General features: G+C 32.3%; 48 protein-coding genes and 1 pseudogene (1 of these 49 running past the window's edge). 35 read left to right on the top strand and 14 right to left on the bottom strand.

What is annotated here, in order from left to right; genetic code table 11:
• The 5 genes from KPL44_RS09605 to KPL44_RS09585 form a co-directional block, all read right to left on the bottom strand.
• On the bottom strand, positions 1-277 hold the start of the coding sequence (locus KPL44_RS09605; protein WP_216249501.1) for a glycosyltransferase family 2 protein. Its footprint begins 752 nt before the window's first position; the window shows 277 of its 1,029 coding nt (coding positions 1-277); it begins with the start codon at positions 275-277; its stop codon lies off the left edge, out of view.
• Between the two features lie 224 nt (positions 278-501).
• Positions 502-1,518, bottom strand: a complete 1,017-nt coding sequence (locus KPL44_RS25780) for a collagen-like protein (protein ID WP_216249138.1) — start codon at positions 1,516-1,518, stop codon at positions 502-504.
• A 228-nt stretch (positions 1,519-1,746) separates the two neighbouring features.
• Entirely contained in the window at positions 1,747-2,832 is a 1,086-nt protein-coding gene (locus KPL44_RS09595) for a tetratricopeptide repeat-containing glycosyltransferase (RefSeq protein ID WP_216249136.1), read from the bottom strand.
• 175 nt (positions 2,833-3,007) lie between these two features.
• Positions 3,008-3,370, bottom strand: coding sequence for a FlxA-like family protein (locus tag KPL44_RS09590; RefSeq protein WP_216249135.1), 363 nt, complete (start codon positions 3,368-3,370; stop codon positions 3,008-3,010).
• A 46-nt stretch (positions 3,371-3,416) separates the two neighbouring features.
• A complete protein-coding gene (locus KPL44_RS09585; RefSeq protein ID WP_216249132.1) occupies positions 3,417-4,076 on the bottom strand; it encodes a hypothetical protein in 660 nt (219 codons plus the stop codon).
• 180 nt (positions 4,077-4,256) lie between these two features.
• Here KPL44_RS09585 and KPL44_RS09580 point away from each other — a divergent pair, with 180 nt between their 5' ends.
• Together KPL44_RS09580 and KPL44_RS09575 are read left to right on the top strand one after the other, a co-directional pair.
• Complete coding sequence (locus tag KPL44_RS09580) at positions 4,257-4,964, top strand: response regulator transcription factor (RefSeq protein ID WP_216249129.1); 708 nt, start codon at positions 4,257-4,259, stop codon at positions 4,962-4,964.
• Positions 4,957-6,393 (top strand): sensor histidine kinase, encoded by a 1,437-nt coding sequence (locus KPL44_RS09575; RefSeq protein ID WP_216249127.1) that lies wholly within the window; start codon positions 4,957-4,959, stop codon positions 6,391-6,393. The genes KPL44_RS09580 and KPL44_RS09575 overlap by 8 nt, the downstream gene beginning before the upstream one ends.
• Before the next feature lie 107 nt (positions 6,394-6,500).
• Here KPL44_RS09575 and KPL44_RS09570 read toward each other — a convergent pair whose 3' ends face one another.
• The 5 genes from KPL44_RS09570 to KPL44_RS09550 form a co-directional block, all read right to left on the bottom strand.
• The gene (locus tag KPL44_RS09570) at positions 6,501-7,646 is read right to left on the bottom strand and encodes a hypothetical protein (RefSeq protein ID WP_216249125.1); all 1,146 of its coding nucleotides are present in this window, start codon (positions 7,644-7,646) and stop codon (positions 6,501-6,503) included.
• Between the two features lie 16 nt (positions 7,647-7,662).
• Positions 7,663-7,929, bottom strand: a complete 267-nt coding sequence (locus KPL44_RS09565) for a hypothetical protein (protein WP_216249122.1) — start codon at positions 7,927-7,929, stop codon at positions 7,663-7,665.
• Between the two features lie 107 nt (positions 7,930-8,036).
• The gene (locus KPL44_RS09560; RefSeq protein WP_216249119.1) at positions 8,037-10,220 is read right to left on the bottom strand and encodes a glycosyltransferase family 39 protein; all 2,184 of its coding nucleotides are present in this window, start codon (positions 10,218-10,220) and stop codon (positions 8,037-8,039) included.
• A gap of 253 nt (positions 10,221-10,473) precedes the next feature.
• The gene (locus KPL44_RS09555) at positions 10,474-11,880 is read right to left on the bottom strand and encodes a HAMP domain-containing sensor histidine kinase (RefSeq protein WP_407935001.1); all 1,407 of its coding nucleotides are present in this window, start codon (positions 11,878-11,880) and stop codon (positions 10,474-10,476) included.
• Entirely contained in the window at positions 11,874-12,560 is a 687-nt protein-coding gene (locus tag KPL44_RS09550) for a response regulator transcription factor (RefSeq protein ID WP_216249112.1), read from the bottom strand. The genes KPL44_RS09555 and KPL44_RS09550 overlap by 7 nt, the downstream gene beginning before the upstream one ends.
• Positions 12,561-12,833: 273 nt before the next feature.
• Here KPL44_RS09550 and KPL44_RS09545 point away from each other — a divergent pair, with 273 nt between their 5' ends.
• From KPL44_RS09545 to KPL44_RS09530, 4 genes are read left to right on the top strand one after another with little or no spacing between them, the layout of a single operon-like run.
• Positions 12,834-13,295 carry an SseB family protein gene (locus tag KPL44_RS09545; RefSeq protein WP_216249109.1) on the top strand — a complete coding sequence of 154 codons (462 nt, stop codon included), beginning with the start codon at positions 12,834-12,836 and terminating at the stop codon, positions 13,293-13,295.
• Between the two features lie 30 nt (positions 13,296-13,325).
• A complete protein-coding gene (locus tag KPL44_RS09540; RefSeq protein WP_216249107.1) occupies positions 13,326-14,654 on the top strand; it encodes an MATE family efflux transporter in 1,329 nt (442 codons plus the stop codon).
• A 59-nt stretch (positions 14,655-14,713) separates the two neighbouring features.
• The gene (locus KPL44_RS09535) at positions 14,714-15,319 is read left to right on the top strand and encodes a DedA family protein (RefSeq protein WP_216249105.1); all 606 of its coding nucleotides are present in this window, start codon (positions 14,714-14,716) and stop codon (positions 15,317-15,319) included.
• A gap of 47 nt (positions 15,320-15,366) precedes the next feature.
• Positions 15,367-16,638, top strand: coding sequence for a dicarboxylate/amino acid:cation symporter (locus tag KPL44_RS09530; RefSeq protein ID WP_216249103.1), 1,272 nt, complete (start codon positions 15,367-15,369; stop codon positions 16,636-16,638).
• A 237-nt stretch (positions 16,639-16,875) separates the two neighbouring features.
• On the opposite strand, the gene KPL44_RS09525 is transcribed toward KPL44_RS09530, so the two are convergent.
• Positions 16,876-17,280, bottom strand: a complete 405-nt coding sequence (locus KPL44_RS09525) for a helix-turn-helix domain-containing protein (protein WP_216249101.1) — start codon at positions 17,278-17,280, stop codon at positions 16,876-16,878.
• 255 nt (positions 17,281-17,535) lie between these two features.
• On the opposite strand from KPL44_RS09525, the gene KPL44_RS09520 reads away from it, so the two are divergent.
• The 19 genes from KPL44_RS09520 (at position 17,536) to KPL44_RS09435 (ending at position 37,070) form a co-directional block, all read left to right on the top strand.
• Entirely contained in the window at positions 17,536-17,940 is a 405-nt protein-coding gene (locus KPL44_RS09520) for a ferritin family protein (protein ID WP_216249098.1), read from the top strand.
• A 214-nt stretch (positions 17,941-18,154) separates the two neighbouring features.
• Positions 18,155-18,775, top strand: coding sequence for a DNA-3-methyladenine glycosylase (locus tag KPL44_RS09515; protein ID WP_216249498.1), 621 nt, complete (start codon positions 18,155-18,157; stop codon positions 18,773-18,775).
• Between the two features lie 32 nt (positions 18,776-18,807).
• The gene (locus tag KPL44_RS09510; RefSeq protein WP_216249096.1) at positions 18,808-19,116 is read left to right on the top strand and encodes a hypothetical protein; all 309 of its coding nucleotides are present in this window, start codon (positions 18,808-18,810) and stop codon (positions 19,114-19,116) included.
• Positions 19,117-19,169: 53 nt separating this feature from the next.
• Entirely contained in the window at positions 19,170-20,078 is a 909-nt protein-coding gene (locus tag KPL44_RS09505) for a LysR family transcriptional regulator (protein WP_331702036.1), read from the top strand.
• 166 nt (positions 20,079-20,244) lie between these two features.
• Positions 20,245-20,367 (top strand): hypothetical protein, encoded by a 123-nt coding sequence (locus KPL44_RS25770; RefSeq protein ID WP_301182953.1) that lies wholly within the window; start codon positions 20,245-20,247, stop codon positions 20,365-20,367.
• Positions 20,368-20,725: 358 nt separating this feature from the next.
• Complete coding sequence (locus KPL44_RS09500) at positions 20,726-21,379, top strand: CoA transferase subunit A (protein WP_216249092.1); 654 nt, start codon at positions 20,726-20,728, stop codon at positions 21,377-21,379.
• Entirely contained in the window at positions 21,379-22,029 is a 651-nt protein-coding gene (locus tag KPL44_RS09495; protein WP_216249090.1) for a 3-oxoacid CoA-transferase subunit B, read from the top strand. The genes KPL44_RS09500 and KPL44_RS09495 overlap by 1 nt, the downstream gene beginning before the upstream one ends.
• 30 nt (positions 22,030-22,059) lie before the next feature.
• A complete protein-coding gene (locus tag KPL44_RS09490) occupies positions 22,060-22,887 on the top strand; it encodes a 3-keto-5-aminohexanoate cleavage protein (protein ID WP_216249088.1) in 828 nt (275 codons plus the stop codon).
• Between the two features lie 98 nt (positions 22,888-22,985).
• Positions 22,986-23,921, top strand: coding sequence for a 3-hydroxyacyl-CoA dehydrogenase family protein (locus KPL44_RS09485; protein WP_216249086.1), 936 nt, complete (start codon positions 22,986-22,988; stop codon positions 23,919-23,921).
• Positions 23,922-24,145: 224 nt separating this feature from the next.
• Positions 24,146-25,690 carry a sigma-54 interaction domain-containing protein gene (locus KPL44_RS09480; RefSeq protein WP_216249084.1) on the top strand — a complete coding sequence of 515 codons (1,545 nt, stop codon included), beginning with the start codon at positions 24,146-24,148 and terminating at the stop codon, positions 25,688-25,690.
• Positions 25,691-26,294: 604 nt separating this feature from the next.
• The gene (locus KPL44_RS09475; protein WP_216249082.1) at positions 26,295-27,113 is read left to right on the top strand and encodes a DAPG hydrolase family protein; all 819 of its coding nucleotides are present in this window, start codon (positions 26,295-26,297) and stop codon (positions 27,111-27,113) included.
• Positions 27,114-27,302: 189 nt separating this feature from the next.
• A complete protein-coding gene (locus KPL44_RS09470; RefSeq protein ID WP_216249080.1) occupies positions 27,303-28,784 on the top strand; it encodes an FAD-dependent oxidoreductase in 1,482 nt (493 codons plus the stop codon).
• A 71-nt stretch (positions 28,785-28,855) separates the two neighbouring features.
• Entirely contained in the window at positions 28,856-30,946 is a 2,091-nt protein-coding gene (locus KPL44_RS09465; protein WP_216249078.1) for an FAD-dependent oxidoreductase, read from the top strand.
• 14 nt (positions 30,947-30,960) lie between these two features.
• Positions 30,961-32,064 (top strand): NADH-ubiquinone oxidoreductase-F iron-sulfur binding region domain-containing protein, encoded by a 1,104-nt coding sequence (locus KPL44_RS26035; protein WP_216249077.1) that lies wholly within the window; start codon positions 30,961-30,963, stop codon positions 32,062-32,064.
• A 521-nt stretch (positions 32,065-32,585) separates the two neighbouring features.
• Positions 32,586-32,924, top strand: a complete 339-nt coding sequence (locus KPL44_RS09455; protein ID WP_216249075.1) for a cupin domain-containing protein — start codon at positions 32,586-32,588, stop codon at positions 32,922-32,924.
• A 75-nt stretch (positions 32,925-32,999) separates the two neighbouring features.
• Complete coding sequence (locus tag KPL44_RS09450; RefSeq protein WP_216249073.1) at positions 33,000-33,788, top strand: SDR family NAD(P)-dependent oxidoreductase; 789 nt, start codon at positions 33,000-33,002, stop codon at positions 33,786-33,788.
• Positions 33,789-33,861: 73 nt separating this feature from the next.
• Complete coding sequence (locus KPL44_RS09445) at positions 33,862-34,800, top strand: cyclase family protein (RefSeq protein WP_216249071.1); 939 nt, start codon at positions 33,862-33,864, stop codon at positions 34,798-34,800.
• Positions 34,801-34,980: 180 nt separating this feature from the next.
• Positions 34,981-36,195, top strand: coding sequence for an MFS transporter (locus KPL44_RS09440; protein WP_216249068.1), 1,215 nt, complete (start codon positions 34,981-34,983; stop codon positions 36,193-36,195).
• Positions 36,196-36,314: 119 nt separating this feature from the next.
• Positions 36,315-37,070 (top strand): sulfite exporter TauE/SafE family protein, encoded by a 756-nt coding sequence (locus tag KPL44_RS09435; protein WP_216249066.1) that lies wholly within the window; start codon positions 36,315-36,317, stop codon positions 37,068-37,070.
• A 156-nt stretch (positions 37,071-37,226) separates the two neighbouring features.
• Here the strand turns inward: KPL44_RS09435 and rbr are convergent.
• Both rbr and KPL44_RS09425 read right to left on the bottom strand, forming a co-directional pair.
• Positions 37,227-37,813 (bottom strand): annotated as a pseudogene (gene rbr / locus KPL44_RS09430) (rubrerythrin).
• A gap of 167 nt (positions 37,814-37,980) precedes the next feature.
• Complete coding sequence (locus tag KPL44_RS09425; protein ID WP_216249063.1) at positions 37,981-40,473, bottom strand: GH39 family glycosyl hydrolase; 2,493 nt, start codon at positions 40,471-40,473, stop codon at positions 37,981-37,983.
• 268 nt (positions 40,474-40,741) lie between these two features.
• Between KPL44_RS09425 and KPL44_RS09420 the strand changes: the two genes are divergently transcribed.
• Positions 40,742-42,049: an MFS transporter gene (locus tag KPL44_RS09420; RefSeq protein ID WP_216249061.1), complete on the top strand. Its 1,308-nt coding sequence runs from the start codon at positions 40,742-40,744 to the stop codon at positions 42,047-42,049.
• Between the two features lie 196 nt (positions 42,050-42,245).
• A complete protein-coding gene (locus KPL44_RS09415) occupies positions 42,246-43,589 on the top strand; it encodes a carboxylesterase/lipase family protein (protein WP_253201701.1) in 1,344 nt (447 codons plus the stop codon).
• Positions 43,590-43,771: 182 nt separating this feature from the next.
• Here KPL44_RS09415 and KPL44_RS09405 read toward each other — a convergent pair whose 3' ends face one another.
• The gene (locus KPL44_RS09405) at positions 43,772-44,869 is read right to left on the bottom strand and encodes an AraC family transcriptional regulator (RefSeq protein ID WP_216249059.1); all 1,098 of its coding nucleotides are present in this window, start codon (positions 44,867-44,869) and stop codon (positions 43,772-43,774) included.
• A gap of 216 nt (positions 44,870-45,085) precedes the next feature.
• On the opposite strand from KPL44_RS09405, the gene KPL44_RS09400 reads away from it, so the two are divergent.
• From KPL44_RS09400 to pgmB, 8 genes are all read left to right on the top strand, one after another.
• A complete protein-coding gene (locus tag KPL44_RS09400; RefSeq protein ID WP_216249049.1) occupies positions 45,086-46,372 on the top strand; it encodes a family 1 glycosylhydrolase in 1,287 nt (428 codons plus the stop codon).
• 91 nt (positions 46,373-46,463) lie between these two features.
• Positions 46,464-47,765 carry an MFS transporter gene (locus KPL44_RS09395; RefSeq protein ID WP_216249047.1) on the top strand — a complete coding sequence of 434 codons (1,302 nt, stop codon included), beginning with the start codon at positions 46,464-46,466 and terminating at the stop codon, positions 47,763-47,765.
• Between the two features lie 98 nt (positions 47,766-47,863).
• Complete coding sequence (locus KPL44_RS09390) at positions 47,864-49,531, top strand: glycoside hydrolase family 43 protein (protein WP_216249046.1); 1,668 nt, start codon at positions 47,864-47,866, stop codon at positions 49,529-49,531.
• Between the two features lie 247 nt (positions 49,532-49,778).
• On the top strand, positions 49,779-51,047 hold the full coding sequence (locus KPL44_RS09385; protein ID WP_216249044.1) for a glycoside hydrolase family 1 protein: 1,269 nt from the start codon (positions 49,779-49,781) through the stop codon (positions 51,045-51,047).
• A 21-nt stretch (positions 51,048-51,068) separates the two neighbouring features.
• On the top strand, positions 51,069-52,169 hold the full coding sequence (locus tag KPL44_RS09380; protein ID WP_216249042.1) for an alpha/beta hydrolase: 1,101 nt from the start codon (positions 51,069-51,071) through the stop codon (positions 52,167-52,169).
• 24 nt (positions 52,170-52,193) lie between these two features.
• Positions 52,194-53,900: a glycoside hydrolase family 3 protein gene (locus tag KPL44_RS09375; RefSeq protein WP_216249040.1), complete on the top strand. Its 1,707-nt coding sequence runs from the start codon at positions 52,194-52,196 to the stop codon at positions 53,898-53,900.
• Between the two features lie 14 nt (positions 53,901-53,914).
• Positions 53,915-56,758: an alpha-L-rhamnosidase gene (locus KPL44_RS09370; protein ID WP_253201700.1), complete on the top strand. Its 2,844-nt coding sequence runs from the start codon at positions 53,915-53,917 to the stop codon at positions 56,756-56,758.
• Positions 56,759-56,789: 31 nt separating this feature from the next.
• Complete coding sequence (gene pgmB / locus KPL44_RS09365; protein WP_216249038.1) at positions 56,790-57,434, top strand: beta-phosphoglucomutase; 645 nt, start codon at positions 56,790-56,792, stop codon at positions 57,432-57,434.
• The last annotated feature ends 237 nt before the right edge of the window (positions 57,435-57,671 follow it).

Here is a 57,671-nt window from a genome sequence, read left to right as displayed (position 1 = left end):
TAACAGCATCACCTATTGCCTGATTCATTCCAGCAGTTATGGCAGCTTGATGTCCAAAATTTCTTGAAAAATTTATAAGCTTTATATTCTTATCTAACCTACATATATTTTCTGTTTTATTTCTTGTTGCATCGCGGCTTCCATCATTAACAAATAAAATTTCATATTTTCCATTTGTACTATCCATAACGGATTTTAATCGTTTATAACTCTCTTCTATAACTAGTTCTTCATTATACAAAGGCACTACTACTGAATAAATAATTCCATTACTCATTACTATCATTCCCTTCGAATCAATTTTTTTAATCAATTTTCACTGTTTCTCTATAATTAAAAGTATAAGGGGAAATTGTAGCATCAGTATCAAATCAATATGTGAACTTTATGTGATAAATTCATATAAGTATTGTTTGTTTTTAAATAAAAAGGCTGCCTATGATAGGCAGCCAATTAAGCTAATGAGATAATTTTATATTTGTTAAGATCAACTTAACATTGTTAAACAATTCTAAAAATAGATACGGTTCCAATAGGTCCAACTAGACCTACCAATACTATACTAATAGGTCCACCTGAATTGTTAACAAATCTGAAAGTTTCTCCTGCTGTTGCTGCATAAATCCTATTAGAGCCAGTTATTAATGGATTTGTTGCTGTAACAGATATACCGGCAACAATTCCACGTATAGAGGATACTAAATCAACTTCTATAGAAACTGTTCCAGGATTTGGAGTAACAGCGATTTTCCAGTCAATTACATAAACACCAGTTGTATTAACTGTAAATATACCTGTTGCCGAATTATAACTTAAATCAGGTCCGACAATAGCTACATTATCATAAATAATAGTGCCTCCAACTGGAATCGATGTTCTATTTGTTGTGATGACACCATTTGCATAGGAATTAAAACTTGGACCAGTAGCTCCTGTTGGGCCAGTAGGACCAGTAGCTCCAGTAGGACCAGTAGCTCCAGTAGGACCGGTTGGGCCAGTAGCACCATTAGCTCCAGCGGCACCGTTAGCGCCAGCGGGACCAGTAGGGCCGGTAGCACCATTAGCTCCAGCGGCACCATTAGCGCCAGCAGGACCAGTAGGGCCGGTAGCGCCATTAGCTCCAGCGGCACCATTAGCGCCAGCAGGACCAGTAGGGCCGTTAGCGCCATTAGCGCCAGCAGGACCAGTAGGACCAGTGGCTCCATTAGTACCATTAGTACCATTAGTACCAGCAGGGCCAGTGGGACCAGTAGGACCAGTAGGTCCAGTTCGTCCAGTAGGACCAGTTTCACCAGTAGGACCAGTTTCACCAGTTGGGCCAGTTCGTCCAGTAGGGCCAGTAGGTCCAGTTGGGCCAGTAGGACCAGTTGGTCCAACTATACATTTCACACAATCAGGATGGCAAGGATCGCAAGGGTCGCAACATTTGTGTTTGTCACAGCAATCGTGTTTGTCATCAGAATGTTTTTTTTCTTTAATAAAATAGTCATAAGTTTCATCTTCTTTATTTTTACTCAATATAGACACCTTCCTTATTATTAATACTCTATTTATTTAAATGCTTATACTCTATTTATTTAAAATGCTTGTAATTTCTTTTATTTAGAATGCTTGTACTTTTTATTTAAAGCTTGTACTTTCTTTATATAGTATGCAGATGCTTTGTTTTGTGTTAAACATATATATTAAAAAATATAGATTAGAGTATAATCTATATTTTTTAATATATAAGTGAAATAAATATATTTATAAACTCTTTAAATATATTTTATGATTGTTTAATAACCTTTCATCATTAGGCGCAAGCTTAACCGCAAGCTCTGAAAATTCTATTGCCTTATCTATCATGTTTAAATTATAGCATCCTAAAGCTGCCAAATCATAAGGAGTATAGTCCCAAGCATTTGCATCGTTAGCAAAGGTAAATGATTTTTCTTTGATTTTTAATGCCTCAGTTGCATAATAATAAACACTAGACCAATCCGCCTCTCTGTAAGCTAGTAAAGACAGGTCTATATATGGCTCCCTCGATAAAATTGATTCACTTATTGCCTTGTAAAACCATTTTTTACCATTTAGAAATTCTCCCTTTTCACAATATGATTTTCCGATAAATCTCATAGAAGAGGATCTTTCCTCTTCCCAATTTGATGTTGGTAGTGCTAAATACTTTTTTAAGGTTGAAATACAATCATCCCAGTTACTTTCAAACATATATTCGCGGCCAAGATAATATAGATTTCTACTACTATTAGGATTTTCTTCTATAGCCAATTTTAATAATGGAAGATTTAAACTTCTGTTTTTTGATACATCTGGATAATGATTGTACACAAGGCCTTTAATATAGACTTCTTTTTCCTCTTTATCACCTATATATTCTAAAATTTCATGTGTTGGATATATCCATTTATATCCGTGTCTTGCATGAATTCTTGACCAGGTATATTGTACAGCGGGTGAGCCATCTGCATTAATGCTCCAATTATACAGATATGAACCTCTTGTGGTTTCTTTTTTCCATGAATTTTCTAGACAATCTCTCCAACCATCCTCTATAACATCATCAAGATCAGAGGATACACAAATATCTATATCGTCTGGAATAAATTTTAAACATTCATTTCTTGAGTAATCAAATCGAAATGGAGTAGCAATAAGAGAATAAACAACAGCACCTCTTTCTTTTAGCTTATTAATTGTATCATCAGTAGAGCCTGTATCTACAACTACAACAATGTCAGCGCTTTCGACATGATCCATAAAGCGGTCAACAAATTTTTCCTCGTTTTTACAGATTGCATATACACAAATTTTATATTTATTACTCATGTAAAAACCTCCAATTAAACAATTAGTTATAATACATTTCATTATATGATTATAAATAATTAGCGGTGACATAGCATTGCTCGTAATACATTACTCTTAACATGTTGAGCGTAATCTCAAAAAGAAAAAACAACCAACAAATTGTTGGCTGTTTTTACATTTGAGAATATGTTTATTAAGCATAAACATCAAGTATGTTATTACTAGTAGATTTAGAGGATTTTGTTGAAGTACTTTTCAAAAGGTCTAAACTACTATCGCTAGTCTTTGATGTTTGCTCTGCACTTGATGTTTGATCTGTTTTGCCAGATTGCTTTTGAGCAATTTGTGCTTGAACTTGTTGTATTTTAGCTTCAATAACCGAAGCTTTTGCCGTTTTTGTTTTCTCATCATCCTTGCTCGAACTAATTGCATTTAACTGAGAATTAAGAGACGTTAGTTGTGATTTAAGTGAACTTACATCACTGCTACTACTTGTACTACTTGTTGTCGCAGTTGATGTTGATGTTGATGTTGATGAAACTAATGAAATACTCATATTTTCCCTCCGTAATTATATTATGATTTTATTGTGAATATATTTGTTACATTGCATTTTCAAAAGCATTCTCAAAAGCACCTTCGATTGTTGTTTCTTGGTCCTGAGAAATTGTACCATTAGATACTAAACTATCTAATGGATTTGTTGATGTTTTATTATAGTTAGCAGAATTCGTTTTATTTGCTTTCATAGAATCTTCTAATGCTTTAAGTATGGCATCTTCTTGAGTCTGAGTAATTGTTCCAGAAGATACTAAAGTATCTAAAGTCGATGTAACTGGGTTATTTTGGGTTCTGGTCGCATTAAGTGAGGATTCAAAGGCATCTTTAACTGATGTTGCTTGGTCCTGTGTAATAGTACCTGCAGATACCAAACTATCTAATGGGTTCACAGGTTTGCTACCATAAACACCAGAAGACTTAATAGCCGCACCTGTTGATTTAAAAGCGCTTTGTATTGCATTCGATTGATCCAGGGTGATTGTTCCAGCAATTACTAAAGAATCCAAAGGATTAGTAGGTGTATTTGTTGTGACATTAGAGGTTGTACCAAGGGCTTGAAGTGCTTGTTGACTAATTTTAATTGAGTCATTTTGCGTTTCTTTTTTTTGAGCTTCAATTTTAGCGGTTGCTAAAGCTTTAAGTATTTTTTCGTTTTGGGCATATGCACTTATTGTATTTTGACTAGAGCTTATTGTATTCATATTTATCTCTCCTTTAATATGCTTGTCTGAATTTATTCCCCTAGTACTATTATCGTAACATTACACGTTTTAGTATAGTCAAATACTGTGGCAATACTGTGGCAAATATAAACGAAAATTAATTTAAAATAACATTCTTGTATACATATGGTAAAATATAAATTGAGGTGAACTAAATTCATGAATAAAAAGCTGATATATATTGCTGATGATGAAATAAATATTTGTAATATTATAAAATCATTTCTTGTTAAAGCTGGTTTTGAAGTAGAAATATTTAAAGATGGGCGTGCCATTCTTGAAGCTTTCAATGAAAGGCAGGCGGACATGCTTATAATAGATATCATGATGCCTGAAATAGATGGTTACTCTCTTTGCTCGCAAATTAGACCTATTAGTTCTGTACCAATAATAATTGTATCTGCAAAAGACACAGAGCCTGATAAGATAGCAGGCCTTACGTTAGGGTGTGACGACTATCTTACCAAACCTTTTAGCCCACTGGAACTTATTGCTAGGGTTAATAGCATTTTTAGAAGAATAAAATTGGATACAAAACATATTAGTGGGAATAGAATTATTAAGATCCAGGATGTTATAATAAATCTTGATACTAAACAAGCGGAGATTAAAGATAAGGTAATAGGCCTTACAGGAATGGAGTTATCTTTGCTTTATTATCTTGCAAATAATAAAAACAGAGCAGTTAGCCGTAGTGAATTATTAGATAAAATTTGGGGCTTTGAAAATGAAGTGGAGACCCGTGCTACTGACGATATGATAAAAAGAATCAGAAAAAAGTTAATAGATGCTGGGTCAATTCTTAAAATAGATACAATATGGGGATTTGGGTTCACCATAAAGGACAAGGAAGGCTATTATGAATAGGAACACAATAAAATGGAAAATATTTAAATATAACATTATTGTAATTGTTATGTTAATTACATTAACTACTATAATATTTAATGTGGCTGTACGAATGTATTTTAAAAAGGACATTTTGAGACAGCTAAATAAGATTGCATCAGGTACCGAGGATACAGCACTTGAACATGGACCAGATTTTTTTCCAGGACCTGAGCGAATGCCACCTCCAAGGCCCAAAAATGATAATGGCCTTTTTAAATATTATTCAATGATTGACCATTCGCTAAAGGAACCTATAAGTGTATTGAATGCGAATGTTATTCTACTTGATAAAAACAAAAATAGAATTACGCCATTTCAGGAAAACTCATCTGACATTTCCAAAGAACTTATGAGTCAATTTAAAAATGAGGTTAATAAATCTAAAACTTTTAGTTCGGAAAGATATTTAAACCTTAATTTATTGGGAACTAAGTATATAGCAATCATAAAACCCGTATTTAATAAAAATTCTTTTGGACTTGGTTGGATAATTATATATTCAAGCCTTGAAAAAATAAATCAATTACAACTTGGAATTAACTTAATTCTTTTTATTATTCTTATTTTTTCAGCCATTGTAATTGGAATATTCTCTTCTCGTTTATCAAAAAAGATATCAGATCCTTTTTCTTTACTTAACGAGTATATAAGCAACATAGCAGAGAGAAATTTTGGAAGTATTGTTGAAATGCCTATATATGATGAATTAAAAGAATTCGTAGTTAATATAAATATTATGTCAGAAAAACTTGAAGTCTATGATAAAGCTCAAAAAACTTTTCTTCAGAATGCATCACATGAATTTAGAAACCCGCTTATGTCAATTCAAAGCTATGCAGAGGGTATAAAGTATGATGTTGTGGATAAGAAAATTGCTGCTGATGTGATTGTTAATGAAAGTAAACGTATGACACATTTGGTAGAAGATTTGTTATATTTATCTCGCCTTGATGCCATAGAAGAACATTATTATTCTAATAGTATAGATATCAATGAATTAATAAGTAGTTGTATTAGACGAATGGAGGTAATTGCAAATAAAAACAATATAGTGATTACTAATAATGTTATAAGGAAAGGTAGCATGCTTATTGGTGACGAGGATAAACTCTCTCGTGCGATTGGTAATATAATTAGCAATTGTATAAGATATGCAAATAGAGTTGTAACTGTCACACTAAAAATAGTAAATAACAAGGTTGAAATTATAATAGGCGATGATGGTCCTGGAATTGATAATAAGGAACTTCCTAATATATTTGAAAGTTTTTACAAGGGCAAGAAGGGGAATTTTGGATTAGGATTATCTATTAGTAAAAATATAGTTGAAAAGCACAATGGCAAAATTACTGCTCAAAATTCAGAATTAGGAGCCTTGTTCGTAATTGAATTACCAATATTATAACTTGAAATAGATTACATTATTGGATAAGTCTAATAAAATACATTTTTATATAAAAAGATGAATAATGTAGTAGCGTATATCACTACTACATTATTCATCTTTTATTGTTAATTACTTTGCTCATTAAGTAAATGAGTTCTAAATGAGTAAAGCAAATCGATTATAACTATAAATAATACTACAGAAGCTATGATTATAAAATTGGTTGATGTGTTATATAAAAAAGGTAGATAACATACTAATGAAACAAAAGGCATTAATATGGCTATATAAAATTTCTTTGGGAAGCAAAAGGCATATAGTAGTGAAATTATATCTGCCATAAAGAAATATCTCTCATGCATTCTTGGTAACAAAAATGGAATAATTATAACAAACAACAGGGACAATTCTATAATATTATCATATTTAACAATTTTTATATATTTAATACTTACATAAAATATGATAAGAACAACCAAAAGTGTAAATACAATTCCAATATTACCTATAAGGGTTGTATTGCTAAAGATATTACTAGTGAACCATTGATACATTGAGGGAGCGTTATATGTTAAGTTTTTATATTCACTAGATTGGTTAACATAAGTGAGCAAAATATCTTTTAAAGGTCTACCCACAATTACACTAGGTATGCTTAGAGCCAAGTAGGACATAGGTAAAAGCAGTAAATGATATATTTTAATCCTATTCTTAATTAATAAGATACCAAACAATGGTAGTAAAAATATCGCTTGGAGTTTAAAAGATAATGCAATCCCATAAAATATTAATGATGTGATTGGCTTTTCACGTAAAATATAATATATAGAACCAATGACAAAGGAAGTAAATATTATATCGCATTGAGCCCATACAGATCCATTAAATATAACTGTAGGAATGAAGAGCAAAAGTCCAAAAGCTAGATAGCCAGCTTTTTCATTTCTATATGAAATATTAACAATTTTCATAACGAAAAAAGCAGCCATTATTTCAAAAACAAAAGTTATCATTTTTACATAGAATAACTTATTTATGCTTGTATATGTGCCTAGTGTTAATAAGTATAGGTATGGGGGGGCGTAATCACCAAGTGAGGTTTTTAAAGCGCTAAAGCCACCACCCGTTTTTATAGTATCAAACCATCGGCTTACAAAGGCAGTATAGTCACCACTTGTAAATGGCAAGCCATGAATTCTAACAATTAACGCCAGCCATATAATACACGCTAATATAAGAAACTTTTTAAGAAATTCTTTCTTGTTATCCATAAATATCCTCCTGAACTTATTTTACTGATTTTTGGGAATCTCCACTTGGAGGATTTCCATTAGGTTTAGTACCACTTTTATTTTTAAAATCACCTTGAGGTCTTGTACCACCTTTTTTGCCAAAATTACCTTGTGGCATTTTACCGGCTCCACCTTGAGGGAAACTACTACTTGTTGCATGGCTTGTGGTATATTTGTATGCATATACAAAGGTTCCCATCATCCCAGAAAGAGTTATTATAAGTGCTAAGACTAAGATTGATAAATTCTTTTTTATTTTCATTGATGTACCCTCATCTTTCTTGCTCCTTTAAATTGTTTAGTAAAAGCAGATTCTATATGTTTTCATACAGAATCTGCTTTTTAAAATAAGGTTAATTATAATTAATATTATTTTGTAGTATCAGCACCTTTTAAATCATATAATGCTTGAGATGTTTGACCTCCAAATTTTTGAGTCATTGAATTTGCAGTTTTTGTAGTAGTTGTTACTGCAGTTTTGCTAGTTGCAGTTGCTGTTTTAGTAGTAGCTGTTGCTGCCTTAGTAGTTGTGGTATCTTTCCATTTACTTTCTGCAACTAGTGTGCCAGCCTTTTTAGCCCATGTCATAATATCGCTAGTTGAGCCACCACCGCCACCTTGGCCTCCAATCATTACATATCTAACTCCTCCACTTTTAACTAGTGCTTTAAACTGAGCAAGTGTTATTGCTTTATCAGTTCCAAAGAAGCCCCAAGTCATTACAGATTCGCCAGTTTTAATTATTATATCTGATGCAATACCGTTAGTAGACGAAGTTACAAGGATATATTTTTCAGTTGTTTTATTAGCTAGTAAGAATTTTGTTAACTTATCATTACTAGAATCACTTAAAGAACCCATACCCATACCTGCATTTTCACTTTTACTGCTAGAAATTAAACTTAGTCCAGCAGCTGGGAATGTTCCTGATTCAGCTCCAAATAAAGTAGTTGCAGACCAAACAGTAGGGGTTATTAGTAGTCCTATTAAAGCAGTTCCTACTAATATCTTCGAAAGCTTCAAATTATTATTTTTCTTTAACTTAAGAATAATAAGTATTATTGAAGATGCATTGCATAAAATAGATAAAGCTATCATTAAAATCTTAGTAATACTAGAAGTACTGTAGAAGTAAGATAAAACAAATAACTGAAGTGCTCCATCTACAATAAGTGTTACTGGTAAGATCCAAGATTTCCATCCGCCTTCAATGTAAAGTTCCCACATAGAAACAATTCCGATTCCTGCGAGCGCCGCAATTGGTGCAGCAAGCATAGTTAAATAATAAGGATGAAATAAACCTGTTGTGAAACTGAAATATATAAATTCAGGTATTAACCACATTGACCATAATAGTAAATCTAATTTTCTCTTGTTATTAAAAGCAGGCTTGAATTTTTCTTTTAATATTGATGCGAGGAATCCAAGGACTGCAATAGGGAATAACCATATTATTTGATCAGACATACCAGTAGTAACAAACAATCTTGTAACGCTTGATACTGCGCTACCACCCATACTGCTGTTACCGCCACCACCGCCAGATTTTCCGCCTGGTCCAGCACCACTTGGCATTCCACTAGGTCTAGTTCCTGTAGGGGGAGTACCACCTTGCATTCCACCTTGAGCGTTTGTATTAGCAGAAGCGCTTGAACTGGTAGATTTTGCAGCAGAATTACTAGTAGTTGTAGTGCTTGTCTTACTTCCTTCGGTTATTTTAACTTGAGTTTTAGCTTTACCAATACCACCTCCAGTAGTACTGCTTCCAAGGCCAAGTCTTTCAAGTCCATTATGTCCAATTATAAGTTCTAATTCTGAGTTATTTGTACTACTGCCCACATAAGGTCTGTTTGCAGCAGGTATTAAATCTACAACTATTGCCCATGAGAATGAAACAACAAGTAATACAAGGGTTCCACAGATAAGATGAATTATTCTCTTTTTAAGAGAAATTGCACTTGATAAAAGATAAACTAAGTATATAGCTGGAACAATCATATAAGCTTGAAGCATTTTTATATTAAAACCAACACCTACAATAGCTAAACTTATTAGAAGATATTTAAATTTCCCTTTCTCAGCAGCTATAGAAATAAACCAACATGCGATTAGAAGAGTTAAAACAAGTAAGTTATCACAAGTGTTATTTCTACTTACTGCAACAAACATTGGTGTTGTTGCAAGAAATAAGGCTGAGAGAAGACCAGCCGTAGTTCCAAAAGATCTCTTAACAATTTTGTATATTACAAAAACCGAGATTACTCCTGCAAGAGCCTGTGGAAGAACAATACTCCATCCACTATATCCAAAGATTTTAGCAGATATTGCTTGAAGCCAAAAACCTAGAGGCGGTTTATCAATGGTCACAAAGCTTGCTGGGTCAAAAGATACGAAGAAGAAATTCTTTAAACTCATAGTCATGCTTTTTACGCCAGCAGCATAATATAGATTTGAATAACCCTCTATGCTTATATTAGCAAAATTTAAGATTGCAGATAATATTAGTACTAATGACAGTAAAATCTTTTCTTTAGTAAGTTTTATTTTTTTCATTTTAATTTGCTCCTTTTTAGAATGGTTTAACCGTAAAATAGGCCTTTCCATAATTAGTTTTAGTATATATTTTTTATCCCCCCATTTTATTTAAAATAAAGTTTGTATATTATTTCTAAGTGGACTACTTACATCTCTATAAATAAGATTATAATCATAAATTGTAGTAGTAGTATCAAATAATTATGTGAGCTTTATGTGATTATAAATTACATAAGTAAAAGCAATCAACATGACTGCTGATTGCTTTTATTTACAGAGGATACCTAATTGAAAAACTAACACCGATATCTCTATTTGTAACTTCTATCTCTCCATTATAATAATTTATAATTTTTTTACAAATGGCAAGACCAAGTCCAAATTTACCAGTCTTATCTTTATAGAAATTATCAAAAATGTGAGACAGATGTTCCTCAGGGATATTAGGGCCATCATTATAGATCTCAACTACAACAAAGTTACCTTCTTTTTTTAGGGTTACGCTAATTTTCTCTTTGGCATATCTAAGGCTATTATCTAATATATTTTCAATAGAAACCTGTATTTTATCCGCATTTCCAGTAATAATAGCTTCTCCAATGTTTAAATCCCATTGTATGTTACTATTAACTACTTCAAATCTATTTGTAATATGATAAAGTAAGCGATGCATATTAATTTCAATATTTTCAAAGTTGTTTTCTAAAACATAATCAAGAGTATTTAAATATAACATTTGTTTAACTTTCTTTTCAAGCCTTAGAGCCTCATCCCTTATTATCTGCGCATTTTGCTCCACTGATTCCACATATACACCATCAATTATTGCCTCGGCATGACTCATAATTACCATAATTGGTGTTTTTAAATCGTGAGATATGCTTTGTAGAAAGAGTTTCTCTTCTTCATCTCCACGTTTTAATTCTTTTCGCATCATATTCATAGAGTTTGCTAGTCTTCCAATTTCGTCTTCATTTTTAACATTGATAGGCTCTTCCCAATCTTTATGGGATATTCTAATGGTATAATTTTCTAGTTCCTTAAGTGGTTTTGAAATGTAGTTTGCAACCAGTTTAGCACAAAGGAAACCAATAGCTATAAATAAGACACCTATTCCAAGTACCATGTAAAGTAGTCGACTATCTTGTTTTTCAGGCACATAACTTATTAAATATGATGTTCCAGAGGTCCCATATTTAATTGAACTTATAAAGAAAATAAATTTAGTATTATTGTATGATTCTTTAACTTGTTTTTCATAAAGGGTGCCTGGTGTAATGTAACTTGCCATCCACATTTTAAGGTTCTTCTCATTTGCCCTAAAAGGTGAGTTAACGTTACCCGGGTTTTCAGGTGGTAATCCGTGGGCCTTATTTATAGTTACAATTTCAGCTTTATTATTTTTATCTTTAGTTACAATGTAATAATCGCTGTCCTTAAGATTTCTTAGCTCATCAAATCTGTTAGGAGCGTTAAATTTACTAGCTTTCAATAAAATGTCACGAGACACTTCATGAGACACTTTTAAAGCTTGAGCTATACCTGTCTCAGTTATAGTTCTAAAAGCCACAAGGTAAAAGATTGAAATACTAAAAATTATTATAAGTATTATTGCTGTAAAGGTTGTCCATATTCTCATGGTTAGTGATTTAAATTTATAATTAAATTTTTTCATGATTTGTAAACCAGTTTATAGCCATATCCATATACTGTTTCTATTGTGAACTTATCTATTTTTTTTCTTAGCCTTCTTATAACATCATCAACAACTCTATCTGAACCAAAGTAATCATCGCCCCATACATTATCTAATATCTGTTCTCTAGACACCAAATTATTTTTATTTTCAATAAAATAATATAGTAGTTCAAATTCTTTTTTAGTTAAAATAATCTCGTCGCTTCCTATAAAAACAGTTCTTTGTTTTTTGCTAATACGATATCCTGCCATGTTTAAATCATCACTTATTGATGTAACATTTATTTTAGCTGTGCTAGAAATTCTCTCTAAAAGTTTATTAGTTCTAATAATAAGCTCTCTAGGTAAAAATGGTTTTGACAAATAATCATCGCTACCAAGCTCAAGGCCAACCACCCGATCAAGTTCCTCATTTCTTGCAGACATAAAAATAACAGGAGTATTTTTATTAAAAGCCTTAATAGCTTTAATAATTTCATAACCATCAATATCTGGAAGCATTATATCTAATATCCAAAGATCAGGCATATCCTCAATTCTTGCTATTGCAGGATTACCAGTAGAAAAAGTAGTTACTTCATAACCTTCACGTTCCAAGTATTTTTCAAGTAAAAGATTTAAACTTATTTCATCTTCAACAAGATATATTTTTTTTGCCAAGTGTATCATCCTCCGATTTAATAGGTGCTAAGACCTATAATTTACAAAACAACTAAGTACACACCATATAATGCCTTATATTTTATATTCTATCATATAATTCTCAAAACATTTCTAATTATTTATGTAAAGATTATGTGTTTTTTAAATAATAAACTGAATTTTGATTGTTATGTAAGTTCGTAATATAAACTTGTTTCGTGATTAGACATATTAATCTGTAGAGTTACAGAGTATAATGGATATTATTTGGTTAATAGGAGGATGAGTTTTATGATAAAAGGAAATAAGCCAGTAACTAATCCAGAATTAGTTGATAGTATGAATAAATTTATAAACGAGAAAAGTGCGGTGAATGAACTTAATCTTATCGAGGAAATAAATAAATCACATTTAATGACACCTGTAATAATAAGTAGTGTGGTAGAAAAGGGGGTAATTCCAGAAGGAGCAACGGTTAGTTTTAAAACTATAACTAATGCAGAAAATGAATCTTATATAGTTACATTTACAGATAATGATGAATTATGTAAATGGTCAAAGGATAAGCAGGAAACACTAGCATATACATATAATGATTTGAATGGAATTGTTTTAGAAAACATAAATACGGTAAAGGGATTTGTTATAAATCCATATAATCAAATATTTATTATTACACCTGAGTTAATGTTGTACTTTTCTCAAAGAAAAGCTGAGATAGCCGCAAAAGAAGACTCTTTTAAAATTATTTAATTTAGTTGAAAGATTGGATGTGTTTTTAAATTGATAACAGACATGACGAAGGGAAATATACCTAAACATTTAGTTGGGTTTGCAATACCTTTAATACTTGGAAACCTTTTTCAACTTAGTTATAATGCAGCAGACTCTATTATAGTGGGTCGTTATGTTGGCACAAATGCATTAGCAGCGGTCGGTACTGCCAATCCTATTATGAACATTGCAATGTTTTTTATTATAGGAATTTGCATGGGAGCTTCTGTATTAATGAGTGAATATTTTGGACAAGGCGATAAAAAAAAGCTTAAACGTGAAATATCTACAACTTTTATAGCTGGTTTTATTTTTACAGTGATTATTATAATTGTTTGCATTATTTTGACTAGGCCAATTCTTCTAATGATAAATACTCCAATTGAAATATTAGCAGATGCAACAAGTTACTTAAGAATAATATTTTGTGGATTAGTTTTTACATTCTTATACAATGTTTATGCTGCGACTCTTCGTAGTATGGGAGATTCAAAAACGCCATTATTATTTTTAATAATATCTTCAGTTTTAAATGTAGTCATGGATATTATTTTTGTAGTGTATTTGCATATGGGGGTTAATGGAGCAGCAATAGCAACGGTTACTGCAGAAGTAATTGCGAGCGTTCTTTGTATTTCATATGCTTATAGGAAATTCCCAATACTTAGATTTTCAAGAAAAGAACTTATTATAGATAGCGCTTTACTTAAAATTACAATTAACTATAGTTGGGTTACCGCTATGCAACAGACATGCCTTTATGTTGGAAAAGTATTTGTTCAAGGAGCAGTTAATCCTCTAGGAGTAGAATCTATTGCTACATTTAATGCAGTAAACCGTGTAGATGATTTTGCTTTTGCACCAGAACAAAGCATTAGTAACGGAATGACTACCTTTCTCGCTCAGAATAGAGGAGCTAAAAAAAATGAACGTATAAAGCAAGGCTTTTGGTATGGAATGAAGATTGAGTCCTTATATTGGCTTTTGCTTTTAGTGGTAATATACTTTGGAGCTCCACATATAATGAATTTATTTGTCCCAGAAAAAAATTCGAAAGTAGTAGAACTTGGAGTAAGGTATCTTGAAATGATGGCATTTTTTTATTTGCTTCCAAGTTGGACAAATGGAATACAAGGATATTTCAGAGGAATGGGAGATTTAAAGGTTACATTACGGTCAACGTTTATACAAATGGTTGGAAGAGTGTCATTTACATACTTATTGGCTCCTAAATATGGTATTGTAGGGGTAGCCCTAGCCTGCCTTGCTGGATGGATTATTATGCTAGCATATGAAGTTCCGCTTTGCATTAAACACAGAAAAAACTATAGATGCTAAAATAATTATTACTAAAATGTTTATACTGAAACAAGTTTTTGAATTTACGGGAGGGAAATATGGTAGAAAGTTTAATTAACATGGTAATTTTAGTTATGGGTAAATTGGGGTATTTAGGTGTTTTTGTATTTATGGCTCTTGAAAGCGCCTGTATTCCAATACCTAGTGAGGCAATACTTCCTTTTGGTGGTTATTTAAGCTATATAGGAAGACTGAGCATAATCCCAACTATAATTATAGGAACGCTTGGAGGAACATTTGGTTCAATCTTAGCTTATTATTTAGGTAAATTAGGTGGAAGACCTTTAGTTGAGAAATATGCATCTTATTTGCATTTATCAAAATCGAGTTTAGATAAAAGTGATGTATACTTTAAAAAATATGGAGAGAAAATTGTATTTTATTCAAGGCTACTTCCTATCGTAAGAACTTTTATTTCGCTCCCAGCAGGGATAAGTAATATGGACTTTAAAAAGTTCACAGTGTATACTTTTTTTGGTTCATTAATTTGGAGTACTTTACTTGGGTTTACTGGTTATTACATGGGGGCAAAGTGGGTTATAATTAGGCCATGGTTTCATTATGCAGATATTGTTATGGTAATTGTAATAGTAGGACTTATAGGATACAAATTAATGACAATAAAAAAAGTGAAAAAATCGTAAATTAAAGATTATAATATAGACTAAAATTTAATATGAGGGAGTTATAGATGAAGAAGTTATTCAAAAACTATAAATCAACAATTATTCTTTTAGGGTCAGTTATACTTGGAGGGATTATAGGGATTGTAATGGGACCAAAATCTTCTGTATTAGAACCTTTTGGAAAATTATTTATAAATCTAATGTTTATGATTTTGGTCCCATTAGTATTTTTTAGTGTTTCTTCTGCTATGGCGAATATTAGTGGAATGAAAAGACTAGGTAAAATTATGGGAAGTATTATGTTGGTTTTTTTATCTACAGCACTTATTGCAGCGATTATTGGCACGGTAGGAGCGTTTATTATGAAGCCAACGAGTGGTCTTCATATTGATATGTTTAAAAGTTTAATGAAGAATGCTGTAGACACTCAAACTATTGAAAAAGTTTCATTTTTAGATCAACTTGTGAATACATTTACTGTTTCAGATTTTGTTGATTTACTCTCAAGAAAGAATATGTTACAACTTGTTATATTTTCAATTATTTTTGGAATTTCAGTTTCTCTTTCTGGAGAAAAAGCAAAACCGCTTGCGAGGTTACTTGAGGCTGGTTCGATTACAATGATGAAAGTTGTTAAAATTATAATGTATTATGCACCTATTGGTTTAGGGTGTTATTTTGCTTCAATGGTAGGTCAACTTGGAGGTCAAATTCTAAATGGATATTTAAAAATATTTGTATTATATTTAATAATTTCTGTAATTTATTATTTTGGATTTTTTAGTTTATATGCTTTTGTTGCAGCTGGAAAAAATGGTGTAAGAATATTTTGGAAAAATGCTGTTACACCTTCAGTCACAGCTTTAGCCACTTGCTCTAGCGCGGCTTGTATACCAGCTAACTTAGAAACTGTAAAAAAAATTGGGGTACCATATGATATTGCAGAGACTGTAATTCCACTTGGTGCAAATATGCATAAGGATGGGTCTGTATTTGGTGGTGTTATGAAAATCACACTTTTAATGGGCTTATTTGGTAAAGATATGACTAGTGTTAGCTCAATACTTGGTATTATAGGGGTTTCACTTCTAGTAGGGGCGGTTATGGGTGCTATTCCTAGTGGTGGAATGATTGGCGAAATGCTAATATTAAGTGTATATGGTTTACCACCAGAAGTTCTTCCGATTATTGCAGTTGTTAGTGTCATTATAGATGCACCAGCAACGCTACTTAATTCTACAGGAAACACGGTATGTTCTATGCTTGTTACTAGACTAGTAGAAGGTAAGAACTGGTTAAAACATGATAAAAAAATTGCTAGCGAAACGAGTATATAAATAAGATATTGAATTATTATATAATACATATAAATATGAAAAAGAGCCTCGCGTGGGATAAAATTCCACAGCGGAGCTCTCTTTTTTAATTATTCATCAATTTTACAAATTGGTAATAGCGTTGGAGGAGTTAGCGCTATAATAACTTTAGCTGGACTATCATCAACATTTTGACAAAGATGAGGGTAGGTACTATCTAGGTGAATACTATCTCCTACTTCTAGGGTAGATGAGAAATCACCTTGTGTTATTTCCTAGTAGCACGGTAATAAACTCTTCGCCATCATGGGTATGAGTGCTATTACCTGCTTGATAACCTGAAGGAAGATTAACTATTAATACTTGTAATTGATGGCCAAAAGCTGCTGATAATACCTCTACTTCGGGGCCCTCTGCTAACTTTATTTTTGGCCTAAAATCTTTCCTTACGAGCTCTGGTTTAAATAATTGATCTTCTAGAAAGTTTTTTATTGGAATTTTAAGTGCTGAAGAAATTTTTTTAAGACTTTCTAATGATAGAGAAACTTTATCATTTTCAACTTGGCTGATGAATCCACAGGATAATCCAGTGTCCTCAGCTAATTTGGAAATGTTAATATTTATTTGTTGTCTGTAATTTCTAATTTTATTTCCGATAGACATTATATAACACCCCTTAAATAGTTTAGTGATACAAAATATTATTTACTATCACTAAAAAAATATTGACGCCGATAAGAATATTTGCTAATATTAAATAAATGTTAGTAGTACTAATATATTATTATCTACAACAAAATGCAAGCTAAAATGATGTACATTTAATATAAATAAGTTTAGCAAGGTGAAAATAAAAAATAAAGTGCTAAAAATATTTACATTAATTTAATTAAAGTTATTAAATCAGGAGGTTATTATATGAGTATTTATGGAGTAACAAAAGGTACAAAATTTGAAGAACAAATAGATAAAAATGGAAAAGGTGAAGAGCAAGGCGCAGGAATGTATGCAGGGCTTGCATATCTCGCTAAAGAAAGAGGACTTGATGAATTATCAGAAGTTCTTTTAAAAATAGCAGCAGACGAAATGCGTCATGCTGGTATGTATGCAGTTCTTAATGGTCATACCAACGAAGATATTTTACAATTTTTAAAAAAGATTGCACCAGCTGAGAGTAATGCTTTTGAAAAATTAAACCAATTTGCAAGTCAGGTACGGGAAATTGGACTTGAAGATGCTGCAAAACAAATAGAATCAATTGCAGTGGATGAACGCCGTCATGGGGAGTTACTTGTAAAGCTAGTTAATAAAGCGTCTAAATAACATAATTACATTATAATAAACATAGGCGTACTCAAACCATAACATTTATGTTATGGAATGGGTACGTCTATTATTTTACCAATTATTAAATAGAAGATAGATGCTTGCCAGCTTTATATACTTTCTAATATATGAGATAATAGACTTAAAGCATGAAAGTTATCACTAGGATAGTAAATGTTATGGTAGATGTATTTATTAGGAGGGGTTTGTTATAAAACTTACTAGAGAATTTTATGCTAGAGAGACTTTGCAGGTTGCGAGCGAACTACTGGGAAAAATACTTGTGCATGAAATTAATGGAGTAAAGCTTATGGGAAAGATAGTTGAAACAGAAGCCTACATAGGGTCAATAGATAAAGCTTGCCATGCTTATGGAGGGAAACATACACCTAGGGTTGAAACTTTATATGGTATGCCTGGCATAGCATATGTATATTTTATTTATGGAATGTACCATTGCTTTAATGTAATAACAAAGGAAGAAGGGTTTCCAGAGGGGGTTTTAATAAGAGCTATTGAGCCAATAGGTGACCTTGATGAAATGGCAAAATTAAGATTTAAGAAAGATTATAATGAATTAACAAAAGCTCAAATTAAAAATTTAACCACAGGTCCATCTAAGTTATGCATAGCTATGAATATAAATAAAGAAAATAACCAGCAAGATTTGTGTACAAGTGAATTATATATTGAAGAGTCAAAGGATAAAGAAGAAATACAAATTATAGAAGATAAGAGAATTGGTATTAATTATGCAGAAGAAGCAGCTGACTTTTTATGGAGATTTTATATCAAAGATAATATTTGTGTATCTGTTAAACATAGAGTTTGACAGTATAATAAGACTGAAGGGAAGTAATGAAAATGAGCTTTTTATTTAATGATAAAGAAAAAAATGGAGTAGAAGAAATTAGATTTGGGAAAAAAATTAATAAAAATAGAGTGATTACAAGGGCAGTAACGTTAAAAATATTAAATACAGCAATCATATACAATGATGAGGAAGATTATTATGACACATTAGCTACTTGTGCTAATGAGAATAATATAATAGAGACTATTAGTATAGAAGGGTTTGAAATACATGAAAATGTTGTAGAGCTTAAAGGGGCTTATATTGACTATGAACAAGATTCGGATATAAACTCTACTGGAACAATATATTATTTATAATTTAATATGAACTTTGAATAATATAATCAAATAATATATAAGAAGGGTGGTGAATTATTATAAGTTATAAAAGAATAACTTTACTTCAAATTGATTATTTTTTTGCTATAGCTAAATACCTTAACTTTACAGAAGCTGCAAAGTCTTTGTATGTTTCACAACCTTCTTTGAGTAAGCAAACCGCTATTCTAGAAAGTGAAATAGGTGTTCAGCTTTTTTATAGAACAAAACGCAATGTCCGTTTAACACCGGCTGGTGTTGTTCTTTTTAAGGAATTAAGTGGTATATCTGAACGTATTGAAAGAGCTATAGAAAAGTCAAGAAAACCTGATTTGGGTGAAAATGGTACTATTACTATTGGGTGTTTAGAGGCTATGGATACAAGTATATTTTTACCTATAATTGTAAAAAAATTTAAAGAAAAATATTCTAGTGTGAATGTTGTTTTTGAGAGGCATACTTTTAAAATGCTAAGAGAAAAACTTATTAATGGGACGTTAGATATAATATTTACACTTTCTTTTGAGATTGATGATTCTCTTGGATTACTATGGGAAAATGTATATAAACAAAATAGTAGTATTGTAATGCAAGCAATAAATCCTTTAGCTAATAAAAAGGATTTAGTATTTGAAGATTTTAAAGATGAAAATTTTATTATGATTTCAAGAGATGAAACACCTAATGGATTTGATGGAATAATAAGTCTATGTAGGAAGCATGGGTTTACTCCTAAGATTGTAAAGGAGCTTCCAAATGTAGAGTCCCTACTTTTATGTGTAGAGTCAGGACTTGGAATTTCACTAGTTGATAGTAATATTAGAATGCATAATAACGAGAATTTTAAATTCTTTAAATTAGAAGATGATTTTATAAGTGTAGTTATGGCTTGGCAAAAGGAAAATATGAATCCGGTAGTTCCATTATTCACTAATAATGCTTTAAATGAAGTGAAAATATAAAATTATATTAATATTATTAATATAAGAAAAGTATGGCGAAGGCTATGCTTTTCTTATATTTTGAGGAGAGCATATGTGTTAGTTGTAACATAAAAGAATAAGAGCAATTCTAAATGGGTATTGTGTTCTTCCAAATGGAGCTGCTTATGTTGCCGTTAACAATAATATGAATAGGTACAAATATGTATTTTCAGCAATTACAATAAAAGGAGTAGAGGTTAAGAATAGAATCGAAGTAGCACCAATGGTTACTTGTAAGGCTACGGCAGAAGGCTGGGTAACAAAATAATTAATTGAATTCTACAGACCTTTTGCAAAAGGTTTTAACAATGCAAAACAGTATTAAACCTAATACAATTTTGTATTGGGTTATGACACGTGTTTTGTCTTTATGTTTTAAAAAATTTAATAATGTTAATACAGTAATGTATCAAAAAAAGGATAACGGTAAGAAAACGTTATTCTTTTTTTTAGTGTAAAGATTAAGAAGTGTATAGGATTGATAAAATTAAACAACATACATCACCTATTTTCAATAGCTTAGTTCATTTTAAGAGTTAATTGGAGAGTTTTTACACTGGATTGGCATGAGAGTTGCTTTACATATTATTATCAAGAAAATTTAAATCAAAATAAAGGGGTCTAATATGAAGAAAATAAAAAACATAGACGAGATAATGGTATATATCAAGGATGGTATGACAATTATGATCGGTGGATTTATGGGAGTTGGATCGCCTGAGATGATAATTGATGCAATGGTTAAGAAAGGTGTAAAGGATTTAACTATCATAGCAAATGATACGGGATTTCCTAATATAGGTATAGGAAAATTAGTTGTTAATAAACAGGTGAAAAAAGTAATTGCCTCACATATCGGACTTAACCCAGAAACTGGACGTCAAATGAACAGTGGTGAACTAATAGTTGAGTTAGTACCACAAGGTACATTGGCAGAACAAATTAGATGTGGTGGTGCAGGTATAGGAGGTTTTTTAACACAAACTGGTTTAGGAACCACAGTTGAAGAAGGTAAACAAAAGATTAATGTAAATGGCCTTGAATATCTTCTCGAATTACCACTAAAAGCAGATTTAGCACTTATAGGTGGATCAATTGTAGATAAAGATGGAAATGTCTTTTACAATGCATCAACAAGAAATTTTAATCCTTTAATGGCCACGGCTGCTGAAGTAGTGATAGTTGGAGCAGAAAAGATTGTTGAAGTTGGAGAAATTAATCCACATCAAGTTATGACACCTAGTATATTTGTGGACTATATCATTGGAGGTGAAAAATAGTGAACAGTAAAGAGTTTATTGCAAGAAGAATTGCAAAAGAATTAAAAGATGGGGACGTAGTAAATTTGGGTATTGGTCTCCCAACTATGGTAGCAAATTTTATACCAGAAGGCGTTAATGTAATATTGCAGTCAGAAAACGGTTTTATTGGACTAGGGGAAGCTCCAGAAGCTGGTAAAGAAGATAAAGATATTGTTAATGCGGGAGCTCAGTTTGTTACAATCAAGAAATCAGGATCTTATTTTGATAGTGCTACCTCCTTTGGAATAATACGAGGAGGACATGTACATGCTACTGTTTTAGGTGCTCTGCAGGTAGACGAGAAAGGCAACCTTGCAAACCATATGATACCTGGAAAGATGGTTCCTGGTATGGGGGGAGCAATGGATCTTGTCAGTGGTGCTAAAAGAGTAATCATAGCTATGACTCATACAGCTAAAGGTGAACCTAAAATATTAAAAAAATGTAGACTTCCGCTTACAGCAGTTGGAAAAGTTAGTCTTATTATTACGGAAATGGCAGTAATTGAAGTAACGCCAAAGGGGCTTTTACTGAAGGAAATTGCACCGGGAATATCTATTGAAGATATACTAAAGGGAACAGAAGCAGATCTTATAATTGATGATAATTTAAAAATTATAGAGGTATAGTACAAAAAAATAGTGAGAGAAGGAGTTATTATGAAAAATAAAGTATTATTAACTGTAGCAACAACGGGAGCATGGCCTCAAAAAAAAGATACGCCTTATATTCCGCTTCAACCAGAAGAAATTGCTGACGAAATATGTGCTTGTGCAAAAGCTGGTGCTTCAATCGCACATATTCATGTTAGAGATAATGAAAATCAGGCATCAATGAGTTTTGAAAAATTTGAGAAAACTGTAAAGCTTGTTCGTAAGTCTTGTGATATTGTAATTAATTTAACAACATCTGGTGGAATTGGGTTAACAGATGATATAAGAATAAAGCCTTTTTCTGTTTTAAAACCTGAAATGGCATCATTTGATTGTGGATCAATGAACTGGCAGAATTCAACTGTATTTGAAAATAGTCCAAAGTTTCTTGAAAAAGCAGGATTAGCTATGCAGGAGAATAACGTAAAACCCGAAATTGAAGTATTTGATGCTGGCATGGTTTACAATGCACTTTATTATTTAAAAAAAGGATTTTTAAAGGCACCGCTTCATTTCCAATTTGTATTAGGAGTGCCAGGTGGAATGACTGCTACAGTTGAAAATTTAATGTTCCTTAAAAGCTTAATTCCTGCGGATTCAACTTGGGGTGCACTTGGAATAGGGAAACAACATTTGCCAATTATGTATGCAACATTGGCCTTGGGTGGAAATTTAAGAGTAGGCATGGAAGATAATATTTATTATAGATTTGGAGAACTAGCAAAGTCCAATGTTGATTTTATTGAAAGGACAAAGAGAATTGTGACTGAACTAGACAAACAAATAGCAACACCAGCTGAGGCAAGAATTATACTAGGTCTTAAGAATTGTTAATCTAAAAAAATTTAACATATGACACCACATAATAGTGAGGTAGGAGCAAGTCCTGCCTTTTGTTTATAGATAACAGAAAATAATTATTTGGGGAGGTAATGATTGTGAGTTTAGAACATATTACAGTATTTGGACCAGGAATGATGGGTAGTGGAATAGCTCAAGTATTTGCTAGTTGTGAAGATTTAAAGGTAACAATTTTTATAAGAGAAAAAGTTGAATACGATTGTATGGATAAAATAAAAGCTAACCTTGCAGTTTTTGAGGAAAAAGGGATTATTACAGAAGATGAAATAAATAATATTTTGGGTAGAATTATACTAACAGAAGATATTGCAGTAGCAGTAAAGGAAGCTGATTTTGTAATTGAATGTATACCTGAGAATATGGAGTTAAAACAAAATTTATTCGCAAAACTTGAATCAATTTGTAGGCAAGATACTGTATTTGCTACTAATACATCAGTAATGAGTATTACTGAAATATCCCAAAAATGCAATAATAAATCAAGGATAGTAGGATGTCATTTTTGGAATCCTCCATATTTAATTCCGCTTGTTGAAGTGGTTAAGTCGGATTATACATCAGAGGAAGTTATGAATAAAACTATGGAGCTTTTAACGAAAGCGAAAAAACATCCTATAAGAGTGGGTAAAGATGTACCGGGTTTTGTTGCAAATAGATTGCAACATGCGCTTTGGAGGGAAGCTATATCAATAGTTGAAAGAGGAATAGCGGATGCTGCAACTGTTGATGAGGCTATTAAATTTGGTTTTGGATTAAGATTACCAATACTTGGACCTATGGAAAATGCAGATATGGTGGGGACAGACTTAACACTTTCAATTCATAGCTATATATTAAAACATCTGGAGAACTCTACTGAGCCATCACCTCTTTTAAAAGAGAAAGTAAAGCAGGGAAACATAGGGTTTAAAACTGGTAAGGGATTTCAAGAATGGACATCTGAGCAAGTTAAAGAGTCAAATGATGGGTTAAGAGAATATTTGATTAAGGTTTTATATAACGTATAAATTTTTCTACAATAGAAATATAATGTACCCTATATCATAGGTGAAATTCTTCAACATGAAACTCATGAAAATTCAAAAATTGAATTTCATGAGTTATTTTAATATTACAATCTATATTTTTCCTTATTAGCCTTACTTGCACTCATATAGTGTACAATTAAAGAAGAAGTGAATTGCTTTAAAGCATACCAAGGTTATTATAAAGTAATGTTAGGAGATAACATATGAATAAAATTTTTTTTGAAATCGATGATGAAGTAAGGGAAGAAATAGAAGGTTTAAATGATTTAGAACATATAGAAGTAGACGATGCCACTTTTAAAATATTATGTAATTATAAAAATAGTATAAAAAAACAAAATGAAGAGTTAAATGGACTAAAACAATATAAAGAACGAGAATTGAGTGCATTTGCTATAGGAGATGCAGTATCAGATGGAATCTGCATGGTTGATGGTAAAGGGATTGTTACGGCAATAAATAAAGGATATACAGAAATAACAGAAATAACAGAAAAAGATATAATAGGAAAAAACATTAAAATATTGTTGGATAATAAATATTTTAACAATGCAGTCTCTTTACTGGTAATTGAGCAAAAAAAGAAAATAACAATGTTATCTACAATTAATAAAAACAATAAAAAAGTATTAATAACTGGGAATCCATTTTTTAATGATAAAGGCGAAGTAACACAGGTATTAACAGTGATGAGGGATTTAACAGAACTTCTAAAATTAAAAGATAAATTGGAAAGCGTAGAGAAAAAGAGTGAAAAGTATTTGCATGAATTAAATTATTTTAGAAACAAAAAGAGAGAGAGTGTTGATATCATCGGAGAAAGTGTCAAGATGATGCAGCTAAAAGAAATAATAAGTCATGTTGCAAAAACAGCAGCTACTATTTTAATTACTGGTGAAACAGGATGTGGGAAAGAAGTGGTTTCAAAAGAAATCCACAATAGAAGTAATAGAAAAAATGAACCGTATATTAAAGTGAATTGCGCAGCTATACCAGATTCATTAATTGAATCCGAATTATTTGGATATGAAAAAGGAGCATTCACAGGCGCTCAAAATAAAGAAAAGTTAGGTATGTTTGAACTAGCAAATGGTGGAACAATACTCCTAGATGAAATTGGAGAGATGCCGCTTACGCTACAATCAAAATTGCTTAGAGTTCTTCAAGAAAAGGAACTGATGAGGGTAGGCGGAGTAAAAAGTATAAAGCTAGATGTGCGTGTTATTGCATCTACAAACCAAGTATTAAGTGAATTAATATCGCAAGGGAAATTTAGGCAAGACTTGTTTTATCGCTTAAATGTTGTACCAATAAAAATTCCACCTCTTAGAGAAAGAAAAGAAGATATTTCCATTTTTGCAGAGACGTTTTTAGAAAAATTTAATACTAAATATAGTAAAGAAAAAATTTTTGGCAACATGGCAGTAATTGCTTTTGAACAATATGATTGGCCAGGAAATGTTAGAGAATTGCAAAATGTTATTGAAAGATTGCTTGTGATTGATGATGAGAAGTATATAACATATACGGATATAATAAGTATACTAGGTATAAATAAACCGGAAGTACATTTTGTAGATCATACTTTAACGCTGAGAGAAGCTGTGGATGCTTTAGAAAAAGAAATGATAGAACTTGCTATAAAAAATTATGGAAGTACATACAAAGCAGCAAAAGTTTTAGGAGTTACCCAACCTACAGTTTTCAGAAAAGCAAAGGCTTTGGGAGTACGATTAAATAATTCATAATATTATTGCCAACAGGCTTTTATGAGGTACTATTTTAAAAAAGTCATTAAATTTAATGGCTTTTTTGTTATGCAAAAAAAATCAAGGGCAATAATACAAGATTTTATTATCCGATACAAGAGTGTATTAATTTGTGAGTTGAGCAACATCATAGAATGTTCCTTATAAAGTAAAAAAGCAATACAATTTTGTATTGAAAGTGTCTTTATAATAAAAAGTGTTTTGAATTTAAAAATAAAAATTTATAGTCAATTACAAAGTTTAAGTACTTTTTTATAGTATAAAAGTTTATTTATATGAGGTTGGCATGATCATTGCTATATAAATATGATAAAGATAAATTTATTATATCTATAGAAATGTCGTGAAAACGATTTGGTGGTGGGGATTAATTATATGTTTTTTATAAAGATAAGCAAATATACACTTATAACATATAAGCATAAGTGCGATTCCAAATAGGTATTTTATGTGTCTTTAAAACATTGATATAATATAAACAAGTAGATGTAAATATACAATCATTATGATATAGAGAGTTTAAAACTAAAGATTTGTATTGTAACTATAATATAAAAATAATATTGTAAGGAGAAGAAATAATATGAGAGAGTTAAGAAAAGAGTTAACACCACAAGAAGAGCAGAAGTCCTATGCAAAATATTTTAACCAACCTATAGTTAGCCCAAACCCAGAACTAATGGCAATTCTTCAGGAAGGACCAATGGATCCTAACAAAGTTTTAATGCTGGGAAATGTAAACGTATTACTAAAGGATGGATATAGCGATGTAGAGACAGGGTACTGTGTACTTCCAAATGGAACGGCATATGTTGCTGTGAATAACAAATTTCCAGGAGTAACCTTAGAAATGATTAATTGGTGGTTTGCATGGCACGGTCTTGAAGATTTACGATACATGTTATGGTTTAAAAAAGGACATTATGGCATAGATATTAGTGAGAAAGATCGAGCAAAAATACTTGACCCAACCACACCTATACTTGAAAAATTTCAGGGTTGTACTCATCATGTAATTGAGGATACTGGAAATGGACCAGAAGATATTCAAATTTCCTTTTTAAAGCCAGAAGAATTAGGCTTTGACATGGAAGAATTGAACTCTAAGGACATTACTGTAGTTACAGGCAATGGAGTTGCTCAGTCAAGAAAAGGTGGACCTAAAGCTCCTGCTGTAATGCTACACTATTTCAGAGAAATACCTGGAGGAGTGGAATCACGTTCTAGATTTTGGATGGGCTATCATATGATTGACAAAAAACCATGTAAACTACTTCCAGATGGAATACAAATTCCTGTACAAGCACCTAGGGGATTAGCATTCCATAACGTTGAAGAGTATAGTAATTTAGCAGCAATTTTACCTGATTTGTATAATGAAATGGGTGGCAAAATAGAGTAATTATATTTAATATTTTGATTCAATTTAAAAAATATTAACTAGCGGGAATTATGAATATGGAAAGAAAATCCGGTTAGTACAAGCTGGTTTTGCTCCAAAGGATAAATTAACAATGTAAAAAATAAGTATTATAAATTAGTAACTCAAGTATTAATAACTTTAACAAAATATAAATATGGAGGTTTTAAAATGAAGAAATTAGAAACAGATATAATCGTTGTTGCAGGTGGTCTTTCAGGACTAGCATCAGCTATCTCAGCAGCAGAAAATGGATCAAGAGTAATTGTATTTGAAAAGTCTAATACAACTGGCGGAGCAGCTAATATGGGTATGGGACCACTTGGAGTAGGTTCATCAATCCAAAAAAATCAAATGATTTCACTTACTCCAGGTGAAGCTTTTAGAAAACATATGTATTTCACACATTATCGCGTAGATGCACATATGGTTCGTGACTACTACTATAAGTCAGGAGAGACTATTGATTGGCTTGTTGATATGGGTGTTGAGTTCTGTGGAGTTCAAAGAGCATTCAGTGCACCTGAAAATACAAGAGCTTACTCTGATGGTGAATTCACATGGCACGTTATAAAACCAGAGGGTGGCGGAGTACCTGGTCCTCGTGCGGCGACTTCAATGATTAAGAAAATGACAGAAAAGGCATTGGAACTAGGTGTTGAATTTATGTTCGAAACACCAGTAAGCAAGGTTATTATGGAAGATGGAAAAGCAGTTGGTGTAATTGCAAAGGATAAAGCTGGACAAGAAGTGGAAGCAAGAGGAACATCTGTTATTTTAGCAACAGGTGGATTTGGAGATAATCCTCAAATGATAAAAGAAGAAACAGGTTATGAATTTGGTAAAACAATATTTAATTTTGCTATACCAGGTATGAAGGGTGAAGGTATCAAAATGGCATGGGAAGCTGGCGCAGGGCATACAACATGCATTATGGAATTAATGTATCAATTGCCAGATAACATGAACCATTTCATTCTTGATGGAGCATTCCGTCAACCGTGCTTATGGGTAAATAGACTAGGCCAAAGGTTTATGCCTGAAGATCAGATTGGAAATACAACATTTACAGGAAATGCAATCACTGCTCAACCTGGGAATGTAGCATACGCTATCTTCGATAGCAAGCTACTTAAAAAATACAAGAAAAAAGGACCAGACATGGTGTCTCATGTACATCCACATGATCTATATGATCATTTTGATGAACAGTGGGAAAGAGACATTGAAGCAGGATACGAATCAATAGCACAGGCTGATACTATTGAGGAGTTAGCTGAAAAAGTAGGTGTTGATGTGGCTGGATTAGTAGCTCAAGTAGAAGAATACAACGATATGTGTGCAAAGGGATATGATGAACTATTTGAAAAAGACAGAATGTATATGCAATCAATTGAAAAAGGACCTTTCTACATTTGTCGTCAAAATGTTGGTGCGTATGGTTCTGTAGGTGGAGTTCTTATTAACCATAAGACAGAAGCTATGACAAAAGATTACAAGGTAATCCCTGGCTTATATGCAGTTGGTACAGATGCATGTAATATTTTTGGAGATAGTTATCCATTTATTTTATCAGGAAATACAATGGGTTTCTGTTTGAACAGCGGACGTATCGCAGGTGAAAATGCAGCTGCAAAGTTAAACAATTTTTAGTCGAAAAATATGAAAAACTAGGCGGGCAACAGTTATAATATTGCCTGCCTAGTTTAGGTGGAGGAATAACTTTGAAAATTATAATTGAAGGAAAAGAAATTGAAGCAAAAGAAGGTATATCAGTATTAGATGCTGCTCTTAAAGCCGGAATTTACATTCCTCATTTGTGCAACCATCCTGATTTAGAAGCCACTGGAGGTTGCCGTTTATGTTCAGTCTCGGTAGATGGAATAGATCAGGCGGTGCCGTCTTGTAAAACTATAGTGCAAGAAGGTATGGTAGTTGAGATAAATTCTGAAAAAGCAGACAAAACTCGTAAAATGGCTATGGAGTTAATTCTTGCAAGCCATCCAGCAGATTGTACAGGCTGCCCAAAGTACGGTAAATGCGAACTACAGTCCATGTATCAATACATGGGTGTCGGACCGGAAAAATGGAAAAAGAAATCAAGAACGGTTCCAAATGATGATAGTAATCCATTAATTTCGCACTTATTTACCAGGTGTGTTCGTTGTGGACGTTGTGTTAGAGCTTGCAGAGAATTAAGAGGTGTTAAGGTTTTAGATTTCCAAAGAACAAAAGATGGCATTCGTATAGGAACTGATGGCGGTATATCACTAGAAGAAGCAGGTTGTAAATTCTGTGGAGCATGTATTGAAGTGTGCCCTACAGGTTCTATTATGGACACATTAGGAATGGTAAAAGAAAATGTTTCTTATAGTGATTCTATTGTTCCTTGCAAAAGTGCTTGTCCAGCACATACAGATATACCAAGGTATATAAGATACATTAAAGAAGGGGATTTTGCAAAAGCTACAGCGGTAATTCGTGAAAGAGTTCCATTCCCTGAAACCCTTGGAAACATCTGTAACCATGTATGTGAAGATCACTGCAAGCGTAATGAACTGGAAAATCCAATATCAGTATGTAAGTTGAAAAGAGCTGCAGCAGGAAATGATGATGGTTCCTGGAAGAAAAATATTCGAAGATCAGAGCCAACAGGTAAAAAAGTAGCAATAGTAGGTGCAGGTCCTGCTGGATTAACATCAGCATATTACCTTGCGAAAAAAGGTCATGAAGTTACAGTATTTGAAGAAAACGAAAAAGCTGGGGGACAATGCCGTTATGGAATTCCAGCATATCGTTTAGCTGATGAAGTGCTTGACAGAGAGATCGCGGACATATTGGCTGAGGGTGTAGAACTTTTAACTAATGCTAAAGTAACTTCGCCAAAAGAATTATTAAGCAAGGGTTACGAGGCAGTTCTTGTATCTGTTGGAACACATAAAGGTACATTGTTACCACTAGAAGGAAATAATTTGCAAGGTGTATATATAAATGCAGATTTCCTAAAGAAGGCTCGCCAAGGTGTTATAGTTGACATAAAAGAAAGCGTAGTAGTTCTAGGTGGTGGAAATGTTGCTTATGATTGTGCTAGAACAGCTTTAAGGCTTGGGGCAAAGGAAGTTCATATAGCATGTCTTGAAAATCTTGAGCAAATGACTGCTACAAAGGATGAAATTGAAGAAGGAAAAGAAGAAGGTATTATTCTTCATTTTGCACATTCATTCCTAAGAATTACAGGAAGTGAAAAGGTGGAAGGAGTAGAGCTTCAAAAAATTGAAAAATTCTATTTTGATAGTAATAGAAAAGCAGTTATTGAATTAGTTGAAGGGTCTAATGAAGTAGTGCCTGCAGATAGTGTTATTTTTGCCGTTGGACAAAGACCGGCTGGAACAGAAGACATGGAGCTTGAGCTAAGTCATGGACCATACATCAAGACTAATGAAGATTTAGAAACGAGCGTAGAAGGAATATTTGCAACTGGAGATGTAGTAACAGGTACAAAATCTGTAGTAACTGCCATTGCGGGAGGACGTAAAAGTGCAGAAGTTATTGATAAGTACCTAGGTGGAGATGGTGATATAAGTGAGCAGTTAGTTGAGAGTGAAACACCTAGTCCATATATCGGGAAATATACTGGATTTGCGAAGCTTAAGAGAACTATGCCTAAGTTTAAAAATCCTCAAACAAGAAAATGCAATTTTGATGTTGTAGAAGAAGTATTTACAAAGGAAGCAGCAAAATGTGAAGCAAGTCGCTGCCTGCAGTGTGATTTAAGATTAAATCTAACACAGTCTAAACTGTGGAATGAGTACTAGGAGGGAGAAATAGCGTGAGTGAATATTTAATATGTAATGCAGTGCCTGCGTATAAGGAGGCACCTGTTTCAATTGATATTTTAAAGGATAGTACCTCTCAGGTTTTAGAAGCTATTTATTCAAAAAAAGCAGAAAAAAACTATATTATTTTAGATGTAGAGGAAAAAGATATTAAGTCTAAAATAGAGACTAAAGCTAAAAACTATCCAGATATGGATTTAAATATAATATTAGTTGATGGAAGTTTTGGATTTGTATATAGAAATGCAAGTGCTATTTTAAAGGTTATAGAAGGTGAAAAGCCAATTCCTTCATCTGTAAAAGAAAATGATGCAGTATGCACTGTAGAAATGTTGTTAGATTCTGAATATAAAAATGTATATGTTGACGGAAGTACAAAGAACAAGGGAAAATTCTCCTTATCAAAGAACATAACTCCAAGAGAGCTATTGGAGACATGCGGTGTAAATGGAATATTTAAAGGAATGTATCTAGGTTATCCAATGGGAGTGATCATAGGAGAAGGAGATTTAGAGAATAAACTTGAGCTAAGCACTGATTATATTTGTATCTTTGATGAAACAGATTGTATTTTAGATCAGCTAAAAAATATTTCTAAGGTATACACAAGGGAAACCTGTGGAAGGTGCGTCTTTGGGCATGAGGGAGTAACTCAGATTAATATGCTTTTATCTGACATTTCACAGAAAAAAGGAAAATCAAGCGATGTAGCATTATTGTTAGGTTTATGTGGCGAAATGAAAAATCAAGTGCTTTGTGGAATAGATGCAACATTAGCGACAACAGTTATAAGTGCTATAAGCAATTTTAGGGAAGAAATAGAAGAACACATAACTAAAAAGGTATGTAAGGCATCGGTATGTAGCAAGTTCTTTACTTATCATATCTTAGTAGATAAATGCATTGGATGTACGGAGTGTCAGGATGTCTGTGAAGAAGATGCAATACTAGGAAAGAAAAAGTTTATCCATGTAATTGATCAAGGCGAATGCACTCAATGTGGAGCCTGCTTGGTTGCTTGTGATGAAGAAGCTATTGTAAAGGCAGGACCTATTAAACCTAGATGTCCGCAAAAGCCTATACCTTGTAAACGTTAATATAAACAAGAATTATATTTAGAAATATTTTAAAAGTATAAATTATAGGAGGAGATTTCAATATGACTTAAACTTTCCTGCAATTGAAATTGATGTGAGAGGTCTCTAAATAAATTAATTATTTAGATCCTGCTTGATTTGATAGTACTTCTATTTTAAATTAGTAATACAAAAATGTATTATATAAATACAGTATTGCATCAATGCTAAAGTGTATGGATAGTATAGGCTTTGTTCTATAAACGCAAAAGTATAATACAAATTCGTATTAAAATTGCATTTGTAGGAAATATGAGAGTAAGGTTGTTATGTATTTAACAATAGAAAATTAATAGATAATTCCAATGTTAAGGCATCATTTAAACTAAATTAAGATTCAAAATATAAGTGTTGGCACGATGATTGCTATATATCTAAGTGTAAATATAATAAAAAACGATTTTATTATATTTATTATTTAGACTTATTGAAAACGATTTGGTAGATATATATTTAACAAAAAATAAGAGGAGGCTATGAAAATGAAAAAAGTTGATTTTAATGAAGTTAAACCTTATAAGGCACCGAAACATTTTGATTGTACTACTTTAAAACTACAAGGTAAAGCAGAAACAGGTGCTACAAAATTTTGGATGGGCCTTACACATTTTCTTCCAGCAGGTGGGTCCGAATATGATTATGAAGATTCTCCAACAGAAAAGGTTTATATGATTTTAGAGGGACAACTTACTGTTACAAGTAAAACAGAGACTTTTGTGTTAAATAAATGGGATACTCTTTTCATTCCGCCATTTGAAGGAAGAAAAATAACAAATAATACAAATATGCCAGTAACTATTTTAGTAGTAGTTAATAACTAGACTATTAAATTATTAAAAACAATAAAAATATTAAAAACAATAAAAATATTAAAAATATTAAAACAGGTGGTGTAAATGATGGAAAAACAATTTGTAAACAATTTGTTTGATGTTAAAGGTAAAGTTGTGCTTATTACAGGAGCTACTGGCGCACTCGGAAAAGCAATTTCTTTTGGTTATGGGTTTGCGGGTATGAAGGTTTTTGTTACAGGACGTAGCGATGAAAAATGCAAAGCAGTTTGTACAGAACTTGAGGCACAAGGAATTGAATGTGGATACTCAACAGGAGATCCAGCTGTAGAAGCAGATGTTATAAAGGTTGTTAAGGATGCGATTACAAAATTCGGAGAAATCAATGTATTAGTAACTTCAGCAGGATATAATCATGCACAGCCAATTATAGAACAAGAGTTATCCGAATGGAAAAAAATTATGGATTCAGATGTTCAAGGTACATGGCTTTACTGTAAATATGTTGGACAAGAGATGATTACACAGGGAAAAGGCGGAAAAGTTATCATGGTATCTTCTGCTCGTTCAAAAATGGGTATGGCGGGTTACACTGGTTACTGCACAGCAAAAGCTGGTATTGACCTTATGGCTCAGTCTCTTGCATGTGAATGGACAGCTAAATACAAAATTAATGTTAACACAATTAATCCAACAGTATTCAGATCAGATTTAACAGAGTGGATGTTTGATCCAGAAAGTGCTATTTACAAAAACTTCTTAAAACGTATTCCAATTGGTAGACTTGGTGAACCAGACGATTTTATAGGACCATGTATCTTCCTTGCTTCAAGTGCCAGTGATTTTATGACAGGTGCGAATGTTGCTACTGAAGGCGGATATTGGGCTAACTAATTCATATAAAAAGCTTATAAAATAACATATTAAAATAAAGTATTACTTTAATAAAAATTAGGAGGAATAATAAATGGGCAAGAAAGTATTTGTAGATTTAACTCATCCATTCAGCGCTGATATACCAAGGTGGCCCTATTTTGCAAAGCCAGTAGTAGATTCAATGCATACCTTGGCAAAAGGTGGTGTTCTTACACAGAGAATCGATTGCGTTCAGCACACGGGTACACATTGTGACGCACCACGTCACGTTATGGAAATTGAATTTAATGGCAAGAGAGCTCGTTATACTCATGAAATGCCAGTTGATGCATACATGGGTGACGCAGTTTGCCTGGAAATTAAAATTGAACGTTGGGGATTAATCCTGCCAGAACATCTTGAAGATGCTTGTATACGTGCAAATATTAAACCAGAAGAATTAGAAGGAATGGTTGTTTGCTTAAATACAGGAATGCATCGTAAATTTGATGACTCAAAAGACTACTATCATTACTCATGTGGTACAGGCGTTGATGCAGGGAAATGGTTTGTAAAACACAAAGTTAAATGTGTAGCTATGGATATGCAGGCTCTTGACCATCCTCTTCATACAGCTATGGGTAACAACGGTGCTACACGTTTGAACTTACTCGGTGCTTCAGGAAAGCCAATCACAGAAGAATATAAAGATAAGTTTGGTGAAGAAGCATATGCTGAATTTGATAAAGATGAATACATCAGAATTCATGGTAAAGAAGCGTATGATGCTAAATTTGGTGAATTAGAAGCAATCGGATGCTGGGGAACATGGGAACCTTGTCATAAAGAATTGTTAGGACATGGTATTGTAGGTGTTGAAAACCTTGGTGGAAATTTAGACAAAGTATCTGGAAAACGTTTCAGATTCTTATGCTTACCAATTAGATGGTACATGGGCGATGGTTCTATGGTTAGATGTGTTGCCGAAATAGATGAAGATGATTTGAATGATGTTCCTGAAAGAGTTTACAATTACGGTGGATGTATATAGAAAAATAGCTAAATAATAGTTAGCTTAATCTTGATAGAATTTAGAAGAAAGGTGATAAGGGAAGCAATAGAATACTTTGTATATGGAAGATTCTAAATTGCTTCTCTATTTTTTTGAAACATTTTCAGAAAATATTTATTAGATTCTAAAAAAAATAAAAAAGAAAAACTGGAGGATGTTATGAAAAAATTAAAGTTAACAAAATTTAATGTTTTTGCAATGTTATTGATACCATTTGTGTGGATATATGAACTCTCCGTAGTTGCTCCTATCTTAGGTTCAATAGGAGCAGCATTTCCCTCTGCATCAACTTTCCAATTACAACTGATTGTTATTATACCATTTTTTACATCTATTCCAATGAGTGTGTTTGCAGGAAAACTAGCTAAAAGGTATGATAAAAGAAATATAATTATCTTTGGGTTATTAATTTATGGTATTACCGGAATGTTACCATTTTTTGCTCAGACTATGAATCAAATCTTGTTTTGCAGATTAGTTACAGGTGTTGGAGTTGGACTGGTATTGCCTTTGCCTAATGCTATGATTGCAGAATATTTTGAAGGAACTAAAAGGCAAAGGATGCTTGGCTTAGCTACTTCAGTAGCTAATATAGCAAATGTGCTTGATAGTATTGCTGTAGGATTCATTCTATTACTTGGATGGAGATATCCATTCTTATGTTTTAGTATTCCGCTTGTTATTATGATTGTTGCAATATTTGGATTACCCAAATCTGATCCAAGGAAGAAAACAGCTGTTATAGTGGAAGAGCATATCTCAACCAATGGTATTCCAAAGATTGCGTGGGCATTAGTTGCTTTTATGGCAGTCAACTGGTTATTCTTTGCTTTTAATATTACAAACATGGCATTGTTTATGGTTAAGGAAAAAATAGGATTGCCTTGGATGATTGGTATAGCAATTTGTTTTCCAGGACTTGCAAGCATTTTATCTGGAGCAGTTTTCCCAGAGTTTTATAAAAAAACAAAAAAATATTTGGTCTCTATATCAATAGCGTCTTTTGCTGTGGGATATGTAGTGTTGTTTTTGACTCATTCCTTTGCAACTCAAACTATTGGTAATCTTTTGATTGGACTTGGTTCTGGAATGCTTACACCTTATATTTTGAACTTAACATCACAAAAGGTTGAGAAGGCTCATAGAGATGCTGCATATGGACTTGTAACCAGTGGTATTCACATTGGATATTTAATAGCCCCCTTTGCTCAACTTGCTATATTAACCATATCAGGAAATGGCACACCTAGATTTTTATTTGGATTTTCAGCGGCTATGTTGATTATTGCTACAATTGTAACTTTATTTATAGCAATAAAAAATCCGAATCAAATAGTAGTAGATATCGAAGAAGAAACTTCAATAAAAGTATAAACAAAAGAATTAGAATTGTATCTATCTAAATTTAAATAATACACTATACTTATGAGACACCTGTTTAATACAGGTGTCAGTTTCTATTTTGTTAAAAATATATTTGAGAGGTGAAAGTAATGTCAATTTTTCATACATTTGATTTATCTATGATTCAATGGTGTTGGGTAATAATAGCTGCATTTTTAGTAGGGTTTTCAAAGACTGGAATTAGTGGCTTTTTAATGCCTGTTATACCAATTATTGCGAGCGTTTTTGGGGGAAAAGAATCAACTGGAGTTATCCTTCCACTGTTAATAATAGGAGATGTTTTCGCACTATATTATTATAATCGACATGCGGATTGGAAAAACATAAAAAAACTTTTGCCATGGACACTTATAGGATTAGTAATGGGTATTGTAGTTGGAAATCTAATTAATGATAAACAATTTAAGGCAGTTATATCTGTTTCAGTTTTACTTTGTTTAGTAGCTTTAATTTACACTGAAAAAAAGGGTGAAAATTTAAAGGTTCCACAAAAGAAATGGTTTTATGCACTAGCGGGAATTGCTACTGGTTTTACATCTATGATTGGAAATGCGGCAGGACCTATATTTAGTGTTTATTTATTAACCATGAACTTTAAAAAAAATGATTTTATGGGCACAACAGCTTGGTTTTTCTTTCTAATCAATTTAACTAAGGTTCCATTACAAATTTTATTTTGGCATAATATTTCCACTAAAACAATTATTCTTAGCATTGGAATGGTACCATCTATTGCAATAGGTGCACTACTGGGGATGATTTTAATTAAAAAAATAAATGAAAAGTACTTTAGATACATTATTATAGCTGTGACAGCAATAGCTGCAGTAAGGCTTTTGATATAGATCTTAAAGTCGCATATATTAATTATAAACAAGATTTAGAAGTAAATTCTACAGGAACAATATATTATTTATAGTTTAATATGAAATTATATTTAAAAAAATAATATGAATTAAGGGAAGCCATTATGATATGCTCCCCTTATAAGTTATAACATTTTATTTAAAATTTTCAACTAATACCTGAAAATATCCCTCAGGATGTTTGCAGACTGGACATATTGTTGGAGCATCTGTTCCTTCATAAATATAACCACATTTGTTACATATCCAGTTAACCGGTGTCTCCTTATGATATATTGTATTGTTTTCTAAACTAGATAATAGTGCCCTAAATCTTTCGTCATGATGTTTTTCTACTTCGGCTACTTTTTTAAATACAAGTGCAATCTCTTTAAAACCATCATTCTCTGCAACTTTTGCAAAGCCAGGATAAATTTCTGTCCACTCTTCATTTTCTCCATTTGCTGCTGATAATAAATTTGCTTTTGTGTCGCCAAGTCCAACAGGATAACCTGCATTAATTTCTACTGATTCACCATTTAACTCCTTATTTAAAAAATTAAAAAAGCTTTTAGCATGAGCTAACTCATTACCTGCTGTTTCTGTAAATATATTAGATATTTGTATGTATCCTTCTTTTTTGCAACAGATGCATGATATGTATATCTATTTCTAGCTTGCGATTCCCCTGCAAAACCTCTCATAAGATTTTGTGCGGTATCTGTTCCCTTTAACATTTTCATGAACTGCCTCCTTGTTTTTTGAGCAAAAAAATAGTTGCATAACTAGTATTGCCACAATAACATGTTTTATTTCACAAAATGATATTTCTTTTATCATTATGGGTTTATTAATTTCTAATATACCAATACAGTAATACATTAAGAATATTATTTTTTAGTGTAAGAAATTAATCTACCTTATCAAGTTCAACAAGCAATATTCCATGAGGGGGTATTGAATCATTTAAAATTAACTGCTTATGAACTGTTTCAATTGACATACTTAGCTCGGGAACTTCTTTAGATTTAAGAAAATCATAGACATCTGATGATATATCTTCTGGGGCTCCCATTTTCAGCCACGCATCAAAGGAAGAACCGGATTGTCTATTTAATTTGGAACGCTTTATGTTGTATTTCCCATCTTCTAAAGCAAGAATCATATTAACATCTTTATTTGAAGCGGATTTAAAAACATTGTATCTTTCATGATAGGACAATAATGATCTGTCACCTGTTCTAAAGAGTTCATCAAAGTACACGAAATTATATATAAGTATTTGAAAGTTCTTACCCTTTGAGGTTATAATATAATCTTTCCCAGTTTCAATTAAAGTGTCACCTAATTTGTTAAGGAGAAAAAAGGCATTATACGAAGGCTTTTTAATTCCATTGTAGGTAAAGAGGCCTAGTCCACCGTGATAAAGTTTGTTTTCTGTTATTCCTTCCTCAAGAATATCACTTAAAGTCCAAAAGGCAATACCATCAACTTGGTTAATATTATTTAGAATATTATAGATAATATAAGTACTTAAAAAGCAAGTATCTCGGTTAGGGTCTTCAGTATAAGGGCTTAAATTCCACTCAGTTACAAATAGTTTTAAATCTTTAATATGGTTGTCTTCAACCTTTTTTTTCAATGATATTATGGCATCGTAAAGAAAATCTTCATCTGAAAGTGATAATATATTATTTGTATTTTTAAAAAATTGTTTAGGAAGATTTTCGTTTTGAGGGTCTGTATAGGCATAAATGTGGCAAGCGCCAAAATCAAGAATTATAGAATTAGCTGTGCAATAGTTTAAAAAGTCTCCAAACCATTCAAAATCATTATTTGGTAAAATGCCGGGAGAGCCTACCTTAAAATCGATACATACATTTTTAATGGCTAAATAGGTTTCTTTGTAAAATTCAAAAAAGCGTTCTCTGTTTTCAAACCAAAACACATTTTGAATATCTGGTGCACTCCATACTTCAAAACACCACTTTTTAACCTCTTCAGTTCCGTATCTCTGAATGCAGTGTTTTATAAAGGATGAAACAAGTGTCGACCATTTTTTTATGGATTTGGGATAGCTTACATTAGCTCCCCAATAAAAAGGATTATATTGCTTTTTTGATGCAAGTGCTTCAGGCATGAAGCCTATTTCTATAAAGGGTAATAAATTAATATCATAAAAGAAATCAAAGATTTCATCTACATAGGTCCAATTATAGATAGAATTTCCAGAAAGATCTTCTCTGTAAATGAGCATATCATCCGAAAAAATACCGTGAAATCTTATATATTCATAACCAATCTCATTTTGGGCTATTCTAATCTGCTTCTGAATTTCTTTTCTTAAACAGAGAGCGGCTCTTCCAATTGAAGTGATTTTTTTCCAATATTTAATTAAAGGTTCTCCACTGAACTTTGTAAGATTTGTATTTATAGTGAGTTTGCTTGAGACATTATCAACGTTATTAATAATGTCACCATTACTATTATTATGAAGAAATTGGAACAGATATTTAAAGTAATTGCTGGAATTAATATCAAAATACCCATCGTTTATTTCAGTGGTTTCAATTTCATGTTTTTTTTCTGAAGTACTTCTGTACTCAGTTGGAGTAATTCCAAATATGGTTTTAAAAACGCGACTATATGATTTATGATCATTAAATCCGTGATCAATAGCAATATCAATAATGTTTTTTTTGCTACCCAAAAGATCGTTTAAGGATTTAGTTATTCGAAGCTTATTTATATAATCAACGAAACCTATACCAAGATTATTTTTGAAAAATTTTGAGATGTATTGAGGGCTTATGTGCATTTCCTTTGATAGGGAACTTAAGCTTACTTGGGAGTCATAATTTTCGTCAATATATTTTAATATTTCAGACATTCGCCTTTGTTTATAATCTTTACCGCTATCTTGATGATAGATTGTAGTATTAAAATTTTGAAGTAAAATTAGTGCTAATTCTATAACTGCATTAATAACTTTTAACTTATAACCTGTGTCTAATTTAATCATTGAAAACATTATATTCGCAAGAATAGAACTTATCTTATCATATAAAGGGTTGTTTCTGTCATTCATTGATTTATTGGGTTCATAATAGAAATCTGAGAAATTTTGACAATATTTATCAAAAAATATTGGATCAAGTTGTAGTATTAGTATAATATTTTCTCCTTTTTCAGAAATCACAGAGTGCATATCAAAGCTGTTAACCAAAAATAAGTCATGTTGAGATATTTTATACCTCGTCCCCTTTACTTCAAATGTTAAATTTCCATTCAAAACAAAGACTAGTTCTATTTCCTTATGCCAGTGATATTCTTGATTGTTAGCATTTAGGATGAACACCTTGAAAGGGAGATTCTCATTGTACCTTATTAATTCAAAGTTCATATAACCCTCCATATTTATTAGAAATTAGTGTCATAATTGGTATTTTAGTTTGCAATAAAATTATTAGTCTCATTATAACATTAAAATCTGTCAATAACAGTCCTATATTTTAAACCTATAAAAAACAACAGTTTAAAATAAGCATAAATTGATACTGATTACATTATATTATGATACTTGAAAAGATTATGACTATGATATCATTTACATATAGTGAAAACGTTCTCCTGAGATGTTGAAATGGGAAAAAAATATGGGGGGTATAAAAATGGAAAATCAAGTTTGGAAGAAAACACCGTTTGTAAGGTTAGTAATTGCAGCTACAATAGGGGTCGGCACTTCGATAGCTCCGCTGGTGTTATTAATGTTTGGTCTTATTCAATTTAATATTATTAGGCTTGTTGGACCAGAAAAAGTAACAGTAGTATTTGGTATGGCTGCAGGAATAAGTAGTTTGGCAATTGTAATATTAGGACCTTTAGGTGGAGTAATAGCTGATAGAACACATGTGAAATTTGGAAGAAGAAGATTTTGGATGATTGCAGGAAGCATAGGTGGGGCAATAGCAATGTTTGCACTTACGTATGCGAGTTCTGTTCCAATTCTTATTGGATCATGGTGTATAGCTCAGTTTTTCTATGGAATGGTATCTTTATCCTGTTTTGCTATAGTACCTGAGCAGGTTGAAGCTGAAAAGTTTGGAAGGGTGTCTGGATTAATTGGTGCATCAGCTCCAGCGTGTGTTATGATAGGGCAAATATTAATAGGTGTATTTTCTAGTAGCACCGTACAACAGAAACTCTTAGCAATAATAATTGTTCAGCTTATTGGAGGAATAATTGCAGCTCTTATTGTTAAAGATAACTATTTTCCTAAACAGGATGTAAAAGAAAAGAAAATATCAGTTATTGAAAGCTTTAAAGGATTTTATCCTAGTTTTAATAAACACCCTGAGTTTACTTGGGCACTACTTACAAAGCTATTTATTAATATTGCGAATGCGGGGTTAACACTATTAACACTTTTTTATATAGCGAGATTTCATTTAGGCGAAGCTAAAATATTTCAAATCAACGCATTAACAGCACCATCAATAATGCTTATGGTTGTAGCCGGTATATTGGGGGGATTTTTATCTGATAAGATTAGAAGACAAAAGGTATTTGTTATTGCAGCAGCTTTAGTAACAGGAGTTTGTCTTGTAGCCTTTGCATTCTCGTTTAATATAACTTGGGTAATAGTTGCAAACTTTATATTTAACTTTGGATTTGGAATGTATGGTGCAGTAGATAATGCAATTGTAAATAGGATTCTTCCATCAAAAGAGAATGCTGGAAAGGATATTTCTATAATGAATGTAACGACTCAATTAGCATCATCACTTGTTAATTTTGTAGCACCAATGACTATAGCTTTAGGAACTAAATTACTTGGTGGTGATGGATATACTTTCTTCTTTTTAGTTCTTGCAGCGTTCTCAATACTTTCTGCTTTAATGGTGATTCCAATACCAGAAATTAGTAAAGAGAAAAACAATAAAAAACAAGTAAAAATAGAAATATCAGTTACCGAATAACATTATTATGGTATAAATCTTCACACATGGTGGAGATTTATACTTATTATATTGTCAGAATAAATATGGATAAGATATCTTATAAAGATTCAGGATAGTGGTATAGGACAGTGAGTGGAAGGAATGTAGAAAATATATAAATTCAAGTAAAGATGAAAATGTAATAAATTTTTTAAATTTAGATTAGGAGGATATCATGGCACAGATAATTATTACTACAAAATATGGACAAATAGAAGGAATTCGCGAAGAGGGTTGTATTGTTTTTAAAGGAATACCATACGCGAAACCACCCATAGGAGATTTGAGATTTGCGGCTCCGGTAGAACCAGAGGCATTTAAAGGGATATATAAAGCGGACTATTTTGGAAATCGATGCCCCCAGACACAACGGGATTTTCCACAGGATATATATAAGAAAGAATTCTATAGTGAACCTGTGTATGCAACCCCTATATCAGAAGATAGCTTGAGTCTAAACATTTGGGTGCCCGATAAAGTTTGCGAGGGAAAGCTACCAGTAGCATTTTATATTCATGGCGGTGCATTTTTGGGCGGTACCGGACATGAAGTGGAATTTCGTACCAATGCTTATGCGCAGAGGAATGTCATTCTTATTACAATTAATTATCGTTTAGGACTGCTAGGTTTTTTTGCACATCCATGGGTTTATGGAGAAGATGCAATAGCTTGCGGAAATTATGCTGTCTTAGATCAGATTGCTGCACTAAAATGGGTACGTATGAATATAGCTGAATTTGGTGGCGACCCTAATAATATTACAATATTCGGACAATCCGCTGGAGCTATGAGCGTACAGACTTTACTTTCAACTTCATATACAAAAGGAATGTTTTCAAAAGTAATTATTCAAAGTGCTGGGGGTTATCCAAGTGTACTTCAACGGGATATATCCTTAGAAGAAGGTTTTGAAATTGGAAAACGTGCGGTAGAACTTGCAGGGATTTCATCACTTAAGGAGCTGAGAAATCTTTCGATAGAGCGTATATTAGAAATTCAGGAAAGTATTATTATGGAGTCAATGCAGGCTGGTAAAGGTCTCCCTTTCGCGCCTGTTATTAACGGACATGTTCTTGAGAACGGGTATAATTGGTTAGCTGAAAACGCGAAAACTCATGATGTACCAACGATGATTGGTTCCACACGTAACGATATTATGGTAAATGAAGAAGAAATCCGTAACTGTAACAGCAAAATGAAGCAAAGCTGTATCGGATGGAGTTTCATGCAAGAGAAAATTGGACGCGTGCCGTCTTATGTTTATTATTTCAGACGTGATCTTCCTGGAGATACTTCTGGAGCATTCCATTCATCTGAATTGTGGTACATGTTCGGGACACTGAAAAATTGCTGGAGACCGATGACAGATGGTGACTATGAGCTTTCCAATCGAATGCTCGGTTATTGGACCAATTTCATGAAGACAGGAAATCCGAATGACGGAATTCTCACGGAATGGAAAACATGTTCTTCAAAAGATACTTTTGTAATGGAACTTGATGCTAAATTAAAACACTAATTCTTATATTATGTATACAGAAAGGGAAATAAAAAATGGCATTAATTCATGTTGATTTTATGTCAAAGACTTTAATGAGAACAGTTCCAATGAATGTAATATTACCGGCGGATAAAATGATTTTTTCAGGTATGCCAATCAAGCTACCGTTTTAATAATGTATTTTTACAACAAATTAAAAATCAACTAAGCGATTTTCTATATTGCTGCGGTGATTTTTTATAATATTTTTTAAAAGTTCGAGAAAAATGATCAACAGAGTTGTAGCCAACATATTCGGATATTTTTTCTATGGACAAATTAGTATTTATAAGATAATCTTTGGCGTCGGACATTTTTAATTTTGTTATAAAGGCTACAAAATTTAAACCAATATTCTTTTTTATTAATGTGCTTAGATAAGCTTCACTATAGTGAAAGTGTTTGGCAAGAGCTTTTAGTGAAAGATCTCGGTAGTTATGCTGTATGTATTGTAAAATTAACGAAAAGTCATTATCTATATCATAATTATAAAATTGTATTGTATCACTATAATTTCTTAGGATATTAGAGAAAAGAATATTTGCCCAGCTAATACTGCAATTGTTGTAGTATATGTCACCTTTATAGTTTTCCATGATTAAATTTTTAATTATCGTCTTAATATCATCTGAATTATCAGTAAAGAATAAAAGGTAATTGGGTGATGTTTGGTTATAAAGGATTGTTCTGAAAAAGTAAGAGAGTAAATCCTTTTGTGAAAGCAGCGTAAAAAAGGCACTATCAAAGGTACTCTTTTTTATGGAAATAGTAATTATAATAGAATTATAATCGTCAACAATGATATTGTGCGATGACATTGGTGCAATAATACATAATTCTCCTTCTCTTAGTGTTCTCTCTTCTTTTTCAAATAGAAATTGGCAATTACCTTTTAATACATAGGAAATTTCAAAATAATTATGAGAATGTATCGGATCATTTAAGTAAGCGAAGTTTCTAAATACGAAAATGTCGCTGTTCTCTGGGAGTATATCAGATTCTCCTATTTTAGTATTAGAACTAACTTTAATAAGGCTATTTATATAAATTGGTAATTGAAATAATAAATCTAAAAATTTATCGTCAGACAAATTAATCAATAATAGTTCTTTGGGTAAGTTAGGTTTTGCAGTAACATAGTTTCCTTGTTCATACATTTCCATAACGATTTCTCTAAAACCCTTCTTGTTCTTATACTTCAAATAAGAGCTTGTTGAACTAGATTCCATCATTCCTGAAGTTATATACATGTCTGTCATCTACTTTACCATCCTTTCCTAATGTAATATAGTATATCAAAATGGAAATAAAAATACAATTGAAAACAGTTTGTATTAAATAAGCTACATTATAGAATTTATATAAAATATAAAAAAACAATCTAAAAAAAAGCCGGATTTTAATAAGAGGAGTACATGGATTGATTGTTTTCTGGATGATAAAATGTTTACATAAAGAAGAAAGGAGTGAGATGATTGTTAGACATATTTCAGTACCCAAAGATAAAATTCCCGAAAGATTTTTTATGGGGAGCATCAACAGCTGGAGCTCAAATAGAGGGAAATAATTGTTCTTATCATGATGATAAAGAATTAGCATCAAAATTTGCTTTTGGAGGGATTCCATATGAGTTTCCGAAAATGGCATGTAATAGTTATGAACTTTATGAAGAAGATATTAAATTACTAAAAGCTATGAATTTAACCTTATATCGTATGTCTATAGAATGGTGTAGACTAGAGCCCGAAAAGGGAACTTTTAATCAAGAGGCAGTAAAACATTATCTTACAGTATTATCAAGATTGAAGGAAGAGGGGATTAATGTATGTTTAACATTACATCATGTATCCCATCCAGTATGGTTTCATAAAAAAGGAGCTTTTGGAACATTAGATAATATGAAGGATTGGGAAGAATTTCTTGAATATATTGTGCCAAAGGTAGCACAATACGTAGATTTTTGGATTGTCTTAAATGAATTGAATCTTCCATTTGAGTATTCAATTAGTGAAAGGCTTAATATGATACAGTATCATGCTAGAGGATATCATATTATTAAACAGTATTCTTCTAAACCTATTAGTTCTGCACACTCTTACTCAGAAAAACAGCCTAAAAGAGGCTATAATGACAAATTGGATAAGCTTATGGCAGAATACATTGATTACACTGAAAACGAATTCTTTTTCCATGCAATACGCACAGGGGAAATTACAGCACCTTTTATGGATATGAAATATGTACCAGAAGTAAAGGGGACTTGTGATTATTGGGCGCTTAATACTTATGTTAGACATATGATAGATGGGCGTAAAGAAGAGTTTCGTAGTGATTGCTATACAGCTACAAAGTTTAAACCAATTGAAACTCCATTTTTTACAGAAGAGATTTGCCCAGATATTATGATTCAAATGTTAATGAGAATGAAAGATAAACCGATATTGATTACTGAAAATGGAATTGCTACAAATGATGATAGATATCGAATTGTATATATAGCAGCTATGATGCAAGCACTACATCAGGCTATGGAAATGGGAGCAGATGTATTAGGATATTCTCATTGGAGCTTAATGGATAATTGGGAATGGGGAAGTTACAATCCAACATTTGGGCTTGCTAGTGTAAATAGGGAGACATTTGAAAGAACATTAAAAACAAGTGGTAAGTTTTATGGTGAGTTATGTAAAAATAACGGATATGATCAATCAATTTTAAGAAAGCATTTAAATGAACTGCCATCAATTATTAATTTTAAATAATAGTGTAGTATCGTGAAAGATAAATTTAGGAGAGAGAATAAATGATTTATTAGTGTCTTTGTAAACGATTAAAAAGTCGGGGGAGAAAAATATGGAAAATCATGTATTTGAGAAAACACCTTTTCTAAAATTAATGGTAGCAGCAGTTCTTGGAGTAGGAACATCAATAGCACCTTTAGTTTTACTAACATTTGGTCTTATTCAATTTAGTATTATTAGAATTGTAGGGCCTGAACACGTAACCGCTGCGTATGGCGTGGCAGCAGGTATTCAGGGATTAGCAATAGTGATTTTAGGCCCTTTAGGGGGAGTTATAGCTGATAAAACTACATTTAAAATGGGCAGAAGAAGATTTTGGATTATAGCTGGAAGTATAGGCGGTGCTATATCAATGCTTACTATCACTTATGCACCTTCAATGCCAGTATTAATTTTAGGATTTTGTTTTGTTCAATTATTTTATGGAATGGTATCTTTATCATGTTATTCACTAGTTCCAGAACAAGTTGAACCAGAAAGGTTTGGTAGAGTATCGGGGATATTTGGTGCAGCAGGTCCAATTTTTGTTATGGTCGGTATGATGATAATGGGAGTATTTGCTGATGTACCTATTCAACAAAAGCTTTTTGTAATTACTATTATACAACTTGTATGTGGAATAATGTCAGCACTTCTTGTTAAAGATAGTCATTTTAAAGGAAACAAATCGTCAGAAAATAAAAAGAGTTTTAGTGATGGATTTAAAAATCTATATCCAAGTGTAAAGAAATACCCTTGTTATACTTGGGCATTACTTACAAAACTTTTTATAAATATTACAAATGCGGGGTTAGGTTTACTTCCTCTTTTTTATATAGCAAGATTCCATCTTGGTCAAGCTGAAATTTTTAAAATTAATGCGTATACATCGCCATCAATAATGTTAATGGTTGTAGCAGGAATTGCAGGTGGATTCTTATCAGATAAAATCAAAAAACAAAAGATATTTGTAATGGTATCAGCATTAATAACTGGAGTATGTTTGGTTACATTTGCATTCGCACATATTGTAGCTTTAGTAGTGATTGGAAACTTTGCATTTAACTTTGGTTTTGGTATGTATGGAGCAGTTGATAACGCTCTTGTAAATAGAATTTTACCATCGAAAGAGGATATAGGTAAGGATATAGCTATTATGAATGCAACAGTACAATTAGCTTCAGCACTTGTTAACTTTGTAGCACCTATGTGTATAGCATTAGGAATAATTCTATTGGGAGGAGACGGTTATACATTCTTCTTCTTAATACTTGCAGGTTTTTCAGTGCTTTCAGCTTTAGCTGTAATCCCTATACCAGAAGTAGGAAAATCACTAAATGAAAAGTCAGTCGAAAAAGCAGAATTAGTTGATTAATAAATAATGATAGGGTATAAATCTTCGCATATAGTGGAGATTTATACTCGTTGTATATCTTAGAATTTAGTATATTTAATTAAAAGGAGTCTAATAAAATGAGCATAGAAATTAATGATAAACAAGTTTTTAATAATCCTATTTTGCCAGGGTTTTATCCAGACCCATCTATATGTCGTGTTGGAGAAGAATATTATATGATTAACTCTAGTTTTGTTTTCTTTCCAGGAATACCAATATTTAAAAGCACTGATCTAGTGAATTGGGGACAAATAGGACATGTGTTAGACAGACAATCTCAGTTAAATTTAGAGGGAGAAGGGTATTCAGGGGGCATATTTGCACCTACTATAAGATATCATGAGGGAGTATTTTATGTTATAACTACAAATATGAGTAATGGAGGAAATTTTATTGTAACTGCAAGGGATCCTAAAGGTACTTGGTCGGATCCTTATTGGATTAAGAATGCAGATGGAATTGATCCATCTCTCTTTTTTGATGATGATGGTAGAACTTACTATACAGGAACTAGAACTTCAAAAAATCCTCAATATATGGGTGATCACGAAATTTGGCTTCAAGAAATTGATTTAAACCAAATGAAACTTAAAGGTGAAAGTCATATTCTTTGGAAGGGTGCTTTAAAAAATGCAAGTTTTGTTGAAGGCCCTCATTTATATAAAATTAATGGGTTTTACTATTTGCTTATTTCAGAAGGTGGTACACAGCATTATCACTCAGTTACTATTGCAAGAAGTAAAAATATTTTAGGAACTTATGAAGGAAATCCAGGAAATCCAATATTAACCCATCGCCATCTTGGTAAAGGTTATACTATTTCAAATGTGGGTCATGCAGATTTGGTAGAAACTCAAAATGGTGAATGGTATATGGTAGCTCTTGCATCTCGTCCTTATGGGGGAGATTATAAAAATCTAGGAAGGGAAACATTTTTAATTCCAGTAATATGGGAAGATGAATGGCCATTAGTAAGTCCAGGAACTGGAAAAGTTGAATTTACATATCCAATTCCTATTTTACCAACTTCTTTTGTAAGTGAATCTGAAGTACGAGATGATTTTGATAATGAAATTTTAAATTACAAATGGAATACTATTCGTACACCAAAAGAATCATTCTGGAGCTTAACAGAAAAACCAGGATTTCTTAGATTAAAGGTTAGTCAAACAGGAATGTTAGACAATATTAATCCTCCCCCATTTGGTCCATTTGAAAAATATAAAAAAGTAGGAAATACTCAGAGCCCGAGATTCATAGGACGACGCCAACAACATATAAATTTTGAAGCTTGTACTAAAATGGAATTTAATACACAAAATGAGTACGAAACTGCTGGAATTGCATTAATTCAAAATAATAATCATCAATTTAGGCTAGAATATTCGATAGAGAATGGACAGAAAGTTATCCGTTTAATTAAATGTATAGCTAAAATCAATCTTGATTTCAAAAATGCAACTTTTAGTTATGAGAATATAGAATCTACGCTTGCACATAAAGTTTTTAGTTCAGAAGCAGTTTATTTAAAGGTATCTGCAAAAGGCCAAGAATATAATTTCTACTATGGATCGTCTCTAAATGAGATGGAATTATTAGCAGGAAATATAGATGGAAGAATATTAAGTTCAGACGTAGCAGGAGGTTTTATAGGAACATATATAGGTTTATTTGCTAGTAGTAACGGTAAGTACAGTAATAATATTGTGGATTTCGATTGGTTTGACTATAAAAGTCAAGACTAATCAGTATCATAATTGGTACTTTAACTTAAAAATAAATTATTAGTCTCATTATAATATCAAAATCTATTAATAATAGTCCTATATTTTAAACATATAAAAAATAGCAGTTTAAAATAAGCATAAAATGATACTTATTATATTATATTATGATACTTGAAAAGATTAAAATTATGATATCATTTATATATAGTGAAAACATTCTCTTGAGACATTGAAATGGGGATAATAAATAAAAGGAGAGATAAATATGAAACAAGGATTTCCAAAAGATTTTTTATGGGGAACTGCAACAGCAGCCCACCAAGTAGAAGGTAACAACATAAATTCAGATGTATGGGCAGAAGAGTATTCAAAAGGATCTCCTTATGCGGATAAATCAGGTGATGCAGTAGATCATTATAGGCTTTATAGAGAAGACATTCAATTATTAGCTAGACTTGGTTTAAAAACATACCGATTTTCTATTGAGTGGGCAAGAATAGAGCCTGAAGCAGGATATTATTCTAAATCCGAAATCGAACATTATAGAGATGTTTTAAAGGTTTGCCATGAATATGGAATAACTCCGATGGTAACAATGTTTCACTTTACCTCACCTCGTTGGTTAATGAGACTTGGAGGATGGTCAAATCCAAGTACTGCAGATAGATTTGCTAAATACTGTGAAGTTGTTTTTAAGGAGCTTGGTGAATTAATCCCTTATGCTTTAACAATGAATGAAGTAAATCTGCCAGTTATGCTTCACGAGTTATTCGTTAATTTTAACTTTATACCTCCTGTAGGAATAGAAGCTAAATCCTGGACTGCTCCAGAATGGAGAGAGTCTGCTGCGAGAGCTTGTGGCACAACTTTGGATAACTATTTTACTTTTCATATGGCATCTGATAAGGCATCTATAAATATTATAAAAGATGCACATCGTAAGGCACGTGAAGTGATTAAAAGGATTAATCCTAATACAAAAGTTGGATTAACATTAGCCCTTCCTGATGTACAATCTGTAGAAGGTGGAGAAGAACACGCAGAGAAAACGTGGAATAAATATTTCAAACAATATTTAGATGCAATCAAAGGTGATGATTTCTTTGGCATACAAAATTACACACGGGAAATATACGGACCCAATGGTCAAATTCCGCTAGATGATGATGTAGAAGTAACAGAGTGTGGATATGAATATTATCCAGAAGGATTGGCAGGAGCTATAAGAAAGGTAGCAATGGATATTGATATACCAATTATTATAACTGAAAATGGGATTGCAACGAAGAACGATGAAAGACGTATAGAATATATTAAGAGAGCACTAGAAGGGGTACAATCTTGCATTAATGATGGAATAAATGTACAGGGGTACATTTACTGGAGTGCATTTGATAACTTTGAGTGGACTTTCGGGTATAATATGCATTTTGGTGTTATCGGAGTAGATCGTTCCACTCAACAAAGAATTGTAAAGGAAAGTGCACATTTTTTAGGACAGATTGCTCAAAGTAATGGACTAAATAAAGCATAAAAAGAGGAGGAGATTTTTTTTATGTATAATAAATATGAACAAGACAAATTGGTGTCACTTTTACAGAAAAAGCAAGAAATTAAAAATATACATGGTATTGATATGCTAGTAAAAAATATACCTGATGTTGATATAGATGGAGATCTTGATCCTAGGGTAAAAGAAAAATTGAAAGATAATGCAAAGAACATGAAAGATATGTCTAATATCGAACCACCTAAGAGCACTGGAGATATACCTGTTGAGTTTATAAGATCTATCATGGGTTCTTTAAATTTTGATATATCAAGAGGGATAGATGCAACTGATAAAATTATACAAGGAAGAAACGGGAATATACCTTTAAGAGTTTATACCTCAAATAAAAATGAAAGTATGCCCGCTATAGTATTCATTCATGGAGGGGCTTTCTTTGGTGGAAGTACAAAAACTGTAGAAAATGCGTGTAAATATTTAGCACAAAAGATTGAAGGAGTTGTGGTATCTGTGGATTACAGACTTTGCCCTGAATATAGGTTTCCACAAGGGTTGCATGATTGTTTTGATACAGTAAAATGGCTTTATGAAAATTCAAAGGAATTGAATGTGAACTGTAATAATATTGGAGTTTCAGGAGATAGTTCAGGAGGTAATTATTCAACGGTATGTTCTATGATGGATAGAGATCTGGGAACGAAGATGATAAAATTTCAAGCACTTTTATATCCAGGACTGAACTTATCGGAAGATAAAATAGAAGATTATGAGTTTGATATAAAACTCTATAATATAAAAAATAATTATGAACTTATAGAAGATGCTGTAATGGGAATAAAAAAGTTTCCACCACTTTCACTTTTATATGTTAACAATCCAGAAGAGATAAGCAATCCATATGTATCACCACTGATTTCTAGTAGCTTAAAACATATGCCACAAACTCTAATTATAACTGCTGAGTATGATTATTTGACATTAGAAGCTGAAGCCTATGCTAGAAAACTTATAAGAGATAAAGTGCCTACAAAGTTAATAAGATATAATGGGATAGACCATGCTTTTATAGATAAAATTGGTATATACCCACAAGCACAAGATTGTATTGATGAAATAGCTAAAGAATTTAAAATTGCAATACGATAAATATGGAAAAAGGAGTGATCCCAAATGATTAATTTGAAAGTTAAACCTTTTTATTTAAAGGATGAAGATATTAAATGGGTAGAAGATACATTGGGGGACATGGGCATAGAAGAAAAAGTTGGACAGCTATTTTGCCCTATTGGAACAACAGATGACAAAGAAGAATTAAAAGCATTACTAAGCAAAATAAAGCCCGGAGGAATAATGTACAGACCTTGCGATGGAGTAGTTATGCAGGAAACACATAAATTTTTACAAGAAAATTCTAATATTCCACTGCTGATTGCGGCTAACCTAGAAGCAGGTGGAAACGGCATTTGCACTAATGGCACTTATTATGGAAAACAAATGCAGGTTGCAGCAACAGATAATGAGGTGATGGCATATAAGTTAGGTTTGGTTTGTGGAAGAGAAGGAGGAGCAGTAGGTTGCAATTGGGCTTTTTCACCAATTATAGACATAGACATGAATTTTAGAAATCCTATTACTAATGTAAGAACCTATGGCTCAGATCCTTATAGAGTGCTAAAGATGGCAAAAGAGTATATGCGTGGAATAAATGAGAGTGGACTTGCAGTAGCTATAAAACATTTTCCTGGAGATGGAGTCGACGAGAGGGATCATCATCTTTTAACATCCATAAATTCTTTATCTACAGAAAAATGGGATGATACATTTGGTATGGTTTATAAAAATATGATAGAAGCTGGAGCTCAAACGGTAATGGTAGGACATATAATGCTGCCAGAGTATACAAAAAAACTTATTCCAGGAATAAGGCATGAAGATATAATGCCGGCTACATTGTCAAAAGAATTGCTTGGAACTTTACTTCGTGAAAAGTTAGGATTTAATGGTTTGATTGTGACTGATGCTACACCAATGATTGGCTTCGCTAGTGCAGAGAAAAGAGAAGTAGCAGTTCCAAAAGCAATTGCAGCAGGCTGCGATATGTTTTTGTTCAATAAAAATATTGGAGAAGACTTTGCATTTATGATGGATGGAATAAAGAAGGGGATACTTACATTAGAAAGGTTAGATGAAGCTGTAACTAGAATCCTTGCCTTAAAAGCTTCACTTAAGCTGCATGAACAAAAGGCAAAAGGTACTTTGGTTCCTGATAAGGAAGCTTTATTACAATTAAAATGTGAAGAACATGAAAAATGGGCAAAAGAATGTGCGGATAAGTCTGTTACATTAGTCAAAGATACACAAAAGTTACTGCCAATAAGTCCAGAAAAATATAAGAGAATAAGGTTATATGTTCTAGAAGAGAATGGTGGTGGATTCAAGGAGGGGGCATCAGTAACTGCTAATTTAATTGAAGGTCTAGAAAATGCAGGATTTGAAGTTTATCTTTTCGATAATAAAAAATTAGATTTTAGAGAAGTGTTTACAGGGAGTGTTAATGAGCTAAAGGAAAAGTATGATTTGATGCTTTATGTAGCCAATATAGAAACTGCAAGTAATCAAACCACAGTGAGAATAAACTGGGCTCAACCAATGGCTGCAAATGCACCTTGGTTTGTAAAGGAAATTCCAACGATGTTTATATCTACAGCAAATCCATATCATTTATTTGATGTACCAATGGTGAAAACTTATATAAACGCATATTCATCTAATGAATATGTGGTACAGGCTATAATAGATAAAATCACAGGAAAATCAGAATTTAAGGGTAAAAATCCAGTAGATCCTTTCTGTAATTTATGGAATGCAAAACTATAAGGGAGTGTTAAAATTTGAAAATAATTAATATGAAAACGAATCATATAATAAACCCTTTAGGGTTTGATCTTGGAAAACCTCGTTTATCATTTATTACTTGTGAAACGCTAGGAGTTAAACAAACTGCAGCCCAAATTCAAATAAGTTTAGATGAAGATTTTGCTTGTATGATTTTTGATAGTGGTAAAAGTAAGGAAATTGATAGTCTTGCTTATGAGGTAACTATAGAACTTGGAGCGTATACTCGTTACTACTGGCGTGTTAAAGTTTGGGCTGATAATGGAGATGTTGCATTAAGTGACTCTGCTTGGTTTGAAACTGCGAAACTTGATAAACATTGGAGTGCAAAGTGGATTACACCAGAAATAGATAAAAATGTACATCCTGTGATAATTAAAGAATTTCCTGTATCAAAGGAAGTTAAATCTGTACGTGCCTATGTTTGTGGGTTAGGTCTTTATGAAATGGAGATAAACGGTGTTAAAGCAGGTGAAGAATATTTTACACCACATTTTAATGCTTATAATAAATGGTTACAATATCAAACTTATGATATTACAGAGTTAATTAAACAAGGTCAAAATTCAGTTAATGTTCTTCTAGGAAATGGGTGGTATAAAGGTAGATTTGGTTTTGAAGATAATACACGTGAAATATATGGTGATAAGTTTGCGCTTTTATGTGAAATTATAATAAATTATACGGATGGAACAAGCGCCATTATAAATTCAGATAATACATGGAAATCTAGAAAAAGCAATATCTTAGATAGCAACATTTATGATGGTGAAATTTATGATGCTACTTTTAATGATTTAGCAGTTTATGATGTTCATGAAATAGACTTAGGCTTTAATAAATTAAAGGCTAGATTAAGTTTACCTGTTGTAATAAAAGAAAAGATAAAACCGATAGAAGTTATAAAGACCATTGATTGTGAGACCGTTTTAGATATGGGTCAAAATATGGTGGGATGGATTGAATTTAAAACTAAGGCTCCAAAGGGTACCGAAATAAAGTTGCAATTTGGAGAAATTCTTCAAGAAGGTAATTTTTATCGAGATAATCTTAGAACAGCTAAAGCAGAATACAAATATATAGCAAATGGTGACGAGGCTGTTGTAAGACCACACTTTACTTTTTACGGATTTAGATATGTAAAAGTTAGTGGTTGGCAGGGAGAAGTTAAGGCTAACGATTTTACTGGTTGTGTATTGTATTCTGATATGCAGCAAACTGGCCACATAGAAACTAGTAATCCTTTAGTTAATAAATTGTTTCTAAATGCATTATGGGGACAAAAGGGAAATTTCTTAGATGTACCAACGGACTGCCCTCAGCGAGATGAACGCATGGGATGGACAGGTGATGCCCAGGTATTTTCGGGAACTGCCTGTTTTAATATGGATAGTTATGCGTTTTTCAGTAAATATGGGTATGATCTTGCAAAAGAACAAGAGGATAGAAATGGTATGGTTCCAATGGTAGTACCAGCCGTAAATGTACAAGGGGGCGGATCTAGTGCTTGGGGAGAAGCGGCTACGGTTATACCTTGGAATGTGTACCTGCATTATGGTGATAAATCTATTTTGAAGCAGCAATTTAAAAGCATGAAAGCTTGGGTAGATTATATTAAAAATGAGGATACATCCTCAGGGGGAAAAAGACTTTGGACAACTGGTTTTCATTTTGGGGATTGGTTAGCACTTGATGGCGATAATCCTAATTTACCAACTGGGGGAACAGATACACAATTTATAGCCTCGGCATACTATTGCTATTCTTCGAAGGTGGTTGCTAAAGCTGCAAAGGTATTGGGGGATGAAAAATCAGCTAAAGAATATGATGCTTTGTCAAATGAAGTAAAAACTGCAATTATAGATGAATATTTTAGCAAAAATGGACGTATAACTGTTAATACACAGACTGCATATATAGTTGCATTGTTTATGGATTTAGTTCCAAAAGAACATAAAGAAAGGGTAGCAAATGATTTACGTAAAAAGTTAAAACATGATAAAAACCATTTGAAAACTGGATTTGTTGGAACACCATATTTATGTAGAGTACTATCGGAAAACAAATGCAATGATTTAGCTTATACATTGTTATTAAACAAGGATTATCCAAGTTGGTTGTATGCAGTTACAATGGGAGCAACAACAATTTGGGAACGCTGGAATTCTGTATTGCCAGATGGCAAGATAAGTGGTACCGATATGAATTCTTTGAATCACTATGCTTATGGGTCAATAGTTGAATGGATGTATAGGTATATGGCTGGAATTAATCCAGTAGAAGATAAACCCGGATTTAGACAGGTGAGATTAGCTCCACAACCAGACTATAGATTAAAATATGTAAAAGCTAGTCTAAATTCTGCAGTAGGAACATATGAAAGCCAGTGGGAATTAGATGAAAAAGGAGATCTAAAGTTTAAATTTATAATCCCATTTAATGCTACAGCTACACTTGAATTACCAAATGCTAAACTTGAAAACGTATGGGTAAACGGTAAGCCTCTTAAAGAAGCAAATATTTGTGCAAGTCAATGTGGCAAAATTGTAATTGCTGACCTAACCAGCGGAACCTGGGAGTTTTATTATATGCCTGAAGAAGATTATATTAAAGGTTACAGTACACAAATGCCTATGATTGAAATACTTGCAAATGAAGAGGCCAAGAAAGTGGTTATAGAGTATTTGCCACAAATTGCACTGTTATCAAGTGAGTTGTTAAAAAAAGTAGGACATGAATCTATAAGAGAATTGTCTACAAAACCATTCTTGATTATAGCATCTGAGATATTGGATAAGCTTGATATTAAGTTAAACAAAATTAAAATAAGCGTAGAATAAAAATGAAGAGTATAAATAAGAGGTGATTAATTTGAGTATAAAAGCAGTGATTTTTGATTTGGATGGAGTTATAGTATCCACAGATAAATACCATTATCAAGCGTGGAAGAAGATGGCTGATGAGGAAGAAATTTATTTTGATAAAATAATAAATGAGGGTCTTCGAGGAGTAAGCAGAATGGAGAGCCTGGAAATAATTTTGAAAAAATCTCAAAAGATTTATAATCAGAATGAAAAAGAAGAACTTGCAGGGAGAAAAAATAATTATTATAGAGAAATGTTAAATTGTCTAACACCTACGGACATATTGCCCGGAGTTATAAAGGTATTGGAGTTTTTGAGAGAAAGAGGAATAAAAATTGCTATTGGTTCCTCAAGTAAAAATACACCTTTTATATTGGAAAAAATCGGGTTAGGGAGTTATTTCGATGCAGTATCAGATGGGAATGACATAAATAAGAGCAAACCAGATCCGGAAGTGTTTTTATTAGCAGCTAAAAAGATTCGAGTAATACCTGGAGAATGCTTAGTGCTTGAAGATGCTGATGCAGGAATAGAAGCGGCTTTAGCAGGTGGTATGAAAGTTATGGGCGTGGGATTTGCGGCAAAAAATGTAAAGGCTAATTATAGGGCACATGATTTATTGAATTTCAAGTTTGACGAATTATTGAAATAAAAAATATAAGGATGCAAAAGTGTACATAAGAAGGTTTAGAAGTAAACTCCACTGAAACAATATATTATTTATAGTTTGATGTGAAATTATATTTAAAAAAATAATATGAATTAAGGGAAGCCATTATGATATGCTCCCCTTATGGTAGACAGTTAAATAATAAAACTGTTTACTATAAGGAGAGCTATTTTTTATGGGAAGAAAATCAATTATCTCAGACCAACAAAAAATCAAGGC

The organism is Clostridium sp. DSM 17811 (genome assembly GCF_018861905.1).
Taxonomy (GTDB): Bacteria; Bacillota; Clostridia; order Clostridiales; family Clostridiaceae; genus Clostridium_AD; species Clostridium_AD frigoriphilum.
This window is presented reverse-complemented; position numbering and strand designations above follow the sequence as displayed.

Excerpts from the sequence above, each read along its gene's own strand:
- KPL44_RS09595 (WP_216249136.1), bottom strand. The coding sequence starts at position 2,832 with ATGAGTAATAAATATAAAATTTGTGTATATGCAATCTGTAAAAACGAG.
- KPL44_RS09590 (WP_216249135.1), bottom strand. The coding sequence starts at position 3,370 with ATGAGTATTTCATTAGTTTCATCAACATCAACATCAACATCAACTGCG.
- KPL44_RS09585 (WP_216249132.1), bottom strand. The coding sequence starts at position 4,076 with ATGAATACAATAAGCTCTAGTCAAAATACAATAAGTGCATATGCCCAA.
- KPL44_RS09580 (WP_216249129.1), top strand. The coding sequence starts at position 4,257 with ATGAATAAAAAGCTGATATATATTGCTGATGATGAAATAAATATTTGT.
- KPL44_RS09575 (WP_216249127.1), top strand. The coding sequence starts at position 4,957 with ATGAATAGGAACACAATAAAATGGAAAATATTTAAATATAACATTATT.
- KPL44_RS09570 (WP_216249125.1), bottom strand. The coding sequence starts at position 7,646 with ATGGATAACAAGAAAGAATTTCTTAAAAAGTTTCTTATATTAGCGTGT.
- KPL44_RS09565 (WP_216249122.1), bottom strand. The coding sequence starts at position 7,929 with ATGAAAATAAAAAAGAATTTATCAATCTTAGTCTTAGCACTTATAATA.
- KPL44_RS09560 (WP_216249119.1), bottom strand. The coding sequence starts at position 10,220 with ATGAAAAAAATAAAACTTACTAAAGAAAAGATTTTACTGTCATTAGTA.
- KPL44_RS09545 (WP_216249109.1), top strand. The coding sequence starts at position 12,834 with ATGATAAAAGGAAATAAGCCAGTAACTAATCCAGAATTAGTTGATAGT.
- KPL44_RS09535 (WP_216249105.1), top strand. The coding sequence starts at position 14,714 with ATGGTAGAAAGTTTAATTAACATGGTAATTTTAGTTATGGGTAAATTG.
- KPL44_RS09530 (WP_216249103.1), top strand. The coding sequence starts at position 15,367 with ATGAAGAAGTTATTCAAAAACTATAAATCAACAATTATTCTTTTAGGG.
- KPL44_RS09525 (WP_216249101.1), bottom strand. The coding sequence starts at position 17,280 with ATGTCTATCGGAAATAAAATTAGAAATTACAGACAACAAATAAATATT.
- KPL44_RS09520 (WP_216249098.1), top strand. The coding sequence starts at position 17,536 with ATGAGTATTTATGGAGTAACAAAAGGTACAAAATTTGAAGAACAAATA.
- KPL44_RS09510 (WP_216249096.1), top strand. The coding sequence starts at position 18,808 with ATGAGCTTTTTATTTAATGATAAAGAAAAAAATGGAGTAGAAGAAATT.
- KPL44_RS25770 (WP_301182953.1), top strand. The coding sequence starts at position 20,245 with ATGAATAGGTACAAATATGTATTTTCAGCAATTACAATAAAAGGAGTA.
- KPL44_RS09500 (WP_216249092.1), top strand. The coding sequence starts at position 20,726 with ATGAAGAAAATAAAAAACATAGACGAGATAATGGTATATATCAAGGAT.
- KPL44_RS09490 (WP_216249088.1), top strand. The coding sequence starts at position 22,060 with ATGAAAAATAAAGTATTATTAACTGTAGCAACAACGGGAGCATGGCCT.
- KPL44_RS09485 (WP_216249086.1), top strand. The coding sequence starts at position 22,986 with ATGATTGTGAGTTTAGAACATATTACAGTATTTGGACCAGGAATGATG.
- KPL44_RS09480 (WP_216249084.1), top strand. The coding sequence starts at position 24,146 with ATGAATAAAATTTTTTTTGAAATCGATGATGAAGTAAGGGAAGAAATA.
- KPL44_RS09475 (WP_216249082.1), top strand. The coding sequence starts at position 26,295 with ATGAGAGAGTTAAGAAAAGAGTTAACACCACAAGAAGAGCAGAAGTCC.
- KPL44_RS09470 (WP_216249080.1), top strand. The coding sequence starts at position 27,303 with ATGAAGAAATTAGAAACAGATATAATCGTTGTTGCAGGTGGTCTTTCA.
- KPL44_RS09455 (WP_216249075.1), top strand. The coding sequence starts at position 32,586 with ATGAAAAAAGTTGATTTTAATGAAGTTAAACCTTATAAGGCACCGAAA.
- KPL44_RS09450 (WP_216249073.1), top strand. The coding sequence starts at position 33,000 with ATGATGGAAAAACAATTTGTAAACAATTTGTTTGATGTTAAAGGTAAA.
- KPL44_RS09445 (WP_216249071.1), top strand. The coding sequence starts at position 33,862 with ATGGGCAAGAAAGTATTTGTAGATTTAACTCATCCATTCAGCGCTGAT.
- KPL44_RS09440 (WP_216249068.1), top strand. The coding sequence starts at position 34,981 with ATGAAAAAATTAAAGTTAACAAAATTTAATGTTTTTGCAATGTTATTG.
- KPL44_RS09435 (WP_216249066.1), top strand. The coding sequence starts at position 36,315 with ATGTCAATTTTTCATACATTTGATTTATCTATGATTCAATGGTGTTGG.
- KPL44_RS09425 (WP_216249063.1), bottom strand. The coding sequence starts at position 40,473 with ATGAACTTTGAATTAATAAGGTACAATGAGAATCTCCCTTTCAAGGTG.
- KPL44_RS09420 (WP_216249061.1), top strand. The coding sequence starts at position 40,742 with ATGGAAAATCAAGTTTGGAAGAAAACACCGTTTGTAAGGTTAGTAATT.
- KPL44_RS09415 (WP_253201701.1), top strand. The coding sequence starts at position 42,246 with ATGGCACAGATAATTATTACTACAAAATATGGACAAATAGAAGGAATT.
- KPL44_RS09405 (WP_216249059.1), bottom strand. The coding sequence starts at position 44,869 with ATGACAGACATGTATATAACTTCAGGAATGATGGAATCTAGTTCAACA.
- KPL44_RS09395 (WP_216249047.1), top strand. The coding sequence starts at position 46,464 with ATGGAAAATCATGTATTTGAGAAAACACCTTTTCTAAAATTAATGGTA.
- KPL44_RS09390 (WP_216249046.1), top strand. The coding sequence starts at position 47,864 with ATGAGCATAGAAATTAATGATAAACAAGTTTTTAATAATCCTATTTTG.
- KPL44_RS09385 (WP_216249044.1), top strand. The coding sequence starts at position 49,779 with ATGAAACAAGGATTTCCAAAAGATTTTTTATGGGGAACTGCAACAGCA.
- KPL44_RS09380 (WP_216249042.1), top strand. The coding sequence starts at position 51,069 with ATGTATAATAAATATGAACAAGACAAATTGGTGTCACTTTTACAGAAA.
- KPL44_RS09375 (WP_216249040.1), top strand. The coding sequence starts at position 52,194 with ATGATTAATTTGAAAGTTAAACCTTTTTATTTAAAGGATGAAGATATT.